Genomic DNA, 56,842 nt, shown 5'->3' on the forward strand with positions numbered 1-56,842 from the left:
CGTGCGACCAGGTGGAATCGGCGGTGGCGTGGCAGTACGGCATCGAGCGCAACGACGGCCCGACCACGCTGGTGTTCTCGCGCCAGAACCTGACCCAGCAGCCGCGCAGCGCAGAGCAGTTGGCGAACGTGTACCGCGGCGGCTACGTGCTGAAAGACTGCGCGGGCACGCCGGACGTCATCCTGATCGCCACCGGCTCCGAAGTGGGCATCACGGTGGAAGCGGCGGACAAACTGACCGCGGCGGGCCGCAAGGTGCGCGTGGTGTCGATGCCGTCGACCGACGCGTTCGACAAGCAGGATGCGGCGTACCGCGAGTCGGTGCTGCCGGCGGCGGTGACGGCGCGTGTGGCGGTGGAAGCGGGTATCGCGGACTACTGGTACAAGTACGTGGGGCTGAACGGCGCCATCGTGGGCATGACCACCTTCGGTGAGTCGGCGCCGGCGGAGCAGCTGTTCGCCGAGTTCGGCTTCACCGTGGACAACGTGGTGGCGAAGGCGCAGGCGCTGCTGAAGTAAGCCGCCTGGCGCCAGCCGATAAAAAAGCCGGTCATCATGACCGGCTTTTTTTATTCCATCACCCGATGAATCTGCAAATACTGCAGCAGCATGATGGTCTTGCCGTCTTTAATGCGGCCATCGGCGATCATCGCCACCGCTTCGCTGAACGGCAGTTCGATCACTTCGATATCTTCATCTTCAATGCCGCCGCCGGCCGCGCGCCGCTCATCGTCATGGTATTCGGCGATAAAGAAGTGCACGATCTCGGTCACGCCGCCCGGCGACATGTAGGCTTCGAAGATTTTTTTGACCTCGCCCACCTGAAAACCGGTCTCTTCCACCGCTTCGCGGCGTGCGCACTGCTCCGGCGAATCGGCGTCCAGCAGGCCGGCGCAGGCCTCGAGCAGCATGCCGCTTTCGTTGCCGTTGACATAGGTCGGCATGCGGAACTGGTTGGTCAGCACCACCGTGCCCTTGGCGCGGTTGTACAGCAAAATGGTGGCGCCGTTGCCGCGATCGTAAACCTCGCGCATCTGTTGCACCGAACCGCCGTTTTTGCGTTTCAGATCGAACGTGTACTTGTGCAGCACATACCAGTTGTCCGACAACAGCTCTTTCTTCACATTCTCAATTTTCGACGACATGACCCTTTTTCCTTGAGTTGCAACGTGAAAATCATACCGCGATTACGCTGCGCCGCAGCAGACGATTTGCAACAAAAATCACAACGCCTCTCCGGGCAAACCAGGATTAAAAATACATCGTGGGCAGACGCATAATCTGACAGACGAATCGCATCCGCAAAGACAAATCCTCAGTGGAAACCGAGCTGCGGCTGAACATCGGCGGGCATTTCGCTATTCATTTGATTACACGACGACAATTGTTCCCGTTTTGTTGACAACTTGATACAAATCGCGGTGCAATTTAGTTGCAAAAGTTATAGTTTTGCTTTCGAATGAAACTGGCGCAGCCCTCACCTGAGAGAAAAGGATTCCGTGATTGCTTGTTAAACGTTCCGTGACCGGCAGCCTGGCCAGGGCGCTGTTCGGCATCGTGATACTGTCGGTGCTCGCCACCGGGTTGGCGTTGACGACCGTCGCCGGCAGCCAGAGCGATGCCGAGGCTATCAACATTGCCGGTTCGCTGCGCATGCAAAGCTACCGCCTGGCCTTTGATCTCGATCGACAGAGCCCGGAGCTGGAGCTGCACCTGCAGCAGTACCGGCAATCTTTGCAGGCGCCGGCACTGCAAAAGCTGGCGCGCTTTTACGTCCCGGCCGAGGTGCGCAACCACTATCTGGCGCTGCAACGAACATGGCAAGCGATGGAGCGGCAGATCCGTGACGGGCAAGCGGCCGCCTACCGGGCGGAGGTCGCCGGCTACGTCAACCGCGTCGATCATTTTGTTTCCGCTCTGCAGCGTTATTCCGAGTTGAAACTCACCCTGGTGGCCGCCGTCAGCGTGCTGGGCTACGCCGCCATCATCGGTCTGGTGCTGTTTTGCATCCGCTTTATGCGCCGCCAGGTGGTCATGCCGCTGCAGCATCTGGTCGACGCCAGCCAGCGCGTGCAACAGCGCGACTTTCGCCACCCGCAGCTGGACGTGGCGCTGCCGAACGAGCTCGGCGTGCTGTCGCAAACCTTCAGCGCCATGTCTGACGAGCTGGCCCGGCTCTATCAGTCGCTGGAGCTGAAAGTGCAGGAAAAAACCCAGCGCCTGCAGCAGGCCAACGAAACGCTGGAGGTGCTGTATCGCTGTTCACAGGCGCTGAGCGTGCGCCAGATCGATCAGCAGGCATTCGAGAATGTGCTGCGCATCGTGCGCCAAAGCGAACGACTGCGCTGCATCCGGTTGAACGTGGCGGACGATCATGGCCAGTGGCAACTGAACGAAGGAGAGCCGGGGCCGGCGCAAGCCTGGAGCGCGCTGCCGATCACCCAAGGCGATAAACTGCTGGGTGAATTGCGATGGCAGCCCGAAGCGCAGCCGCCGCATCCTCACCTGATGCAGAGCCTGGCCAACATGCTGGGGCGCGGCGTCTACTTCAACCGGGCGCAAAAGCAGCACCAATATCTGCTGTTGATGGAAGAACGTGGGACCATCGCCCGCGAGCTGCACGATTCGTTGGCGCAGACGCTGTCGTTCCTGCGCATCCAGCTGACGCTGCTCCGGCGCGCCGCCGACGATCCGGCGGCGCAGACGATTATCGACGATTTCGATCGCACGCTGGCCGATGCCTATCGCCAGCTGAGAGAATTACTGGCCACCTTCCGCCTCAACATTCAGGAGGCGGATCTGAATGCCGCGCTGGAGCAACTGCTGCAGCCATTAAAGGCGCTAACCACCGCGCGGATTCAGTTACACTGTCGGCTGCCCTCGCAGGCGCTCAACGCCCAGCAGCAGGTGCACGCGCTGCAGATCGTGCGCGAGGCGGTGCTCAATGCCGTCAAGCACGCAGGAGCGAGCGAGATCGCGGTGTGTTGCGAGGTCAACGCCGCAGGCGACAACGTATTCAGCATTACCGACGACGGTTGCGGCATCGCCAGTCTGGAAGAACCGGAAGGGCATTACGGCTTGACCATCATGAGCGAACGCGCGGCGCGACTGGGAGGAACGCTGCGCATCCGGCGCAGAAGCCGCGGCGGCACGGCGGTCTGCCTGACATTCTCGCCCTGACCTTGCGGCTGTTCACTCTGCGTTACGGTTGCCGCCGGGCAGAAGGCCGCCCGGAGAGGTTTGCGGTGCAGAATGCCGCTATTTTTGAAGAGACAGTCCCACTGTGAAGCACGCCTCCGGGCGCGTTTGAGTGGCTTTACTTGCTACAGGGAGCATATTTCATGGTGATGAAGCAATATCGAGTCATGATCGTTGACGATCATCCGTTGATGCGGCGCGGCATCAAACAACTGCTGGGACTGGATGCGCGATTTGGCGTGGTGGCAGAGGCCGGCAACGGCAGCGAGGCGGTTGCGCTGGCGCTGCAGCACGCGCCGGACGTGATCTTGTTGGATCTGAACATGAAGGGCATGTCCGGGCTGGATACGCTGCGGGCTCTGCGCGACGAAGGCGTGGACGCACGCATCATCGTGCTGACGGTCTCCGACGCGCGCAGCGATCTGTATGCGCTGATCGACGCCGGCGCCGACGGCTATCTGCTGAAAGACAGTGAACCGGAGCAGCTGCTGGAACACATCAGCGCCGCCGCCGAGGGGCAAAACGTGATCAGCGACGCCATGGCCGACTATTTGCTGGCGCGCAGCGAGCAGCGCGATCCCTTCACCGCCTTGACCGAACGCGAACTGGACGTCTTGCAAGAGGTGGCGCGCGGCCTGTCCAACAAACAGGTGGCGGCGCAATTGCATATCTCTGAAGAAACCGTGAAGGTGCACATCCGCAACATACTGCGCAAGCTGGACGTGCGTTCTCGCGTGGCGGCGACGGTGATGTACCTGGAGTACAAAAGCCACTGATCGCCCCGCCCCGGCCAATACGCCGGGGCCGCTTACTCGATGGCGCTGAGCAGCGCCTGATGGTGCTGATGCACCCAACTCTTGTTGAACGGCCCCCAGCTTTCCAACTGATAAAAACCGTCGTTGTTGCGCACGCCCTGCTGCACGAACTGCAGCTCGACGCCCATGCCGGGCAGCGCCTTCAGCACATCCTGCAACGTGCGGCGCGGCCAGCCGGTCAGCGCCATCAACCGCGGCACATTGGGCCGCTCACTGTGGCTGATCAGCCAGCATAAATAAAGCCGACGGGCAAATACCGGGTTAATTCCCATGCCAAGCTCCTGCTGTAAGGTGGATCCAGTTTTTATTTTTCGGCTCCCTGCGGCGAAGAAATGCGCAAGGCCTTTGATAGTAATAAAAATGTCTTAATAGCGTACAATTACCAACGCCGGGGCACCCACGCCGTTTCCCGCTACCGTTATTTACACTATCTCCTTTTTTTCTCCACGCTTTCCTCGACTATCCCGAGTAAAGTGCAATAGCGCCGGAATCCTTCCCTGCCGCTGAAATGCATATTTCCGATGCGTTTTAAAGATAGAACAAGTCATAACGAGGTTCGCGCTGCATGGCCAATTTTTTTATTGATCGCCCGATTTTCGCCTGGGTGCTGGCAATTATTCTTTGCCTGACCGGGGCATTGGCGATTTTTTCTTTACCGGTAGAACAATACCCGAATTTGGCGCCGCCGAACGTGCGCATCAGCGCAACTTACCCAGGCGCCTCGGCGCAAACGCTGGAAAACACCGTCACGCAGATCATTGAACAGAATATGACCGGCCTCGACAACATGATGTATATGTCGTCGCAGAGCACCAATACCGGCCAGGCGACCGTCACGCTGACGTTCGAAGCCGGCACCGATCCCAACGAGGCGATGCAGCAGGTGCAAAACCAGCTGCAGGCGGCGATCAAACGTCTGCCGCAGGCGGTGCAGAATCAGGGGGTCACGGTCTCGAAATCCGGCGACACCACGCTGATGATGGTGGCGTTCGTCTCCACCGACAACAGCATGGACAAGCAGGACATCGCCGATTACATCGTCTCCAACTTGCAGGATCCGCTCAGCCGCATCAACGGCGTCGGCAGCATGGACGTGTATGGCTCACAATACGCCATGCGCATCTGGCTCGATCCCAACAAGCTCAACAGCTACCAGCTCACGACCCAGGACGTGGTCAAGGCCATTCAATCCCAGAACGCCCAGGTGGCGGTCGGCCAGTTGGGCGGCACGCCGTCGGTCGATAAACAGGCACTGAACGCCACCATCAACGCCCAGTCGCAGCTCCAGACGCCGGAACAGTTCCGCCAGATCACCCTGCGGGTCAATCAGGACGGTTCGCTGGTGACGCTGGGCAACGTCGCCACCGTTGAGTTGGGCGGCGAGAACTACAACTACCTCAGCCGCTACAACGGCATGCAGGCCGCCGGCATGAACATCAAGCTGGCCTCCGGCGCCAACGAACTGCAGACCGACCAGTTGGTGAAGGACAAGATCGCCGAGCTGTCACAATACTTCCCACACGGGCTGGAGGCCAAAGTAGCCTATGAAACCACCCCGTTCGTCAAAGCCTCGATCAAGGACGTGGTGAAAACGCTGCTGGAGGCCATCCTGCTGGTGTTCCTGGTGATGTATCTGTTCCTGCAGAACTTCCGCGCCACGCTGATCCCCACCATCGCCGTGCCGGTGGTGCTGATGGGCACCTTCGCCATCCTCTCCGCCTGCGGCTTCAGCATCAACACCCTCACCATGTTCGCCATGGTGCTGGCGATCGGCCTGCTGGTGGACGACGCCATCGTGGTGGTGGAGAACGTCGAGCGCGTGATGAGCGAGGAAGGCTTGCCGCCGCGAGAGGCCACGCGCAAATCCATGGGGCAGATCCAGAGCGCGCTGGTCGGCATCGCTCTTGTGCTGTCGGCGGTGTTCGTGCCGATGGCGTTCTTCGGCGGCACCACCGGCGCCATCTATCGCCAGTTCTCCATCACCATCGTCTCCGCCATGGTGCTGTCGGTGCTGGTGGCGATGATCCTGACCCCGGCCCTGTGCGCGACACTGCTTAAACCGATCGCCAAAGGGCACCATCACGGCAAGCGCGGCTTCTTCGGCTGGTTCAACCGCATGTTCAACCGCAATGCCGATCGCTATGAGCGCGGCGTGGGGCGCATTCTGCACGCCAGCGGCCGCTACATGGTGATTTATCTGCTGTTGCTCGGCGGCATGGCGCTGCTGTTCATCAAGCTGCCGACCTCGTTCCTGCCGCAGGAAGACCGCGGCATCTTCACCGTACAGGTGCAGTTGCCGGCGGGCTCGACCCTGCAGCAAACCTCCAAAGTGGTGGAAAAGGTCGAGCGGTACTTCCTCACCGAAGAGAAACAGGACGTTTTGTCGGTGTTCGCCATCATCGGCTCCGGGCCCGGCGGCAACGGCCAAAACGTAGCGCGCCTGTTCGTGCGGCTGAAAGACTGGGATCTGCGCACCTCGGGCGCCAACAGCTCGTTCGACATCATCGATCGCGCCACGCTGGCATTCAACAAGATTAACGAAGCCCGGGTGATCGCCAGCAGCCCGCCGGCGATCACCGGTCTCGGCAACTCCTCCGGCTTCGACATGGAGTTGGAAGACCACGCCGGGCTCGGCCACGCCAAACTGATGGCGGCGCGCGATCAGCTGCTGCAGCTGGCGGCGCAAAACCCGCTGCTGTCGCGCGTGCGCCACAACGGCCTTGACGACAGCCCGCAGCTGCAAATCGATATCGATCAGCGCAAGGCTCAGGCGCTGGGCGTATCGATCGACGACATCAACAATACCCTCTCCACCGCCTGGGGCTCGACCTACGTCAACGACTTCGTCGACCGCGGGCGGGTGAAAAAAGTCTACGTGCAGGCCGCGGCGCCGTTCCGCATGCTGCCTGATGACATCAACAAATGGTATGTGCGCAACAGCGCGGGCGGCATGGTGCCGTTCTCGGCCTTCGCCAGCTCGCACTGGGAGTACGGTTCGCCGCGGCTGGAGCGCTATAACGGCAGTTCGGCGCTGGAGATCGTCGGCGAGGCGGCCAACGGCGTCAGCACCGGCACCGCCATGGCGGAAATGGAAAAACTGGTCAGCCAACTGCCGACCGGTTTCGGGCTGGAATGGACGGCGATGTCCTATCAGGAACGGCTGTCCGGCTCGCAGGCGCCGGCGCTGTACGCCATTTCGCTGCTGGTGGTGTTCCTGTGCCTGGCGGCGCTGTACGAGAGCTGGTCGATACCGTTCTCGGTGATGCTGGTGGTGCCGCTGGGGGTGATCGGCGCGGTCGCCGCCACCTGGCTGCGCGGCCTGGAGAACGACGTCTATTTCCAGGTCGGTCTATTGACCATCATTGGGCTGTCGGCGAAAAACGCCATTCTGATCGTCGAGTTCGCCAATGAGCTGAACCATAAAGGGCAGGATCTGATGTCGGCAACGCTCGACGCGTCCCGCATGCGCCTGCGGCCGATCCTGATGACCTCGCTGGCGTTCATCTTCGGCGTGCTGCCGATGGCTACCAGCAGCGGCGCCGGTTCCGGCAGCCAGCATGCGGTCGGCACCGGGGTAATGGGCGGCATGATTTCCGCCACCCTGCTGGCAATTTTCTTCGTGCCATTGTTCTTTGTGCTGGTTCGCCGCCGTTTCCCGGGTAAAGCGCATCCGGCCACCACGACAACAGCCGCCGGCGAGTGACCGACGGCGCATAAAAAAGCAGCGTCGGGTTACCGATGCTGCTTTATTTCGAACGAAAATCTCGTTCCCAAGGTGTTTCAGTGACTTTCCAATGACTCAACCTTGCCATCTGCTTCAACGCTGTGTCAGTTGCCCAACATCTCATCAATGAAGTCTTTCCAGTTTCCTAATTCACGATCAACCATAATACTTTACAACCTCAATTATTTGACGAAGCGGATTCTACGCCTGTTTTTTGACCATGTGAAGGAAAACGGGAACGATGCCGGGCTCGGAAACCGGGCTTAGCGCACATTTTCGTATTTATCTGATCAATGTTCAGTGCAGCTATTCCCTTGTGATATCAATTTCTCCACGATAGCGTGTAAAAGGTATAAGAATACGCCAACGGAGTGTCGATCATGTCCAGCTCTTTGTCTCTCTCGCAGTTAAAAACGCAGGGCCGCTATCAGGAAGCCACTGCGCTGGCGTTACGGCAGCTGGCGGCGGAGCCGGAAGCGGCAACGCTGCACTTTCAGCTGGCCTGCCTGTATGACGTACAGGGCCTGGAGCAACAGGCCATTCCCTGTTACCTCGCGGCGCTGGCTCGCGATTTGCCGCCCGCCCAACGCCGCGAGGCCTGGCTGGGTCTCGGCAGCACCTACCGCGCCCTGGGAGAATATTCGGCGTCGTTACGGGCTTTCGACGACGGCCTGGCCGAGTTCCCGCAGGCCAACGAGCTGATGCTGTTTCGCGCCATGGCGCTGTACAACCTGGGTGAAAATAAACGGGCCGTGACCGATCTGTTGCTGCTGCTGGCGGAAACCTCGTCAGACCCCGACATCCTCGGTTATCAACGCGCCATTCGGCACTATGCCGCCGATCTCAGTCTTATCGGTTAGAGGAAAACGATGGAAATTATCACCGACCCGAGCCGCCGCGCCATCGACTGGCAGCGGCTGTGTGAATTGCTGGAGGCCGCCGGGCTGGGCAAGCGCGATCCGCACACCTTGCGGCGCGTTTACCAACACAGCCAGTTTTGCTATTGGGGGTTTATCGGCGACGAGTTGATCGCCACTGCACATGCCATCAGCGATCTGACATCGGTCGCCTACCTGGCGGACGTGGCAATCGATCCGCGCTTTCAGGGACAAGGGCTGGGGCGCAGGTTGATGGATCGGGTGATGCAAGATCTGGCGCCGCTCGGCAAGATTTTCATCTATTCCGTGCCGGAAAAGCTCGCCTTCTATAAAAAGTACGGCTTTCACGATTTGACCACCGGCATGGTGTTCGCAGAAGGGGATGCTCTGCAGCGTTTGCAACGGGGGGGCTACGTGCGTTAATCGCGCATTACAACGTTCGGCTGATAAAAATACGGCGGCAAATGCCCCGCAGAATTGCTGCCGCTGTCAGGATCTTTCACCACGGCCGACGATTGTCGTAGCCGATATATTCATCGTTAACGCGATCCAATCCGTCCACAAGACAAGACGCTATTTCCGACGTGATCTTATCGGAAATTTCGATCCGGCATTCTTTCATGCCGTTCCCCCGTATAAATCCTCCCCACTTGCACAACGCACGCAGCTTAAAACATCGCATTTTTTTGATTAAGATTTATCTTTGCCATTAATTTGGCGCGCGCCATGAGATTGTCCCAGCACACTCTTTAAACTGCGTTAAAAATAAGCGACGCCCCTCGCTAAAAAGCAAGAAATATCTTAATTATTAATTCATTAGCATCCTCTTCCTCACAAAAGAGATCGATATTAACGATCGAATATTTTATTTTGATAGCCATTTTCTATGTTAATTCCTTTTAATAACCGGAGTATTAATAGAGGATTTCTATTCTATCCCTCTTTCTTCACTGGGCAGCTCGATTAAAAACCAAATTTACTCTTTATAAATCATGCTAGTATATGGGGCTTTCCTGATTGTCCACCGCAGGATAGCGTTCTTTCCCTGCGGCGCCCAATAAGTTCAATGTGAAATTATTTAGATTGTTTCTTTTTTTATGTTTTAAGATAGCCATCCTCACCGGGAAATAAAAAGTAAAGGATTATAATAAAATGGAAATTGATATTTTCAGCGCGTGTGCTTATACCACCGTCGGCATCCGACAACTCATTAACCAAACCTGGGCGGAAAAACGCGCGGCGGCCGGCTTTAGCCGCAGAAGGGTCTGCTTTATCGATGTCACCATCGCCAACTTTGAAGCGCGTTACCGCGATGAATATGCCAACCCCAATACCTACAAAATAATCATTATCACCGACTGTCTGCATGAGATGGTGATTGTCGACAATAAGACCATTATATTATCAAACCTTATATCATTGAGCCGCTTCAGCCATCTGATCGGCGACTTATATAAGCGTTACAGTCACTATACCGAGCCGCCGCAACTCTCTCAGCGCGAATCGCATTTTCTCTCGGAGTGGTCGACGGGAAAATCGCTGGCCGACATCAGCAATGCCATGAATATCAGAAATAAAACCGCCAATCATTACAAATCACGAATCATGAAAAAACTCGGCACCAGCAGGATAAAACCGCTGTTGCATATTACCCGCGTACGGTGTTTGACCGAGCGTTTAAACATAAGAATCAATAAAGATTAGTTCTCTCTCCCCCGCGCCGCATTGGCGGCAGAACGCGTTCGCCGGCGTCTTTTAACAGCCCCGCCGGCGAAGATCGCCGTTTCATCAATTTGCCAACCTCTCTCCCTGGCGCCCAATCGTCTCTCGCGCGCATCGTTGTCTGGATCTCGCCGCCGCTTTACTGGCATTATCTCTGCTATCGCCGGGCGGCGAGAAGGCCTAAGACCGCGCCCGCCGCTCAGTATCGACTCGACGAGACAGGTAGCTTTACGCCATGGCAAATAAACCGCAACAGACAACGCTGACGATGTACGGCATCAAAAACTGCGACACCATCAAAAAAGCCCGCCGCTGGCTGGAAGATCAGGGCATAGCCTATCATTTTCACGACTACCGCGCCGACGGCCTGACCGAACAGCAACTGCGCGGTTTCGTCGCGCAACTGGGTTGGGAGCCGCTGCTCAATACCCGCGGCACCACCTGGCGCAAGCTGGATGAAGCGCAGCGCAACGCCTGTGATAACGCCGACGCCGCCATCGCGCTGATGCTGGCGCAGCCGGCAATCATTAAACGTCCGCTGCTGGACGACGGCAACGGCCACGCTCTGCTCGGTTTCAACGCCGACGCTTACCAACAATTTATCGCCGAGGTTGCCGTATGACTTGCCCGGTTATCGAACTGGCCCAGCAGTTGATCAAGCGCCCTTCCCTCAGCCCGAATGACGAAGGCTGCCAGCAGCTGATGATCGACCGTTTGCAGGCGATCGGCTTCACCGTCGAAGCCATGGACTTCGAAGACACCCAAAACTTCTGGGCCTGGCGCGGCGAAGGGCAAACTCTGGCGTTTGCCGGGCACACCGACGTGGTGCCGACCGGCGATGAAAAACGCTGGGACAACCCGCCGTTTGAACCGGCAATCCGCGACGGCATGCTGTATGGCCGCGGCGCGGCGGACATGAAGGGCTCGTTGGCCGCGATGGTGGTGGCCGCGGAACGCTTTGTCGCCGCCAACCCGAATCACCGGGGCCGCCTGGCATTTCTGATCACTTCGGATGAAGAAGCCAGCGCCACCCACGGCACGGTTAAAGTGGTCGAAGCGCTGATGGCGCGCAACGAGCGGCTGGATTACTGCCTGGTCGGCGAGCCGTCCAGCACCGAACGCGTCGGCGACGTGGTGAAAAACGGCCGTCGCGGCTCCATCACCGCCAACCTGCATATCCACGGCGTACAGGGGCACGTCGCCTATCCGCATCTGGCAGACAACCCGGTGCACCGCGCCATGCCGGCGCTGAATGAACTGGTGGCGATCGAATGGGATCGCGGCAACGAGTTCTTCCCGCCGACCAGCATGCAGATCGCCAACGTGCAGGCCGGCACCGGCAGCAACAACGTGATCCCGGGCGATCTCTACGTGCAGTTCAACTTCCGGTTCAGCACCGAACTCACCGACGCGATGATCAAGCAGCGCGTGGAAGAGCTGCTGGAACGCCACCAGTTGAATTACAGCATCGAATGGCGGCTATCCGGTCAACCGTTCCTCACCTCGCGCGGCGCGCTGGTGGATGCGGTGGTCAACGCCGTCGAGCACTATTCTGAATTGACGCCGCAGCTGCTGACCACCGGCGGCACCTCCGACGGCCGCTTCATCGCGCAGATGGGCGCGCAGGTGGTGGAACTGGGGCCGGTCAACGCCACCATCCACAAGGTCAACGAATGTGTCAACGCCGCGGATCTGCAGCTGCTGAGCCGCATGTATCAACGCATCATGGAGCAATTGGTCGCATGATCACCGCAGAAATGCTCACCGGCCGTTCGACCGAACACCTGGCGCCGCTGAGCGGCAACCATCGGCTGCAGCCGCAGGCGGTCAATGCCTTCCTGACGATGCAGCAGGCCGCGCGTGAAGCCGGATTCGATCTCCAGCCCGCCAGCACCTTCCGCGACTTCGACCGCCAGTTGGCGATTTGGAATGGCAAATTCTGCGGCCAGCGGCCAGTATTAGATAAGGACAGTCAACCGATCGACGTCGCGCCGCTGTCCGCCGCCGAGCGCTGTGAGGCGATCCTGCGCTGGTCAGCCCTGCCTGGCGCCAGCCGCCATCACTGGGGCAGCGATTTGGACGTGTACGATCCGTCGCTGTTGCCGGAAGGGCAAAAGCTGCAGCTGGAGCCGTGGGAATATGAAGAAGGCGGTTACTTTGCGCCACTCAACCAGTGGCTGACGGCGCATATGGCCGAGTTCGGTTTCTATCGCCCCTTTACCGAAGACAGCGGCGGCGTGGCGGTGGAGCCGTGGCATCTGAGCTACCGGCCGCTGGCGCAAGAGGCTGAACATTTGCTGACCCCGGCGCTGTTGCTGGCGGCCTGGCAAGACAAGGAGGTCGCCGGTGTCGAATGGCTCGAACGCCATCTGCCCTCGATTTTTTCGCGTTTTATACGCAGTGAAGGAAAGGAGTAGCTATGCAATGGTTAGCTGATTACTGGTGGATTATTCTGCTGGTTCTGGTGGGGATGGTCGTCAGCGGTATCAAGGAACTGCGCCGCGTCGACGTGAAAAGCTATCTGGCCAACAAGCCGGAGATACCGCCGCACCGCGACAACAACGCCCAGTGGGATGACGAAGACGACTGGCCGAAAAAGAAATGACATCAGGGCGCTCATCGGCGCCCTGAATTTTTAGCGAAAGGCGATCAGCTCGCCGCGCTTGCCGGACAATGCCTCGTCCCAGTAGCGCTGAGGCACGTAATAATGCAGCCTTTCCAGCGCGGCGTTCATCATGCCCTGGTTGATCGCATGTCCGACGTTTTCCTCCACGTCCAGCGTGAAATCGGCGCCGCCGGCCCGTAACGCTTCTGCCGCCGCATGAGCATGTTGCACCGCGATCACCGCGTCCTCTTCACCGTGGATCAAATGCACCACGCTGTCGCCGAAAGCCTGCTCAGGCAGTTGCGCGAAACGCCCGCTGAACGCGACCACGCGCCCGGCCAGCCGGGTTTCCGCTTTTAACGCCTCAAGCGCCATGATCGCCCCCTGCGAGAACCCCACCAGAGCAGTGCCGGCATAGCCCACGCCGCTCAGCTGCTGCCAATGACGCACCACGGCCACAAACTGCGGCATCACGTCTGCGATGCGGGCCGCGCGGTTCTCTTCGGTCACGTCCTGCACCGAAAACCACTGGCGCCCGGCGCCGTTGCCAAACGCTTCGGGGCCACCGATGCTCACCACCTGGGCCTGAGGAAAGTCTTTGGCGAAGTAACTGCCGATCTCCCCCATTGCCACCGGGTTATCGCCGACACCGTGAAACAGCAAGATCAGCTGCGCCGCCGGGGTCGCCGGGCTTTGGACAACGAAATGCTCATGTTTCATCGATGACTCCTTAATAGTAACCAAACCTGGTGCGGCGACAGTCGCCGCCGCACCGCTGACAGTGACTATACGCCGTTGAGAAATCGGGAAAATCGGGTTTTATTGAGCGAGTTATTCAATTTATTGCAACGACTGCGCCCAGTCGCGCCAATAGCGGCAGTGTTGCGCATTCAACTGTTCCAGCGCCTGCGCCGTTTCGTGCCGCCAGTGGCGCAGCAAGGCTTTCTGGCCGCTTACGCCCGCCTGCTCCACGCAGGCCGCCGGGGATTGCCGCCGTTGCAGATGGCCGCGCAGCGCGGGCAGAGGCAGACTGCTGGCCAACAGCAAACGCTGCAATGCCCCCAGGCTGGCCTCCAGCGGCCGATGGGCGAAAGCGAACCCGGCCAGTTCGCGCCAGTCCTCTTCGCCGAGCGACGTGTCGCCGTCATCGCCCGGGATCGCCAGCACGAGTTCGATGCGCTGCCGAAGCCAGGGCCAGTCGCGCGCCAGGTGCTTGTGCGCCGCGTGCCGCAGCGCCTCCCCTTGCTCGCTCAGGGGCAAGATCGCCATCGCGGTATAGCAGCCGCTGCTGGCCTCCGGCTTGCTGCCGATGCGCACCAGCTCGAAACCGCAGGATTGCCAAAAGCGCCACAGCGGCTCGGTATAGCCGAAGCTGACCGACAGGAAATCCAGCCCTTGCGCCTGACGACGTTGCCGCTCGACCAGCTGACGCGCGATACCCTGCCGCCGCAGCGTCGGCAGCGTCGCGATGCGGGTAATGCGCCGTGACCGCAGCGTCGGCGCCCACCACTGGCCGCCATGCGCCGCCAGCGACTGCGCCACCAGGTTGCCGCGCGGCCGGCGGCGGCCGGCCCACACGTCGTGCGCCAACTCGGCGCTCAACCCGCCTTCGTCCGCCAGCCACACGGCACCGACCACCTCCTGTCCGGCCTGCGCCAGCCCGAAATGCATGCCGGGCGCGTCCATCAGCCGGCGTAAGTCCAGCGGCGAGGTGCGGTAATGCGCGCTGCTCAGCAGAGCATAGAAACGCGCCAGCCGCTGCGGATCGGCGCACAGTTCACGCTGCTCCGCCTGGCTGTAATCGATCGCCTGGCCATCCACCGGCCAGGCGGGCAGCTCGTTGAACAACAGCGCATTGTCCGTGACCCGTTCCAACGCATCGCCCTGCGCCCAGCGCATCGGCTGTTGCAGACTCAACGCCTGATAGGACGGCAGCCCGGCGCAAAACTTCAGCAGAAAACCGCGGCCGGTGCCTTCATAGCCCTGCACCGTGGTGGTCAGCAACACGCGCGGGAAATAGCCGATCAGCTGTTGCAACAGCGGCGCGGGGATCGCCGCCGCTTCATCCACCAGCAGCCAGCCCACGTCACTGACGTCCCCCTCCCGGCACTGCGCCAGCAAGGCATCGGGCGCCCAAAACTGTGCGCGCCCCTGCGCCCATTCCCCGGCCACCTCTGTGGCGGCGCGGCTCGGCCCGGTGATCCAGCAGGTCAGCGGCGACTGCGCCATCAGCATGCCAGCCAGCGTCGATTTGCCGCGGCCGCGGGCGGCGGTCAGCACCCACACGCCGGACTCGGCCTGCAGCAGCGCCGTCAAGATCGCCTGTTGTTCCTCGGTCGGCCCGCCATCCGGCGGCTGCCAACCCTCACGCGCCGGCAGCGCGGCCAGCGTCAGGGGCTCATCCTGCCGCCAGACAGTCACTTCGCTGTCGTCGGCCAAATGCTGCTGCAGATGATGAATGAAATGCGGCGTGGTGATCGGCTGCGGACAATCGCTCCAGCGCAGGCTGTCGCCGTCCGGCAACTGAGGCCATTGCCGCCAGGGCGGCGTCAACAGCAGCAGCCAGCTGCCTGCGCGCAATGCGCCGCACAGCGCCGCCAACGCCTCCACGTCCAGCGAGTGACCGGCATCGAACACCGCGTGCAGCCGCTCCTGCCCCAGCAATTGGCGCACCGCGCGGCTCGGCAAAGCCGTCAGGCCGGGCGGCGGGTTTTCCCCCACCCACGGCCAGTCGCCCGGCAGCGTCGCCGCCAGCCGCTGCGCCTGTTCGCGGCACCACTCGGGTTCACCGCTGAGCACCAGCAGGCGCCGGATGCCCTGCCGCCGCATGAGTTGTTGCGCTGCCTGTAGCATAAGGCTGTATCTCAATCCGAAAAAAATGCCGGAGTCAGGCTCCGGCACTTGAGGCGTTAACGGGATGCAAAGGTGTTGCAGGTATTGGGATCGCCGCTGTCGAAGCCCTGTTTAAACCAGGTGTAGCGCTGCTGCGAAGTGCCGTGGGTGAAACTGTCCGGCACAACGCGGCCCTGGCTCTGCTGCTGCAACCGGTCGTCGCCAATCGCCTGCGCGGCATTCAGCGCCGCCTGCAGGTCGCCCTCTTCCAACATCTGCTGCTTCTCGGCGTATTTGCCCCACACGCCGGCGAAGCAGTCCGCCTGCAGCTCCATTTTCACCGACAGGCGGTTCACTTCCGCCTGGCTGGCGCCTTGCTGCATCTGGCGCACCTTCGGCTCGATGCCCAGCAGGTTCTGCACGTGGTGGCCGACTTCGTGCGCCACCACATAGGCCTGAGCGAAATCACCGCCGGCGCCCAGCTTGGTCTTCATGTCCTGATAGAAAGACAGATCGATATACACCGTTCTGTCGCCCGGGCAGTAGAACGGCCCCATCGCCGCCTGACCGGTGCCGCAGCTGGTGCGCGTTACGCCACGATACATCACCAGCTTCGGCGGTTGATAGGTTTTGCCCATGCGCTGGAAAATCTCTTTCCAGTTATCCTCGGTCGAAGCCAGCACCACTGAGGTGAATTTGGCCAGCTCATCGTCTTTCGGACTGATGTTGGCGCTCTGTTGTTGACCCTGCGGTGCGACGTTACCGCCGTTCAACAGCGGCGACAGATCGATGCCGTAATAACCGGCCACCAGCACCACCACCAGAATGACGATGCCGCCCTTGCCACCCACCGGCACGCGGAAACCGCCGCCACCGCCGCCCAAACCTGAAGACTGCCCGCGACGATCCTCAACATTGTCACTTTCCCGACGCCCTTGCCAACGCATAAATACACTCCAGATATTTCCCCTGCTCGTTGAAGTTGCGCCGCGATCGTAAGCGCAAAGGCAGCTTCAAGCCTGAGTGGGATAGGTTTTAGTCATCTCACATCCATCATTATAAATGGTCTGCCGCGGAGGAAATGTAGAAATTTTCTGGAAAAACGCAGAATAGCGGGACGATCCGGCCGGATCGCCCCGAATGGCTGTGCCGACGCTTAGTCGAGTTTCACGCCGATGCGGCGCGCCACTTCTTCGTAGGCTTCGATCAGGCCGCCCAGGCTTTGACGGAAACGGTCTTTGTCCATCTTGTCCAGGGTGTTTTTGTCCCACAGGCGGCTGCCGTCCGGCGAGAACTCATCGCCCAGCACTACTTCACCGTTGAACAGACCGAACTCCAGTTTGAAGTCGACCAGGATCAGGCCGGCGTCGTCGAACAGCTGGGTCAACACGTCGTTGGCGCGGTAGCTCAGCTCGCGCATGCGCGCCAGATGCTCTTTGCTCACCCAGCCAAAGGTTTCGCAGTAGGATTCGTTCACCATCGGATCGTGCATGGCGTCGTTTTTCAGGAACAGATCGAACAGCGGCGGGTTCAGCACCAGGCCTTCTTCAATGCCCAGACGCTTCACCAGCGAACCGGCGGCGCGGTTGCGGATCACGCATTCCACCGGCACCATGTCCAATTTCTTCACCAGCACTTCGTTGTCGGACAGCAGACGCTCCATCTGGGTCGGGATGCCGGCTTCTTCCAGCTTGCTCATGATGAAATGGTTAAACTTGTTGTTCACCATGCCTTTGCGATCGAACTGCTCAATGCGCTGACCATCCAGTGCTGACGTATCGTTGCGGAACTCCAACACCAACAGATCGGGATTCTCGGTGGTGTAAACGGTTTTTGCCTTTCCGCGATACAGCTCAGCTAGCTTTTGCATCTTACTTACTCCAGTGATGTATCCCCGTTGTCTCCCGAGCGCGGCCCGAAATTAGGGGGTATAGAATTGACCTAATGAATTCTTTGGCGTGCCGGACACTATTGTGCCAAACCTGCGACGCAAACGATACCGTATAGACAAAACAAAAAGGGGCCGAAGCCCCTTTTTGATTAGTTAACGCTGGTTTTGCTGAAGGCTGACTGGAATGCCGCCACCAGTGCGTCGTTTTTCGACTGGGTGAGCGGTTTGCCTTTCGGATCGATGAATTGCAGGCTGGTGCGGTTGTTGAGATCGCCGACCTGCAGTTTGTAATCGCCTTCCGTCAGTTCAGGATCCTTGACGCCCAACGCATCCCAATCGCTGCTGCTCAGGGACTTGTAGGTCACGGCGACGGTACCCTGCGGACGGCTGCGGTCACCCACTTTCATCCCCAGTTTTTCGAGCGCCGGCGGCAGGCGATCCCACACGACGGTGTACGGGCCGCGCACCACCAGCATCGGCAGGCCGGTATCATCGGCACCGCTCTGCACGTCCAGCGCGCCGAAGCGGCTGGCCGTCTGGGAGCTCGCCAGGTTATCCTGCTTGTCCAGGCCTTCGATCAGGGTGTTGATCATCATGCCGTTGTAGCGCTGGATCTCAGACTGATCGGTCACCTGTTCGGTCTTGCCCTGCTGCTGCAGGCCAACGCTTTTCACCACCAGCGCCTGCTGATAGCCCTGCTGCTGCACGCTGATCTGATAACGGCCTTCGTACTGGTTGTCTTCGTCCAGACGGTTCCACTTCACCCAGTCGGTGGTCAGGGTCTGACCGGCGTCCTGACGGGAAGCGATCGCGATGTTCTTCGCCTGCAGCAGGCTGACCACGCGCGACCACAGGTTCTGGTTCTGCGGGCTGTTTTCCAGCAGCAGCGTGCCGCTGTCGCCGGCGTATTGCGCGCGTGAACCGCTCAGCAGCGCCAACGGCTGCACCGGCGGACGAATGTCCAGCTGCTTGCCGACGTTGCCTTGCACCGTTGTGGCCGGCACGTCATAGTTGCCGCTCTGCACCGGCAGGATCATGCCGGACGGCGCGTTCAGCGCCTTGAGCGGAGCCGCGTCGAGGTAGGCCTCGTCGCCGCTGACCTGGCGCTTGTAGCGCTGATCGCTGCTGCAGGCTGCCAGCATCATCACCAATGAGATGCCCACTACTTTTGCTACCGTCGACTTTTGCAATGAATAAGCCATCAAATTTCCCTTAGAGTTACAGCAAACCGACGCTTTTCAGCGCGCGCTCCACCACCGGGCGGGCGGCTTCGCTCAACGGCGTCATCGGCAGACGCAGCGTATCGGTTGCCATCAATCCCAACGCCTTACAGGCCCACTTCACCGGAATTGGGTTTGCTTCTACAAATAGATCCTGATGCAACGGCATCAAGCGCTGATTTAAGCGGCGCGCTTCGGCAAATTTGCCCTGCGCCGCCAGCGCGCAAAGTTGCGCCATCTCGCGCGCGGCCACGTTGGCCGTCACGGAAATCACCCCTTTGCCGCCCAGTTGCATGAAGTCCAGCCCGCTGGCGTCGTCGCCGCTCAGCAAAATGAAATCTTCATCGTCAACCAGCACTTGGATCTGACTAACGCGACTTAAGTTCCCCGTCGCTTCTTTTACAGCAACAATATTCTTGATTTTCGCCAGCCGAGCGATGGTCGGCGGCAGCATGTCGCAGCCGGTGCGCGAAGGCACGTTATACAGGATCTGCGGCAGTTCGGTGCTCTCGGCGATCGCCTTGAAGTGCTGATACAGCCCTTCCTGCGTCGGCTTATTGTAGTACGGCGTTACCGTCAGGCAGCCCACCACGCCGGTGTTGGCGAAGCGGGTGGTGAGCGCGATGGCTTCGGCGGTGGCGTTGGCGCCGGTGCCGGCGATCACCGGAATGCGGCCGTCGGCCAACTCCAGCGTCTGCAGCACCACGTCAACGTGCTCGTCATGGGCAAGCGTTGCGGACTCGCCGGTGGTCCCTACGGAAACGATCGCCGCGGTGCCACTGGCTACATGATAATCGATCAATTTTTTCAGGCTCGCGCGATCGACAGCACCTTTGTCGTCCATCGGCGTAACCAGTGCAACAATACTTCCCGTAAACATTGGCCGTCCCCTCCACAAACAAGTCACTCATGGTACTTTTGCTGCCTATCCAAAAGCAAGCGCACAACCGCGTTGTAAGCGCTTGGCAGGCGGTTTTTTTTATGTTTACCATGGTAACCCCATTAAGCACGACAGGAAGCGCTATTTTGCCTCAGTCAGACGAACACTATCTCGTGATTACCGCGCTCGGCGCCGACCGCCCCGGAATCGTCAATACCATCACCCGCCACGTCAGCAGTTGCGGATGCAATATCGAAGATAGCCGTCTGGCCATGCTGGGAGAGGAGTTCACGTTCATCATGCTGCTGTCCGGCAGTTGGAACGCCATCACCCTGATCGAATCCACCCTGCCGCAAAAAGGCGCGGAGCTGGATCTGCTGATCGTGATGAAGCGCACAAACTCGCACGAAAGGCCGCCGATGCCGGCCACGGTGTGGGTGCAGGTGGAAGTGAAGGACTCGCCGCACATCATCGAACGCTTTACCGATTTGTTCGACTCCAGCCAGATGAATATCGCCGAACTGGTCTCGCGCACACAGCCGGCGGACGGCGACCTGCCGCCGCAGCTGTATATCCAAATTACCGCCCACAGCTCCGGCGATCGGGACGCCTCAAATATTGAGCAAGCCTTCCATCGCCTATGTACAGAATTGAACGCGCAAGGCAGTATTAGCGTGGTGAACTATCCACAGCATGACGAGAAAGATGGAGAGTAGTGATGAGCCCATTGAAAGCCGGTGACACAGCGCCGAAATTTAGTTTGCCTGACCAGGACGGTGAGGAAATTAATTTGGCCGACTTCCAGGGACAGCGAGTATTGGTCTATTTCTATCCGAAGGCGATGACGCCGGGCTGCACCGTGCAAGCCTGCGGCCTGCGGGACAACATGGACGAATTAAAAAAGGTCGGCGTCGAAGTGCTGGGCATCAGCACCGACAAACCGGAAAAACTGTCGCGCTTCGCCGAAAAGGAGCTGCTCAACTTCACGCTGTTGTCTGATGAAGATCATCAGGTGTCACAACAGTTTGGCGTGTGGGGCGAGAAAACCTTCATGGGCAAGACCTACGACGGCATTCACCGCATCAGCTTCCTGATCGATGCCAACGGCAAGATTGAAAAAGTGTTTGATGATTTCAAAACCACCAATCACCACGACATCGTTCTGAACTACCTGCAACAGTAATTCTCACGAAGCGCAGCGGCCTGCTGCGCTTCGTTTCTTCCCTGTCAGTCAGCCTTGTCTTCCACCTCGACCCGCAGTTCATCCGGCCAGGCATGGATCACCGCCTTCACCAGCGTCGCCAGCGGTATGGCAAAAAATACGCCCCAAAAGCCCCACATCCCGCCGAACACGATCACCGACAGGATAATCACCAGCGGATGCAGGTTGACCGCTTCGGAGAACAAAATGGGCACCAACAGGTTGCCGTCCAGCCCCTGCACCACCAGATAGGCGACGATCAGCGTCCAGAAATCGGCGCCGACGCCCCACTGGAACAGCGCCACCACCACCACCGGTATGGTGACCAGCACCGCGCCGATGTAGGGGATCAGCACCGAGAACCCCACCAGCACCGCCAGCAGCAGCGAGTAGCGCATATCCAGCATGGCAAACACCAGGTAAGTCGCCACGCCGACAATCACCATCTCCAGCACTTTGCCGCGAATGTAGTTGGTGATCTGCTGATTCATCTCGTTCCAGACCTGCCCCGCCAGGCCGCGATTGCGCGGCAGCACGCGGCGCACCGCGTTCAGCAGCTGTTCTTTGTCCTTCAGCAGGAAGAACATCATCATCGGCACCAGGATCAGATAGATAGCCAACGTCAGCAGGCCGACCAGCGACGCCAGCGAGAATTTCACCACCGATTCGCCCATGCCGGACAACCGGCTGCGCAGGTTTTCCGCCATCATGTCGATGATGCCGGCATCCACCAGCGCCGGATAACGCTTCGGCAGTGTCGCGGCGAAGTTATAGAACTGATTGAGCATGCCCGGCAGATCGCTCATCAGATTGATGCCCTGCTGCCAGGCGGTCGGCGCGACGACGAACACCAGCAGCATGGCGACGCCCGCGAACACCAGCAGCATGATGCTCGCCGCCCAGGTGCGCGAACAGCCGATGCGCTGCAGGCGCGCGGTCGGCCACTCGAGCAGATACGCCAGCACGATGGCAACCAGCAACGGGGTCAGAATGCCGTGCAAAAAATAGAGAATAAGGAACCCGACAACCAGGATCACCAGCAGCGCGATGGCCTGAGGATCGGTGAAGCGGCGGCGGTACCACTGTAATAACATCTCCAGCATCAGAGCGGGCTCCTTGAGATTTGGCGGGCGGGCATGGCGATTCCTGTGATGGGCCTGATTAAAGCATAGATAGAACGGGCGCACGCGGGATGTGCAAAGCACTCAGAGTACTCAAAGTTCGCCATACATCAACAGCGATTTGGCTGATTTTATCGCGCGGGCAGGCGATCGACGCAAAAGTCCGCAGACGCGGCGACTGGCTCGATGGGCGGCCCCGAACGGGGCCGCGGAAGATTACAGCGAAGTAGCGATAGAAAGGGGCGAACCGACCGCCAATGCGAACAACAACACACAGCCAATCGCGATCGCCGCCGCCAGATCATTTTTCATTGTCCCGTCCCCTGATGCTTAAACTGGTTATCGTCACGAACTCTGTCGGTTCTACGTTCACGGCCTTTTCCGATGCACGTCATTAAAAACCCCCGCCTAAGCGGGGGAGAAAACGTTCTGGTGCATCAAGTGTTACAAGGAGGTCATGAGGGATTGCTAACCCTAAATGACTATTTCAAGCTAGGATTATTCCCAGAACATGGCAAGCGATCGCGTCGAGGTTATCCGCACTTTGAGATAAACCTCATAAAAAAATCCCGCACGGCAGCGGGATGAAGGGATGATAACGTCATGAATTTTTTATGCGGACAATGAGGCGGTATTGTCGTCATTTGGCGACAATACCGCGCCGGCACGGTGGTCACAAGGGAAATTTGGCCGCGGTGAGGAAATCAGAATTTCGCCAATGCCCGCGATCGTGCGCCCGTCAGCATCAACGAAAAAATGGGATTTTCGTCAGACAGCCACCGGGAAAAAACCGGTAGCATGGCCGATATAATCCCAAATGCCGTAGGGGGAAAAATGAACAGCAAACCGTGTGAATTTGATGAAGCCATCTGTCTGGCGATCGGGCGTGGCGTTTGTGAAGTCGTCAAGATAGGAGATGAAATCAGCATATTCTCCCTGCTGGAAGCCATCGAGAGCTTCATCGAACGGCAGGCGCTCAGCGAAAGCGAAATCGCGGCGGCGGACGACGCGCTGGATTTGATCACCGGTTTGGTCCGCCGCCAGTAGCGATGCGTTAACGAAAAGAAAAGGAATAGCATGACCATACCTTCCCCACTTGTCTGGCAGCGTGCGGACTATCTCGTCAGCACCGATCCCGCCCTGCTGGATCTCGATGCCATTCACGCTTTTCTGACCCGTTCCTCATGGGCGGAGGGAATCGATAAAGAAACCGTCCGCCAGTCCCTCACCCACAGCTTGTGTTTCGGTTTGTATCACGAGACCAGGCAGATCGGTTTCGCCCGGCTGGTCACCGATTACGCCACTTTCGGCTATCTGTGCGACGTGTACGTGCTGGAGACGCATCAAAAAAGCGGGCTGGGTCTGTGGCTGGCGGAATGCTGCCAGGCCCATCCGCTGATGGCGACGCTGAGGCGAGTCATGCTGGTCACCAGCACCGCCCCCTGGCTCTATGAGAAAGTGGGCTATTCGGCCATCAACCGCCCCGACTTTGTCTGGCAGATCGCCCGGCCGGACATCTACCGACGGTAATGCTATTTCAGCGCCTGCTCGGCCAGCAACCCGAGGGCGATGACGATCATCGCCGCGCCGGAGATGCGCCCCACCACCTTCGCGGCCTGCGGACGCGTGCGCAGCACCGACTGCGAACCAAACCCCACCAGCAGATACACCAGGCCGCAGCTGATCAAATGCACGACGCCCAACGCCAGCATCTGCATCGGCACCGACCATTCGGCCCGGGCGTCGGTAAATTGTGGCAGCAGCGCCAGAAACAACAGAAACACCTTGGGGTTCAGTCCGCTGACGCACACGCCTTTGCCGGCCCAGCGCAGCCAGGAATCGGAACGCTGATCTTCACCGGCGCCGGGCACCGGCGGGTGCAACAGCATGTTGAAACCGATCCACAAGAGGTAAGCCGCCCCCAACAGGGTGAGCGCCGTCAGCGCCAGCGGGTTGCCGACCAGCAGTGCGCCGACGCCCGCCACCACGATCGCAATCATCAACAAATGGCCAAACAGCAAACCGGCGACGGCGGGCACCACCACCCGGCCGCGAATACCCGCCGAGATCACATAGGCCCAATCCATACCCGGCGTGATCACCAACAGAATCGACACCGCCCAAAACGCGGCGAACAGAGCGAGCGTCATGCCGGCGCCCTCTCAAACGCACCGCGCCACACCGAACAGAGAACCATTGCGCTTTCCTCGTGGAAGAAGAACGGCCTCCGCCTGCCGCGGCGGCCGTCAAAACCGTTCAACAGATGGCAAGAATATCCTCAAGGCGTTAAAATGTGCTTTCAATTACTTGCCTGAAATCGGCATAAACGGGGAAATTTTTCCAAATGGATAAGATTGATCGCAAAATTCTTGCTGAACTGCAGGCCGACGGCCGGTTGTCGGTGACCGAGCTGGCCGAGCGGATCGGTTTGAGCGTGTCCCCCTGTCACCGCCGGGTGCGGGCATTAGAGGAGTCCGGGGTGATCAGGGGTTACCGCGCCCAGCTCGATCCCGGCAGCCTGGGCTATAACTTTTCCGCCCTGGTGTTCGTCACCATGCGCGAAGGCGATCGCCGCGCCGTTGAAACCTTCGAAAACGCCATGGTGGACATTCCGCAGGTGGTGCAGGCACAGCGGTTGTTTGGCGATCCCGACTATCTGCTGCACGTTATCGCCCGCGATCTGCCCGCTTTCCAGCAGCTTTACGACGAGAAGCTCTCCGCCCTGCCGGGCGTGCAGCGCCTGAGCTCCACGCTGGTGATGAAAACCGTGGTGCCGGAGCGTTCGTTCCTGCCGTTGGGAAAATGACGACGGGAACGTTGCCGCTCCCGTTTTGACGATCTTAAGGCACAATCACGAAATCCGGATTGGCGATGGCGAACAGCGCCTCGCGATCCGCCGCCGGCGGATAAATCCACTGCGTGTTGATCTCCTGCTTAATCTTTTTGCCTTCCTGGCGGGTAAAGCGCACCTGGCGCTGCCAGCCTTCGGTATAGAGCGCGCCCCAGGGCCCCAAATCCAGGCAGGTCACATACTTCGGCTGGCTGTACGGATGCGTCGGCAACCCCGCCAGCTCCGCCGCCGCATTGTGGCCGGCCACGCGGCCAAGGCTCATCGCATGCTGGCAGGTCATCAGGTTGTGATTACCGAGATCGTCGGTCGCCGCCTTCACCGTATCGCCGGTCACGAAAATGCCCGCCGCCGCCGGCGCGCGCAGGAAGGCATCACCGATCACCCGGCCGCTGCCGTCGCGCTCGCCAGGGATCTGCTCGGTCAGCGGATGCGCCCGCACGCCCGCCGCCAGGATCACCGTGTTGGCAGCGATACGCTCACCGTTCGACAGCATCACTCCCTCAGCGTCGATGGCCGAGACGCGCAGGCCGGCCCGCGCTTCCACGCCGCACTCCACCAACGCCTGGCGTATCACCGCCCCCGGCTCTGCCCCCATCCCCGCGCCTACTTCCGGCGCGGTATCGACGATCACCACGCGCACGTTCTCGTCTTTGCCCAGCGCATCCCGCAGCCGCTGCGGCATCTCCGCCGCGCTCTCCAGCCCGGTCAGCCCCGCGCCCACCACCACGGCGGTGTTGCGCGCAGGCGTCGAAGGTTTGGCCGCCAGCGCTTTGATATGAGCGCCCAAGCGCTGTGCGCTTTCCAGCGTATCGACGTTGAAACCGTATTCGGCAAAGCCCGGCACCGCAGGCACGGAAAGCCGACTGCCGGTGGCCCACACCAAACGATCGTAGGCCAACTCAAGGGGTGCCCCCACCGCCGGCGCCACCCTGAGCGTTTTGGCGGCGGCATCGATACGTTCCACCGTCCCGGCCAGGTGCCGCGCACCGACGGCGGTGAGCTGCGCGGAAATGTCGGGGTTCATGTTTTCCAGCACCGCTTCATACAGGCGCGGGCGGATGGTGACCGTAGGCGTCGGCGAAACCATCAGCACCTCGATGTCGTCATGCTTACCGGCGAGGGTAATGGCGCGCATGGCGGACACGGCGGCCCAAAAACCGGCAAAACCGGAACCGGCAATCACTATTTTCTGCGTCATGGGATGACTCCTTCATACAGGGTTGACCGGGAGACGAGGCTGCCCGCAGTTTTTTCGGATGAACGATGCCGTTCCGCTCCCGTCGCAGGGTGCAGAAGGCCCGCCCGCCCCTTCCGAGGAGGCGGGAAAAAGTGTGCTTCGCTTTTTTAAGGAAAGGCGGCGATTAGGTTTTGGCGCGCGCCGTTTTGCCGCTGCGCGCGGTGCGTTCCGTCATGCGTTCGTCGAGCCAGAGGTTGACCTCACCGAAGAAGCCTTGCGGCGCTTTGCGGCCAAAGCGGGCTGCGACGGCGCCGAGGGTCTGCGCCGCCAGCGCATCGCGCATCGCCTTCTCCGCCTGCAGCATCACCGCATGGATAGCGCATTTGCCGGAGACCGCCCAATCCGGCGGGGAATCATCGAACACCGCACAGCGCCCGCGCACCTCCTGGCAATCGAACAGCGGCTTGTGCCCCTCGATAGCGTCGATAATTTCCAGAAAACTGATCTCGTCCGCCGGACGGGCCAGCCGGTAACCGCCGCGCACCCCTTCGCTGGCGGCGACGATCCCCGCCTTTTCCAGCTTGGGAAAAATCTTGGCCAGAAAGCTGGGGGAGATGCCTTGCAGCTCGGCGAGTTCGCGGCTGCTGAGCGCGCGCTGGTGATCGCCGACCAGCCACAGCAGGCAGTGAATGCCATATTCAACGCTGGTTGTGATGTACGCCATATGTCCGTTTTCGACCGTCAGTGAATCTTCAATAACGCAGACTATATGAGTCTGCGTTTATCTTGTCAATAAAACGCGGACCAACTTCGTCCTCGTTTAATTCAAAATGCATGTCGCCAGCGACGAAAAAGCGCCCTTCAAAATGAAAAATAAAACTTTTTTGCTCGATTCGCGCTCGGCTAACGTTTCCTTGTCGCCTGCGGCTGACTATGATGTGATGGGTGCCGCCGCCGCGGTTTGTGAACCGCCGCACTTTCGCGCGGATTGCGCCGCGGGAATAAAGAACTCTTGTCTGCTGCTGACGTCTTAGAAATGATTATTTAAGGGAAACGCCTGACTATGACCAACCGGTTGACCAAAACCGCGTTAGCGGTGCTGCTGCTCAGCACGCTGAACGCCACCGCCCTGGCACCAGCACAGGCGGAAAGCCAGGACCAGTTGCCGGATATGGGCACCTCCGCCGGCGGCACCCTGAGCATTGGACAAGAGCTGGCGATGGGCGATTTCTATGTGCGCCAACTGCGCGCCAGCGCCCCTCTGATCAACGATCCGCTGCTGAGCCAGTACATCAATCAGCTGGGCAACCGGCTGGTGGCCAGCGCCTATTCGGTGCGCACGCCGTTCCATTTCTATCTGGTGCGCAACGATGAGATCAACGCCTTCGCCTTCTTCGGCGGCAACGTGGTGCTGCACTCCGCGCTGTTTCGCGTCAGCGACAACGAAAGCCAGCTGGCTTCGGTGCTGGCGCACGAAATCTCGCACGTTACCCAGCGCCACTTGGCGCGCGCCATGGAAGATCAGCAGCGCAACGCCCCGCTGACCTGGGTGGGCGCACTCGGTTCCATTCTGCTGGCGATGGCCAACCCGACCATGGGCATGGCGGCGCTGAGCGGCACCATGGCCGGCACCCAGCAAGGCATGATCAGCTTTACCCAATCGAACGAACAGGAAGCCGACCGCATCGGCATTCAGGTGCTGCAGCGCGCCGGTTTCGATCCGGAAGCCATGCCCGACTTCCTGCAGAAACTCTCGGATCAGTCGCGCTACGCCTCCAAGCCGCCGGAAATGCTGCTGACGCACCCGTTGCCGGACAGCCGCCTCTCCGACGCGCGCAACCGCGCCAACCAGATGCCGAAACACATCGTGCAGTCTTCGCAGGACTACCTGATGGCCAAGGTGCGTGCCCTGGGCATGTACAGCTCGGAAGGCTACGGCCTGAACGAAGAGTTGCTCGGCTCGCTCAGCAAGGGCAACGTGCGCGAACAGGCGGCCGCCAAATACGGCCGCGCCATTCTGTTCTATGAAGCGAAAAAATACGACGACGCGCGCAACATCATTCAGCCGATGCTGGCGCAGGATGCGAAAAACGTCTGGCTGATCGACCTGATGACCGACATCGATCTCGGTCAGAAACGCGCGCCGCAGGCCATCGCACGCCTGCAGGCAGCCAACGCCGCCCAGAACAACAACCCGGTGCTGCAGCTCAATCTGGCCAACGCCTATGTCGAAGGCAACCAGCCGGCGCAGGCGTCGAAGATCCTGAACCGCTACACCTTTGCCCATCCGGACGATCCGAACGGCTGGGATCTGCTGGCACAGGCCAGCGCCGCTCAGGGGCTGCGCGATGAAGAGCTGTCGGCCCGCGCCGAAAGTCTGGCGCTGACCGGCCGACTCGATCAGGCCATCGGCCTGCTCAGCAATGCCAGCTCGCTGCAGAAACTCGGCAGCCTGAAACAGGCGCGCTACGATGCGCGCATCGACCAGCTGCGCCAACTGCAACAGCGCTTCCGCCAATACCAGCGCAGCTGATTCAACAAGGAATGAACGCCATGAAAAACGTCACGATTTACCATAACCCGCGCTGCTCCAAGAGCCGTGAAACCCTGGCGCTGCTGGAGCAGCACGGTGTCGATCCCAAGGTGGTGCTGTACCTCGAAACGCCCCCTACGGTCGATGAGCTGAAAAAGCTGTTGAAAGAACTGGGCTTCACTTCGGCGCGCGATCTGATGCGCAAAAAAGAAGATCTGTACAAGGAATTGAAGCTGGCGGACGACAGCCTGAGCGAAGAGCAACTGCTGGCAGCGATGACGGCGAACCCGAAACTGATCGAACGCCCGATCGTGGTGAAAGGCAGCAAGGCGCGCATCGGCCGGCCACCGGAGCAGGTGCTGGAGATTTTGTAAATTCGAATTCGGGCGCGGACTATTGCGCCCTTTCTTTTACGGTAGCGGCTACAGCCCCAGGATCTCTTTAACGAACGGAATGGTGAGCTTGCGTTGGGCAGTGATCGAGGCGCGATCGAGCTGATCGAGGGTCATAAACAGCGTGCGCATCTCGCGATCCAGCCGCTTCAGCAGGAAGCGGCCCACGTCTTCCGGCAGCTCGAAGCCGCGCAGTTTGCCGCGCAGCTGCAGCGCCAGCAGCTTCTCTTCGTCCGACAGCGGCTGCAGCTTGTAGATCTGCCCCCAGTCCAGACGCGAAGCCAGATCCGGTAAACGCAGGTTCAGCTGACGCGGCGGGCGATCCCCGGTGATGAACAAACGGGTGCGGCCGGTTTCCAGGATGCGATTGTAAAGGTTGAAGATCGCCATCTCCCACTCTTCGTCGCCGGCGATGCATTCGATATTGTCGATGCAGACCAGCGCCAGCTGTTCCATGCCGTCCAATACTTCAGGCACGAAGTAAGCGCGCTTGTCGAGCGGCACATAGCCCACCGCTTCCCCCTTCTGCGAAAGCTCGGCGCAGGCCGCATGCAGCAAATGGCTGCGCCCGCCGCCTTCACGCGACCAGAAATAGATATAGCTGCCATGTTCCTGACGGACGGCGGATTGGATCGCGGCTAATAGGGATGGGTTCTCGCCCGGATAAAAACTGGCGAAAGTTTCATCATCGGGAAGATAAAGTGGCAGTGAAAGCTGTGCCGGCGTATTCAGAGAAGCACCTCAACCAAAACTGGCAGAAAAACGTGGGCAGTTTAACACAGAAAACGGGCGCTGTTGAACCGGCAGGATCTTATGCCGCAATAGTGAACAATGCCTAAGCGCCGCTTGATTGGCTGCGGCTCCCGCCAAGGCAAGAATTATCCGATATCATTCCCTAACCCCATGCCTGCGCAGGTTAAATTTGTCATTTAAGCCAAATCTGGCCTAGTATAGGTAGGCTAAACGCAATCACCATCAACAAGGTTTCTGCAAGGATATAGACGATGAAAGTATGGAATAAAGTGCTGTTGGCCTCCTTTATCGGGTTGTTGGTTGCCGGCTGTGATGACTCGTCCAAGGTTGACGCCAACCTGGATAAAGCCAAAGACAGCGCCGAGCAGATGAAAGACGCCGCTCAGAAAAAAGCGGACGATCTGACGGACAAGGCGAAAGCGACGGCGGATGAAATCAAAAAAGAGGCCGCCACGCAGGCTGACCAGCTGAAGGACAAAGCTTCGGCGATTAAAGATGAAGCCGCCAAGCAGGCGGACGCCATCACCAACGACGCCAAGGCCAAGGCCGCCGCGATCAAAGATGACGCCGGCAAGCAGAGCCAGCAGTTGGTGGATCAGGCCAAGGCCATCAAGAACGACGCCATCAACGGCGCCAACGATCTGACCGAGCAGGCCAAGGCCAAGACCGAAGCCATCAAGAACAGCGCCGAAAACAAAGCGCAAGAGTTGAAACAAGAAACCGATGCGGCGGTGAACGGCAATACGCAACCGGCCGCCCAGCAATAAGCCATACTCAGCAATAAAGTAAGGAGCAGTAAATGGGGATTATTTCCTGGATTATCTTCGGCCTGATCGCCGGTATTTTGGCTAAGTGGATCATGCCCGGCAAAGACGGCGGCGGCTTTATTCTGACCGTTGTGCTGGGGATCGTCGGCGCCGTGGTCGGCGGCTATATCAGCACCTTCTTCGGCTACGGCAAGGTTGACGGCTTCAACTTCGGCAGCTTCGTGGTGGCGGTTATCGGCGCCATCGTGGTGCTGTTCGTGTACCGCAAAATTCGCAGCTGAGGCGAATGCCATCAGTCAAAAGGGCAGCCCCTGGGCTGCCCTTTTCATTACTTCTGCTCTGCCGGTTCGTCCGGCGCGTCGAGCACCTCTTCTTCCTTGCGGAACAGGCTGATGACCTTGAACAGCAGGCTCAAGCCAATGCCGACGATGGTCGCCAGCGCCATGCCTTTCAGCTCCGCCGCGCCAATATGCACCTTGGCGCCGCTCACGCCGATAATCAGGATCACCGAGGTTAAAATCAGGTTTTGCGCTTTGTTGTAATCCACTTTGGATTCGATCAGCACGCGAATGCCCGAGGCGCCGATCACGCCGTACAGCAGCAGGGAAACGCCGCCCATCACCGGCACCGGCACCGCCTGGATCGCCGCCGCCAGCTTGCCGATGCAGGACAACAGGATCGCCAGCACCGCCGCGCCGCCGATCACCCAGGTGCTGTAGACCTTGGTGATGGCCATCACGCCGATGTTCTCGCCGTAGGTGGTGTTCGGCGTGGAGCCGAAGAAGCCGGAGAATACCGTCGAGATACCGTTGGCGAACATCGAGCGGTGCAGGCCCGGATCGCGGATCAGGTCTTTTTTCACGATGTTGGCGGTCACCACCAGGTGGCCGACGTGCTCGGCGATCACCACCAGCGCCGCCGGCAGAATGGTGAAGATGGCGAACCACTCAAAGCGCGGGGTGTAAAAGGTCGGCAGCGCGAACCAGTGCGCCTCGCGGATCGGAGTCAAATCCACCACGCCCATGAAGAACGACAGCGCATAACCCACCAGCACGCCGATCAGGATCGGGATAATCGCCAGGAAGCCGCGGAACAGCACCGAGCCGAGCACCGTGACCGCCAGCGTCACCAGTGAAATGGTGATGGTGGTCGAGTCGGCGCTGGCGCCTTCAGCCGGCAGCAGCCCCGCCATGTTGGCCGCCACGCCCGCCAACTCCAGGCCAATGACGGCGACGATCGCCCCCATCGCCGCCGGCGGGAACATCACGTCCAGCCAGCCGGTGCCGGCCTTTTTCACGATCAGCGCCACCAGGCAGAACAGCACGCCGCACATGATGAAACCGCCTAACGCCACTTCATAACCGAGCGGCAACAGCAGCAGCACCGGCGAGATAAACGCGAAGCTGGAACCGAGGTAAGCCGGGATCTTGCCTTTACAGATGAACAGATACAGCAGCGTGCCGATGCCGTTGAACAGCAGCACGGTCGCCGGGTTGATCTTGAACAGGATAGGCACCAGCACGGTGGCGCCAAACATGGCGAACAAGTGCTGGAAGCTGAGCGGAATGGTCTGGAGCAGCGGCGGGCGCTCGCTGACGCCGATGGCGCGACGGGTCATGTGTGTTTTTCCTCGGTTTATTGGTTTTATAGGTTTTAGTCAAAAAAAAGCCGACTCGTTAAGTCGGCTCAAATGTTTACTTGGTACCAAATATCTTGTCGCCCGCATCGCCCAGGCCAGGCACGATGTAGCCCTTGTCGTTCAGACACTGATCGATGGAGGCGGTGTACAGTTCAACGTCCGGGTGCGCTTTCTCCAGCGCGGCGATGCCTTCCGGCGCCGCCACCAGAACCAGCACCTTGATGCTGTGGCAGCCGGCTTTCTTCAGCAGATCGATAGTGGCGATCATCGAACCGCCGGTGGCCAGCATCGGGTCGACGACCAGCGCCATGCGCTCTTCGATGTTGGAAACCAGCTTCTGGAAATACGGCACCGGCTCCAGGGTTTCTTCGTCGCGGTATACGCCCACCACGCTGATGCGCGCGCTCGGCACGTGCTCCAGCACCCCTTCCATCATGCCCAGACCGGCGCGCAGGATTGGCACTACGGTAATCTTTTTCCCTTTGATCTGATCCACTTCAACTGGCCCGCACCAGCCTTCGATGGTGACTTTTTCCGTCTCCAGATCGGCGGTCGCTTCATAGGTCAGTAAACTACCCACTTCTGAGGCCAGCTCACGGAAGCGTTTGGTGCTGATGTCATTTTCGCGCATCAGGCCAAGCTTGTGTTTTACCAGCGGGTGTTTCACCTCAACGATCTTCATCATTTTTCTCCTATTAAGGTGGTTGCGGCCAAAAAAATCGCGGGATTATACCTCCTTTTTTTCGCCGCGCCACCCACAATAGCCCGATCGGGATCAACAAAAGTTTGAATATCAGTATAGATGACGAAAAAGCGGAGCCGGTTCACAAGCCGCTCGCAAACGTTTGCCTGCGCTGTTAGAATTGCCGCGCCTTATTCCGGAATCAACATCGGAAGCACAGTTTTCAAACCGCAAACCGTCGTGGGGAATCGCGCAGTGACCGACAAAACCTCTCTCAGCTATAAAGACGCAGGTGTCGATATCGATGCAGGCAACGCATTGGTAGATCGCATCAAAGGTGTAGTTAAACAGACCCGTCGCCCGGAAGTGATGGGCGGTCTGGGCGGGTTTGGCGCCCTGTGTGCGTTGCCGCAGAAATACCGCGAGCCGGTGCTGGTTTCCGGTACCGACGGCGTGGGCACCAAGCTGCGTCTGGCGATGGATCTGAAACGCCACGACACCATCGGCATCGATCTGGTGGCGATGTGCGTCAACGATCTGGTGGTTCAGGGCGCCGAGCCGCTGTTCTTCCTCGACTACTACGCCACCGGCAAGCTGGATGTGGACACCGCGGCCAGCGTGATCACCGGCATCGCCGAAGGCTGCAAGCAGTCCGGCTGTGCGCTGGTGGGCGGCGAAACCGCTGAAATGCCGGGCATGTACCACGGCGAAGATTACGACGTGGCCGGTTTCTGCGTCGGCGTAGTCGAAAAATCCGAGATCATCGACGGCAGCAAAGTGCAGTCCGGCGATGCGCTGATCGCCCTGGGCGCTTCCGGCCCGCACTCCAACGGTTACTCGCTGGTGCGCAAGATCCTGGAAGTAAGCAACACCGATCCGACCGCCACCCAGCTGGAAGGCAAACCGCTGGCCGACCACCTGCTGGCGCCGACCAAAATTTACGTGAAGTCCGTGCTGGAGCTGATCGAGAAGGTTGACGTCCACGCCATCGCTCACCTCACCGGCGGTGGCTTCTGGGAAAACATTCCGCGCGTGCTGCCGGAAGGCATGCAGGCGGTGATCGACGAAGCCAGCTGGCAGTGGCCGGCGGTGTTCACCTGGCTGCAGCAGGCCGGCAACGTCAGCCGTCATGAAATGTACCGCACCTTCAACTGCGGCGTAGGCATGGTCATCGCCCTGCCGGAAGCCGAAGTGGAAGCGGCCATCGCGCTGCTGACCGCGACAGGTGAAAAAGCGTGGAAAATCGGTAAACTGACCGCCTCTTCCGACGAACAACAAGTGGTCATCAACTGATGAAAAAGATCGTGGTGTTGGTCTCCGGCCAGGGGAGCAATCTCCAGGCGCTGATTGACGCCTGCCAGCAGGGCCGCATCGCCGCCGAAATCGTGGCGGTATTCAGCAACAAGGCGCAGGCTTACGGCCTGCAACGCGCCGAAGCGGCGGGCATCGCCGCCCAGGCGCTGGATGCCAAGGCTTACGCCGATCGCACGGCGTTCGACGCCGCGCTGGCGGACGCCATCGACCAGTACCAGCCCGATCTGGTGGTGCTGGCCGGCTACATGCGCATCCTCAGCCCGCAGTTCGTGCAGCGTTATGCCGGCCGCATGCTGAACATCCACCCTTCCCTGCTGCCGAAATACCCGGGGCTGCATACGCATCGTCAGGCCATCGACAACGGTGACAGCGAACACGGCACCTCGGTGCACTTCGTGACCGAACAGCTCGACGGCGGCCCGGTGATTTTGCAGGCCAAGGTGCCGATTTTCGCTGACGACGAAGAGGATGACGTGGTTGAACGGGTGCAAACCCAGGAACACACGATCTATCCGCTGGTGGTGAGCTGGTTCGTCGACGGCCGCCTGGCGATGCGCGACGGCGCCGCCTGGCTGGACGGCGAACGCCTGCCGGAGCAGGGTCACGCCGCCGACTGATGCGCGCAGCCTGAACCTTGCCTAAACGGCGCCCACGCGGCGCCGTTTTTTTTCGCCTTCATCCATTCTGTGAAGTTATACTTTGCACAATTTCACGGCACAGAGGAGCCCACATGTCCAGCACTGCCAGCGTCAGATTACGCCCATTGGAACGGGACGATCTGTCGTTCGTCCACCAGATGGACAACAATGCCAGCGTTATGCGCTATTGGTTTGAAGAACCCTATGAAGCCTTTGTCGAACTTTCCGATCTCTACGACAAACACATCCACGATCAGAGCGAGCGCCGCTTTATCATCGAGCACGAAGGCGCCAAGGTCGGCCTGGTGGAGCTGGTGGAGATCGATCACATCCACCGCCGCGCAGAATTCCAGATCATCATCGATCCTGCCCACCAGGGCAAAGGCTATGCCAGCACCGCCGCCCGGCTGGCGATGGACTACGGCTTCTCGGTGCTGAACCTGTACAAGCTGTACCTGATCGTCGACAAGGAGAACCCGAAGGCGATCCACATCTACAGCAAGCTGGGCTTCAACGTGGAAGGCGAGCTGATCGACGAGTTCTTCGTCAACGGCGAATACCGCACGGTGCTGCGTATGTGCATTTTCCAGCCGCAATATCTGGCGAAGTTCAAAACGCCCAATGATAAGCCGCTGGTGAAGTGACGCTTAGCGAGAAAAAGAGAAAACCCGCCCAGGCGGGTTTTTTATTGGCAAATAAGCGACTAGTATTAATGGATGCTATTTTATCGTCAGGAAATAGCCTGATGAATGCGGAAATAAATAATATTTCCCGAGATAATTAATCGCAAAATAATTAACAGTAATAATAAGAATTCCCCTCTGCCTCTACAAAGGAAAAATGCCATGACGACCGTCTCAAACCTGCTGCTTTTTATCGGCCTGGCGATGATCGCCATCGCCGCCGGCCTGAATACCTATAGCGGCTACGCGCCTGCAGATCCCAATAGTACCCCGCTATTTTCCCCGCTCTGGTGGACGCGCTGGTTCCCGCTCTATGCCTCGGGCGCTGCGTTGCTGTTGGTGGGGCTGGTGCTGCGGGTTACGGGGCGGGGACGATAAAAACCCAATTTCATCGTAGATATTGCAGAACAAGTTATGCGGGAGACATATTATCAAAAAGAGCACTTTGTAACGCATCTGCACTATAACAGAATCACTTATAACAACTGAGATGGAGTAGATACAAGTTTAAAAAACTAAAAACCCGCAACAGCGGGCTTTTAGTAGTCAAACAATAATATTACGCACTATTTATAACAACAGCATCTAAGTCCAATCTTGATAGCCGTTTTCGTGAATCCAGACAAGGCCAGCGGGGCATGCATCAGATAAAAACCAATATCCATTAAAAGCGCCATACTCCATCTCTTCAGGAGTATTAGGAAAACTGGCTCTAAATTTATCGACCTGCTCTTTCACTGTTCCCTTCAAGAACTCACCCCCGTTGCCAAGTTTTACTATCCCCTCATTCATCAAGTGCTCGATAAACCAGAGGAATAACTCTTTTTCCTCATAAAAAGAAAGGCAGATCTTACCTGATAGGCTATCCGGATGAATATTTTCCCAAATAGTCACCATCGATGCTCCCACAAGAGCTTCTTTCCTATTTTCATATTGCTCTATTGTAAGCATATAGATCACCTATCTAAACTTGATTTCAAACTTGTTATCGGAGAGATTCGATACTTTGTTTATATCTTTATTCCCAATAATATCAATCGTCCACCGAGCTTTCGACTCTTGTGCACTTGTAGAATAGTTTCTCAGGTTTATTATTTTTCCTTCAAACTTTGCATAGTACACAATGCCTTTCGCGTTTCTCACCTCGTTAAGAGGGAGGCCTCCAGCAAGTGATTGCGCATAATCATAGATATCCTTATCGCTAAGTGATTCAGAAGCAAAAACTTTTGTTGTTCCTTTTCTATTACTCCCCCCATCGCCTAAAACTTGAGCTATGGACTTACCAAAAACAGTTACATTACCATCTGGCTGCGTTTTGTCGAAAAGTTTAACCAACTGGTTAGTGTTAACCCTCTGTATTTCCCGTAGATAATCTGCCGTTTTAGTCGACAAATTCATCCCGGCTGCCGTTTCTCCTTTGATAAAATCGGCAACCGGCTGAGTGTTGAACGTTTTTGTTTTGTATAGTTCATCGGAAGCGTTCACCAGCTGTCGGCTCAACTTCCTCACACTGTCTTCGGTTTTCCCCAGAATCAATGTGCTGCCGGTGGTTACGGCGCCAGTACCAATAATCGCCTCTGGTGCCACAATGTCTGCCGCATAAATACCGGCCTGGTTCAGACAAAGCGCGGGGTTGGTTTTGCAACCGGCAATCGCCAATCGTGCCGCCAGAACCAATTCTGGCGCAGCTCCCACCAGCGTCATCCCCCCCGCAGTAAGTACCAGACCGCCACCACCTACTGTCGCCACTATTGCGGCAGCTTCTCGGCGAGCCACAACACGTTTTGCCGCAGCAACATCGCCTTTACCAGCGGCCAAAATGTCTTTCTGATTATCAAGCGCATACTGCATCAACATATGTTCGGTCATGTTGTAGCGATAAACCGACTGTGCACTGTCCGCAGCGCTGTAGGCGCCTTCCGGTGTATGCGTTGTCAACGCCCCGGTCAAAGCCCCGATCACTCGTGCCGTTTGCTCTTTTACTTCATTGCCGTTTAGCGCCTCCTGCAGACGGTAGAGCTGGCGTTCTTTTTCGTTGAGATTGGCCGGTTCGAACAACGTGCTCTGCATAACGACGCCGGCCAGCTCCGCCGCCAGCGCCCCGACAGCAGCCCCTTTACCGTCGCCGCGCCCGATTTCCGCGGCGATGCCCGCCACAACCGCATGACTGACTGACTTCCCGGCCGCGCCCAGGACTTCGCCGTTATCCCCAATCAGATTGGCGCCCTCGGCCTGAACCTGGCTACCGATGTTCGCCAGCAGCGCATTGGTCAGGTTGTCCTTGAAGCTGCCGCCATTGATGGCGGTATTCAGGCTGGAGCTGATGACCGATTGCCCGGCCACCCGCTGCGCCACCTTGCTCCAGTCGCCGTTGCTCAGCTGCGGCAGTTTGACGTTGTTTGGATTGAGCGGTTTGCCCGCCGCGTCCTTGCTCCAGCCCATCGCGCTGTCGAAGCCGTTGAGCGCGCCGCCGATCGCCATCGCCGTAGCGGTCGCCTTGACGTTTTCATTGCTGCCCAGCGCCTGCAGGGTTTTCGACAGGTTGCCCTGGTTCTCCACCAGCGCCACCGCCGCCTGGGAGGCCAGCGAAGACATCCCGGCGGTGACCGCGCCGCTGGTTACCGCCCCACCGCCCACGGCGCCGGAAACGCTGGAGGCTGCCGTAGCCGCCAGTGAACTGCCAGCGGTCACCGCCGCGGCCGCGATGGCGATCACCGCCGCCACCGCCGGGTTCAGGTGCTGGCTCTTGTAATCCCAGCTGTCGTAGGCGTCTTTGACCTTGCTCCACTGCACGTCGTTGCGCTTGTTCAGATCTTTGACCCAGGTGGTACCCGGCGTATTGCCCAGCGCGTCGATGGCGCTTTGCAGCGCCTGGGCGTTTTTCACCTTCACGTCGGCGTTGACGCCCTTGGCGGCCTCTACGGTCAGGGCACCACCGGTATGAATGCTCGGCAACACCCACTTATTGTCTTCGTAGCCTTTATTGGCCTGCTTGATAAAGAAGCCTTTCGAATTGCTGACGGTCTGTTCGAAAGAGGTGTTTTTCACCGCGCGGAAGTTAACCTGACCATGCGTGCTGGTTAGACGCGCGTTTTGCCCGGCGGCGATTTTGCTGGCTTCATAGGTACTGTCGTCGCGGCTCATCAGCGTGATATTGCCAGCGGCGGTAAACTCGGTGACCTTGTTGATCACGTCGTGGCGGGTCTGCTTAACCTCGGTTTTCTTGCCCCACCATTTGCGCTTGGTTTCCTTTTTTTCGTAATGGCTGGACTCTTCCATCGCCTGGGCGTAGAGATAGCCGCCCTTGGCGGCGATATCCATATTCCCGGCGCGCATGGCTTCAGCCTGATTGTGGGCGTCGACCTGGGCTTTTTGTTTGGCCTCGTCAATGCCTTTGCTTTGGGCTTCCTGGCGCAGGGCGACGAGACGTTGCTGCGACTCATCCCGTTCGCGCGTTGCCTGCACTGTCTGCGAGCCAGCCTGGTTAATAGTGTTGTTGGCCGAGTCCAGTGCAATCTTGGCCTGTTGCACTGCGTGCTTTGCATTCACCAGTCTTGCCGCTATCTCCGACTCAATATTGTGCTGTTCGTCGGTATATCCGCAACATGGGAACTTGGGTGGGTTATCCCATCGCCGTTGGGCTTCAGCTCTTTCGGCTACAGCCGCGTTGTAAGCATTTTGCAGTACAGCAAGTTGGCCTTGAGCCTGGTTTTTGCGGCTGTCCGCATCGTTGATACGTTGCTGCGCTTCATTCACCGCCTGCTCCGCCGCCGCAATACGACTCCCCCAATCCGTCATCGCCACCGGTGATTTCCAGTTCGCCCCTAATCCTTTAACCACCAGCTTGGTCGCCTGGAACAAAATGCTGCCGCCGGAAATCACCGTCATCAGGCCGCCGACATTCAGCTCGGTCCCTTGCTGGGCACGGGTTTCGGTGAACTCGTTGCCGCCCTCGCGATACGTGTGGTTTTGCACCGCCTCGAAGCGTATATCTCCGCCGGAGGTCAGCGTCATGTTGGCGCCGGAAGTCAGCCTGGCGCCGTAAGTCAGCAGTTGGTTGTTCGCCGATGCGGTCAGGTTTTTACCGGCGCTGAGGGCGGTGACCACATGGCGCTCGTCTTTGTTGTTGTCGTTAGCGGCATCGATAGCGGAATAGGCGACGTTAGACAACCATAGATTCTGTCCGGCCAACAGCGTGATGTTGCCGTTGGCGGAGAGCGCGCCGCCCTGGGTGCCGATGTCGCGGGCCGAGTTAATCAGCAAATTGCCGCCGGCGTGTACCCGGCTGCCCAGTTCAGGCGTGCGAGAAGAGGGAAACAGGCGACTAAATTGTCCCCCCAATTCGCGATAGTTCAGATCGGCATTATGGCCGGCCAACAGCGTGACATCTTTGCCTGCTTTAATGTGTGTCCCGCGCAGCGCCAGATAACCGCCGCTGTTGAGCAGCACTGAACCACTGGCGTTCAACTGTCCGGCATTCAGCAGTTGGTTGAACTGCGTTTGTCGTTGTTCAGGAGATAAATTCTGCGCTAAACGATCGTTATTCAACGCCTCGTCATTTCTGACAATCGAAACAGTGCCGTTCGCCGTCATGGCAATATTTTGGCTTTGCGGCGCGAAGTGCGTATTACGTAGATAAATGCCTTGCCCGGCATTTAAGGTTAAGTCCCCGGCTGCATTCAATTGGCTCAGCCAGCGGGCTCCATCGACGCCGAAATAGCGCGGGCTAGGTACAGTGTGCACTTTGACGTTGCCGTTGCGGCTGGTCAAAGTGACATGATGTCCCTTCAGATAGCTTTGACGGGCATCCAGCTCATTCACTGCTGCAACGTTCAGACTCTTGCCGGCAGTCAGCTCAGCACCGTCGGTGTAAAACACATCGTCGGCAACCACAGTCAGGTCGTTACGCGCGTTTATTTTATCGGTACTGATGACGCGTCCCGCATGCAGCACAATATTGTGAGCTGCCAGCGAGTCAGGCCGCCCCGAAGCCACCACTTCACTAAGCTGATTTCCCGCCGGCGTCGAAGTTTTAATTTCTATCTGATTTTTAAAATCCGCGATCAAACTGCCGCCGGCCAACATGGCTGAGGAAGGAGAGCCAGAAGCCGACCAGCTCTTTTGCCCACCTTTTCTGACATAAATGACATATTCCGGGATCGACGATTTCTGATCCTGCCATTTATGTCCCAGAACAACTTTAGGATTCGGCACCTTCGGTTCGAACAGTGCATAGTCGTTCATGTCCCCCGTCATTTCACTGCGCACGCCCAGATTATTGCCGGTTAAAATCAGGTCATTAGTCGCTTTTATTGTGCTGACGTGGTTCCAAAACTCCGACGCATTAATGTAGGCATTCTTCCCTGAAATGATTTCTGCGGGACGGCTGTCGGTCACTACGGTAAAACGCACGCGCTCACTGTTGACCCAAGGCGTTTTTTTGAAATCAACATGTCCCAACCAGGTGAAATTTTTATCTTCAAAGTCCGCCAAATAATCAAAAAATTGGTAATCGAATTGCCCCTCGTACACACCATCAGCCAACCAACGATCGATATCCTTGTTGTCCTTCGGCGTATTGGTGGAGGAAATGGCGAACTGCTGGCGAACGTTGTTCAAACTCTCCGTGCGTATCACCAAGTCGTCGCTGTTGGTCAGGATTTTCGCCGAACGGTTCTCGACGGATTTAGCCTTGTTGCCCTGCGCATCCTTTTGGATCCACATATTTTTATTGGCGTGCAGCTTGGCATTTTCCCCGGCGTTGCGGATGTAGTCGCCGAAGATGCGCATATCGCCGCTGGTGCTGGTTTGCCCGTCATTCACCAGCGTCGTCGTCGCTAACGTAGCATTACCGTCCGCCTGCACGATAGCGCCCGGCGTAATGTGCACCCCCTTGGCGCTGACATTGAGGTCCCCCTTGCTGTGCGTGGTGCCGTTAAGCACCAGGTTGCCGTTAACGCTCAGCGTAATATCCCGCTGCTTGCTGGTGAGGTCTTTCAGGTTCACCCCTACTCCATCCTCATTGGCCACCAGGCGGATTTTATTGGCGTACATGCCGCCCAGCGCCTTGGTATCCACCGCCAGCACAGGTTTTGCGCCTTCACCGGCGATCGGCTTGATGCTGCCGTCCTTGAAGCTGATGCGGTTGGCGCCCTGGGTCAGCGACAGATTTTGCGCATTGATTTTGCCGTTCAGCTCGGTGGCGCGGCTGATGATATCGACGTAGTCGGCGCCGCTGCCGTCCAGCCCTTTACCGCCGATGGTGACACCGCCTTTTTTCACCTCCAGCGCTTCCAGCGCGCCCTGCTTGTCGAACTGCGGTTTGCCGGTAGTCAGCGTCACGCCCGGCGCATTGATAAAGCCGCAGCCGTCGCAGGTGATGCCATTCGGGTTGGCGATCATCACGTTGGCCTTGTTGCCGAATACCTCGAGCTTGCCCTGCAGCTCGGAACGACTGCCGCCGATCACCTCATTGATGATCAACTCCGCCGGTTTTCCCTTCAGGTAGGTGTTGCCCTGCGCGCTGTAGATCTCCACGCCCAGCTGCGTTTTGCCGCCGTGCGTGGCGTTATTCAACACGGCGCCCTGTGGCCCAACGTTGAAATCTTTATAGGTGTTGTGCGAGATGCCCGCACCGTTCGGCGTGGCGATATTCACCACCGGTACGTCGCCCGGCTTGATAACCACCTGCGTATTGCCGTTGGCGGCGGTGATACCGGCAGCGAATGCCGGGTGCAACGGCTGGAAAGCCGTCAGGTAGATCAGCAAATAGCTGGCGCCCCGCGCCAACGGAGGGTTGAGCTTATCCATATTCATTCCTTCGAAAGGATGTTGTTGTGAACGCCGAGGGCGTTCCTGCTGTGTGCTGGCGTTATAACGTGACGGTGGCTTGCCAGTAGGCCACCCAACGATCCGGTTGCAGGCTGTCTGGATGCGTCAGCGGTTTACCGACGGTGACCGCCTGATTGAACCAACGGCCGCTTAACGTGGCACCCAGCGCCGCGCCGGCGACACTGCCGCCGTCTATCTGCCCGGCGCGCCCCTGCAGCCAGCCGACGTCTAACGCGCCGGTCAAAGAAAGTTCCCCCAGTCCCGGCAAAGTCTGCCATTGCCAGTTGAGTTCATTGCGCCAGTAGGCGCCGCGATTACCGGTCAGGTACTGCTCTTTAAAGCCGCGCACCGAGTATTGCCCGCCGATGGAAATGCGCTCGCCGGCATACAGGTTGTCTGCGCTGGTTTGCCCGTAAGCCGAGGTCAGGTAGTAGAGGGAGGGTGCGAGCGGATAGAAATAGCTGGCGCTGAGACCAAGCTTACGGAACTCGCTGCGCGGCGCCCCGTTGCGCTCAGGATCGTCGGCGGTGGCGCCCAGCATGCGCAGCCCGCGGCTTACCGTCGGGTTCAGCGTCATATAGCCGCCGCCCGCGACCGCACTGTAATTTAGGCCCAGGCTGACGATGCTGAGCGTTGGGCTGCTGACGCCCAACCGTTCCCCCGCCAGCTTATTTTCCGTGGTGCGCCGCGCCAGCCCGATATCGACGGCCAGCTTACGTTTGCCATCCCGCAGCAACGTGCGGTTGGCGCCCAAACGCTGGGTCTGGTTATTGCCCTGATAGCGGTAAGCGGCGCCGCTGAACGGCACCTGCTGGAAAAAATCGTTCCAGGCGTACTGGTAGCTGAACAGCCAATAGCCATAGGGTAAGGTGACGCTGCCGTTCAGGCTGCGGCTGCGATGTTGCGGGCTGAAATCGTTATTGCGCGCTGCGGAAAGCGACCATTGATCGGCGAGACACAGCGGATTATCCAGCGTGAAGGCGGCGTTCATCTGCCCGGTGCCGGTGCTTTTCTGGCCGCTGTTATCCGCGCCGAAAGAAAGAGAAACCGGCGCGCGCGTGGCGCCACGCAGCAAAACCACGTTGGAAAAGCCGGGGTGTTCGCCAGGTTGAATATCGATAGTCACCTGTTGCGACGGCAGGCGGTTGAGCTGCTCCATGCCCTGCTCGATATCGCGCAGATTCAATACGCCACCAACCAGACCGGGGAACGCCATCTTCAACGCCGGCGTCTGCTCACCGTTTTGCGTGATGGACTCGATTCGCCCTTCGCTGGCGCTGACGGTCAACACGCCGCGGGAAATATCCTGCTCCTGCAGCCAGGCCTGTGAGGTGACATAGCCGCGCTGCAAATAAGCATTGGTGGTTTCGCGCACCAGGCGGTTAATGTGCTCCAGCGTCAGACAGCGCCCCTGATACGGGCGCGCCAGGCTTTCTTTCACCGACCAGGAAAGATGCTCGGCGCCCTCAAAAACAATCTGCCGCACCGGCTGGCAAACCGCTCCTGCGGCGGCCGGCACAGGCAGCGGTAACGCCGGTAATTCAACGTTATTCTGCAGCGCCTCGCGCTGCTGCTGAGCCTGTTCCAGCAACGTTTTCTGCTGTTGGCTAATGCTGTCGCGATCGGCAGGGCTGGTGATTTCCGCGCACCACGCCGAGCTGCAAAACGCCAAAAGCACAGGCCAAATCCGCGGCTTCCATGCACACATTTAAATACATCCATTTACGTTTATTTACACTCCTTGGCGAAGTATATACATTTTATGCCGCCAATCAATGATAATGAGAATTATTTTTGTTTGATCGAAATCACAATGCGGAAAAAATGCGCATATGCCACAGCTACTGCACCTTATTATCCAGAGTGCATTTAATTAATATTAAAATTAAAAAAACGAATAATAAAAACAAATAAATTCAATATAAAAATAACGCGCTCAATATCAACAAAAAAAGCAAACAGAGTTTACAAAATCAATTCTCCATTTTATCTTGGCAGTTCTATTTGCATAATTAATTCATAAAAAACATAGTTATTAATTAACCAATAAAGAAAAACAATATCGGGAATAGCCTCATGTTTAACCGTGATATAGAACTGTTCATTCGTGATTACGTTAATGATATTAAGGCTGGCAGCGCCGCGCTGTTTGCCGGCGCCGGGCTGTCCATCCCCGCCGGTTTCGTCAGCTGGAAAGAGCTTATCGGCGATATTGCTTATGAACTGGAGCTGGATATCGAAAAAGAGAGCGATCTTATTTCCCTGGCGCAATATCACCTCAATGAAAAAGGCAACAGACATAAGATAAATCAAAAAATAATTACAGAATTCTCTGAACAGGCGGAAGAAACAGAAAACCACCGGATTATTGCCAGATTACCGATAGCGTCACTTTGGACCACTAACTACGACGACCTGATTGAAAAAACCTATGCCCGTTATAATCGCGTATGCGACGTTAAAACCACACCGGAAAGCCTGACCAATAATATTCACAAACGTGATGTTGTTTTATATAAAATGCATGGTGACTATAGAAACCCCAACCAGGCGATTATCACCCGCGAACAATACGAAACTTACTCCCGAACACACCTTCCCTTTATCAACATGCTGATGGCGGAACTGACCGCTAAAACGTTTCTGTTTATCGGTTTCAGCTTCGAAGATCCCAATCTGCAGTATGTGTTGAGCCGCCTCTATGCACAGTATGCCGAAGGGAAAAGAAACCACTACTGCATTATGCGGCGCGTTCAGCTCGGCGACAGCGGCAGTGAAGATCAGGCGTCTTGTGACTACAACAGCCGTAAACAAAGCTTGATGATCAACGATCTGCGCCGTTACGGCATTCAAACGCTGCTGGTGGATGACTATCAGCAAATCACCGACCTGCTGTATGCCATCGAAAAGCAGTTCAAGAAAAGCACGGTGTTTATCTCCGGCAGCGCCGACAACTACCATCCTTATGCCCGTGAAGAGTCCATCCAGTTCATACATCGTCTGGCGCGCCTGCTTATCCGCAAACAGTACCGCATCGTCAACGGTTTCGGCTGGGGCGTAGGCACGGCGGTGATCAACGGCGCACTGGAAGCCATTTACGACAGCCAAGGGAAAATCAGCGAAAGCCAACTGGTGCTGCGTCCGTTCCCCCAATTCGCCAGCGGTGGCATAGCGTTGCCAGAGCTTTGGCGGGAATACCGCCAGAACATGATTTCACTCAGCGGCATCGCAATCTTTTTGTTCGGCAACAAACGCAACGCCGAGGGCGAATACGTGCTGGCCGACGGTTTATTGCAAGAATTCCAGATCGCCACGGAACAAGGTTGCGTCTGTATTCCTATCGGTTGCACCGGCAGCGCATCCGCCGATATCTACCTGAAAATCAAGGAGGAAATGAAAGAAACCCTCTACCACCGCCACCCCGCCGCCATGAATCTGCTGGATCAGCTTAACGAACCGGGCAGCCTGGCGGAGAAGAAAAAATGCCTGTTGGCACTAATCGATATCATTACAAAGGATAACCCCCGATGACCAGAAAATGCTTTTACAGTTTCCATTATGAGCCGGACAACTGGCGCGCCTCTCAGGTACGCGAAATGGGCGCGCTGGACGGTAACCGGCCGGCCACGGATAACGATTGGGAGGAGGTAAAAAAAGGCGGCGATAAAGCCGTCGCCGATTGGATCAAGGGCCAGTTGGACAACCGCAGCTGCGCCGTGATTCTCGCCGGTAAAGATACCGCTAATCGCAAATGGATTAATTTCGAAATATGCGAGGCCTGGAAAAAAGGCATGGGCGTACTGGTGGTGTATATCCACAATTTGAAAGACAGCGCCGGCGACCAAACCACGAAAGGTAAAAACCCGTTGGATCACATCAAACTGGGTGACGCAAAACTCTCCGCTATCGCCAAAGCCTATGATCCGCCTTACCTGACCAGCACCAATGTCTATAACCACATCAAAGAAAATCTGGCTGAGTGGGTAGAAGAAGCGATCCGCATCCGCGAAAATTACTGATGCCCCTGATAGACGAAAGGCTGCATGTTGATGCAGCCTTTCGTTTGTTTATAGCCCAAACGCCTCATCCATACCGCCCGGTAATATAGTCTTCGGTGCGGCGCTGGCGCGGCGAGGTAAAAATCGCGTCGGTGTCGTTGTATTCCACCAGCCTCCCCTGATGAATAAAGGCGGTGTAGTCGGATACGCGCGCCGCCTGCTGCATGTTGTGCGTCACCAGCACCACGCTATAGCGCTGCTTGAGTGCGGAAATCAGCTCTTCGATGGTCAGCGTGGAGATCGGATCCAGCGCCGAGGTCGGCTCGTCGAGCAGCAACACCTCCGGCTCGATGGCGATGGCGCGCGCGATCACCAGGCGCTGCTGCTGGCCGCTGGACAAGCGGAACGCGTTTTCGCGCAGTCGGTCCTTCACCTCATGCCACAGCGCGGCGGCGCGCAGCGAACGCTCCACCGCTTCATCCAGCAAACGCCGGTCGCGCACGCCCTGCAGCCGCAGGCCGTACACCACGTTTTCATAGATCGATTTCGGGAACGGGTTCGGCCGCTGGAACACCATGCCCACCCGCCGCCGCAGCGCCGCCACGTCGATCTGCGCGCCGGAGATCGCCGCGCCGTTCAGCTGCAGTTCGCCCTCGATGCGGCAGTTGTCCACCAGATCGTTCATGCGGTTGAAACAGCGCAGCAGCGTCGATTTGCCGCAGCCCGAGGGGCCGATCAAAGCCGTCACCCGATGCTTCGGGATACGCAGCGAAATATCGTGCAACACCTGTTTGTCGCCATAAAACAGGTTCAGGCCGTTGACCGCCAGCGCGGTCTGTTCATCGTCGAGATGCTGGACATCCAGCCGGGGCAAACTGCCTGGCGTCATCAAACTCATTACGCACTCCCCAAAAATAGCGTCATTGTTACTGCGACCATGCTCGGTACCGCTCCCTCAACGAATGGCGGATACCCATCGCCGCCAGATTCAAACTCACCACGATCGTCACCAGCAGGAAGGCGGTGGCGAACACCAGCGGCCGCGCCGCCTCTACGCTCGGGCTCTGGAATGCCATATCGTAGATCTGGAAGCTCAAATGCATGAACTTCCGCTCCAGGTGCAGATACGGGAAAATCTCGTCTACCGGCAGCACCGGCACCGATTTCACGACCCCCACCAACATCAGCGGCGCGGTCTCCCCGGCGGCGCGCGCCACCGCCAGGATCAGGCCGGTCATCATCGCCGGCGCCGCCATCGGCAGCACGATGCGCCACAGCGTCTCGGCCCGGCTGGCGCCCAGCGCCATCGAGCCCTGCCGCAGCGAGGTGGGAATGCTCGACAGTCCTTCCTCGGTGGCGACGATCACTACCGGCAACGTCAGCAGTGCCAGCGTCAGCGCCGCCCACAGCACGCCGGGCGTGCCGAAGGTCGGGTTGGGCAAGGATTCAGGATAGAACAGCTGATCGAGCGTGCCGCCTATCATATAAACGAAGAAGCCGAGGCCGAAGACGCCGTAGACGATCGAAGGCACGCCGGCCAGGTTGACCACCGCGATGCGGATCACCCGCGTCAGCAGATTGTTGCCGGCATACTCGTGCAGATATACCGCCGCAATTACGCCAAACGGCATCACCACGATCGACATCAGGATCACCATCAACACCGTGCCGAAAATGGCCGGGAACACCCCGCCTTCGGTATTCGCTTCGCGCGGGCTGTCGGTGAGGAACTTCTTCACCTGCTCGCCCCAGTGTGCCAGCTTCTCGGTGGTGCTCATGGCGTTCGGGTACCAGGCATCGCGCACCTGGCTGAGCGGAATGGTCAACGTCTGCCCGTGCATGTCGCGCAGCAGCAACGCATCGCGCTGGCGATCGCGGTTCAGCCCCGCCAGACGTTCGGACAACAGCTGATACTGCCGCTGCAGCTCCAGCCGCTCGGCCTTGATGGCGTCCTGTGCGCGGGCGTCCAGCTTATCGTCGCGCTGCAGGCGTTTTTCCCGCAGCCGCAGCGCGTCAAACTGCTGATTGATGCGCGCCATGTCGCGGAATTGAATGTCGTGCGCCTGGCGCGAGAGCGCGGCTATTTGCGGCAGCCTTTGCTGCAACGCCTGCCCCAGATGGCGGCCGGTCAGCGGTTGCCCGTCTTCCTGCAGCCCCGCCAGATAGCCGTAGGCGGTGCCGTGGCTGTCGCGTTCCAGCACCAACAGGCTGCGCGGCGTGCTTTGGCTGCGGATATCACTGGCCAGCAAGGTGCGGAAATCCTGCCCCTCGCGCTCGCGATTGCCGACCTTAATCAGATAGCGTTCGACGCTCTGCGCCTCGCCCGGCGGCGTAACGCCCGCCTCGGCCAGCTGGCGCCGGGAAATGCTTTGCTGCTGATACAACTCGCCAATCACCGTCACCGGCCCGGCGCCGTTCTGATTCAGTTCGAACTGATAAACCGGGCTCGGCCAGAAATAGCGCATCCCCTGTCCGGCCAGCAGCAACAGAATGCCGATCAGCGCCAGCAGGCTGACGGCCACCGAACCGGCGGTCAGCCATATCCACGGCGACCCGCTCTTCACCCAGTTCTTCATGGCGCCTCCTGATTCGGCGTGTAGCGCTTGCGCAGCCGCAGGCGCACCGCCTCCGCCAGCGTGTTGAACACGAAGGTGAAGACAAACAGCACCAGCGCGGTCAGGAACAGCACGCGGTAATGGCTGCTGCCGGAGACCGCCTCCGGCATTTCAATGGCGATGTTGGCCGCCAGCGCGCGCAGCCCCTGGAACAGGCTGCCGTCGATAATCGGCGTGTTGCCGGTGGCCATCAGCACGATCATGGTTTCCCCCACCGCGCGGCCAAAGCCGATCATCAGCGCGGAGAAAATGCCGGCGCTGGCGGATGGCAGCACCACCTTGATCACCGTCTGCCACTGGGTAGCGCCCAGCGCCAAAGAACCCTGGCTCAGGGTCGCCGGCACGCTGAACAGTGCGTCCTCCGCCAGCGAGAAGATGATCGGCACCAGCGCGAAGCCCATCGCCACACCTACCACCAGCGCATTGCGCTGGTCATAATTATCCCCCAGCCAGAAATGCAGCGGCTCACCGAACAACGCCACCTCCAGCCGCGGCCCCAGGTTGAGCGCCAGCCACACCGTCAACGCCAGCAGCGGCAGCAGCAACAGCAGATCGACGCCCGGCCGGCAGCGCGGCATAAAGCGATGGGTCAGCGCGCCGCACAGCAGCACCGCCGCCGCCAGCAGCAGCGGCAACGCCAGCACCGCCAACAGATACTGCTCGATGATCGGCGCCAGCCAGATGCCGGCCACCAGCCCGATCACCACCGTCGGCAGCGCGCCCATCACTTCGATAGCCGGTTTGATCACCCGCCGCAGCCCCGGCGTCATAAAGTAAGCGGTATAGATGGCGCCGGCCAAGGCCAGCGGGATGGCGAACAGCATCGCGTAAGCCGCCGCCTTAAAGGTGCCGAAGATCACCGGCATCAGGCTGAATTTGGGTTGGTAACTGTCTTCACCGGAGGTGGACTGCCAGACATAGGCCGGCTGCGGGTAGTTCTCATACCACACCTTGCCCCACAACGAACGCCAGGTGACGTCCGGATACGGGTTGTCGAGCGCATAGCGCTGCCAGCCCTGCGCGCTCTCCAGCAGCAGGCCATCGCCGCGCGGCGCGAACGCCATCTGCCGCACCTCGGCGCCCAAACGGGTATTCAGCAGCGGCTGCGGTTGAATGGCAGAGAACAGCGAGAAGCCGCCATCGGGCCGCAGGGTAGCGAACACCCGGCGGTAAGGCTCAGCCACCGTCAGCTCCTGCCCGTCGGCGCCGTGGTCGAAATGCTGCACCGGCGTCAGGCGCCAGCGCCGATCTTTTTCCACCTCGAACCACTCGCGCAGATTGCCGTCGGCGCCCTTGATCAGCAGCGCGCTGCCGCCGGGCAGCGCCGTCATCTGATACGGGGCATGTTCGCCAAGGGTACGCGTTTCACGCAGCTGCAGCTGTGCGCCGTCGATCTGATAACGCGCCAGCCGGTTGCCGGTCAGCAGATAAAGCTGGCGGCCATCCGGCGTCAGCACCAGTTGCTCCCCGTCGTGCTCCAGCGGCCGCTCGCTAAACTGCGGCGGCCGGTCGGGGCTGAAGCGGCCGAACACCAGCCGCCGATCGTCGGTCACCCCGGCCAGCAGATACTGCCCGCGATGCGCATCCGCCAGCGACAGCAGCTTCAGCGGCTTGCGCTGTGGATCCAGCGCCAATGGCTGCTGCCCGAGCGGGAACTGCCACTGCGGCCGGCCGTTTTCCGCCGTGGCAAAATCCGCGCGCGCCACCACCAACCGGCCGTCAGCCTGCGCCAACGCAAACAGATCGCGCTCGCCGGCGGCCTGCGCGAGCAGCGTCGGTTTGGCCAACAGCGCCTGCTGCGCCAGCGGCGTCTGGGCCTGGCCGCTCGGCGCCGGCGTCAGACGATAAAATTGCCCCGCGCCCTGCGCGTCGATGCGATAACCGACGCGCTGCTGCACGTCCATGCCCAGCGCCAGCGCCGGGGCCGATACCGTGAACGGCAGCGGCTGCGCCTGGCCGAGCGAGGCCGGTTTGAACAACGGCAGCACCGCAAACAGCAGATAAACGAAGATCAGCATCAACGTCATCAGCACCATCAGCCCGCTGGCGGTCACTGCCGCCTGCACGCCGCGGTCGATGCGCCCGCGCATGCGATCTCGGGGATGTTGATTGGCCGTCGTCTGTGTCATGTGTCTCGCTGTCGCTGATGTAATCGGGCTTGCGCCGTAAGATAACCGGGCATCTTATGTCAGTTTTATGACGTTTGCATGACAAAGTTACCCGCCATAACTCAGGTTTTTTACACTGCCATCAGACAATATGAATTTGATATATTGCTGAAAAATGACCATAAACACGCTTTATAACGCCAAGAATAAGCCTGCTAACCGTCATTTCATGCTGATCGTTTCACTGCCGGGCATCCCGCCGCGGGGAAAATTTATTGCCGCCGAAAAACGCCGCGCGCCAACGCAATGGATATGTTGGACTTTCCTGTCAATCTCTCGCAATAATGATGAAGGACACTAGAGCGGCATCCGGGCGCTGCGTCCCGGATCCTATTCTAAATTTGAACTGGAGTGGCAATGGGTCAGGAAAAGCTCTACATCGAAAAAGAACTAAGCTGGTTATCCTTTAATGAGCGCGTGTTGCAGGAAGCCGCAGATAAGAGCAATCCCCTGATTGAACGTATGCGTTTTCTGGGCATTTACTCCAACAACCTCGACGAGTTCTATAAAGTCCGCTTCGCCGATCTCAAACGGCGCATCCTGATCAGCGAAGAGCAAGGCTCCGCCGGTTCCTCACGCCATCTGCTGAAAAAGATCCAGGCCAAGGTGCTGAAAACCGATCAGGAGTTCGACGGTCTGTACAACGATCTGCTGCTGGAAATGGCGCGCAACCAGATCTTCCTGATCAACGAACGCCAGGTGTCCGAGAACCAGCAAATCTGGCTGCGGCAATATTTCAAACAGCACCTGCGCCAACACATCACGCCGATCCTGATCAACCACGACACCAACCTGGTGCAGTTCCTGAAAGACGATTACACCTATCTGGCGGTGGAGATCATCCGCGGCGCGCGCATCGACTATGCGCTGCTGGAGATCCCGTCCGACAAGGTGCCGCGCTTCGTCAATCTGCCGCCGGAAGCGCCGCGCCGCCGCAAGCCGATGATCCTGCTCGACAACATCCTGCGTTACTGCCTGGACGATATCTTCAAGGGCTTCTTCGACTACGACGCGCTCAACGCCTATTCGATGAAGATGACCCGCGACGCCGAGTACGATCTGGTGACCGAAATGGAATCCAGCCTGCTGGAACTGATGTCCTCCAGCCTGAAACAGCGCCTCACCGCCGAGCCGGTGCGCTTCGTTTATCAGCGCGACATGCCGAACGAGATGGTGGAACTGCTGCGCGGCAAGCTGGGCATCTCCAACTACGATTCGGTGATCGCCGGCGGCCGCTATCACAACTTCAAAGACTTCATCAGCTTCCCGAACGTCGGCAAGGCCAACCTGGTCAACAAGCCGCTGCCGCGCCTGCGCCACATCTGGTTCGACGGTTTCCGCAACGGCTTCGACGCCATTCGCGAAAAGGACGTGCTGCTCTACTACCCGTACCACACCTTTGAACACGTGCTGGAGCTGCTGCGCCAGGCGTCGTTCGATCCGAGCGTACTGGCGATCAAAATCAACATCTACCGCGTGGCGAAAGATTCGCGCATCATCGAATCGATGATCCACGCCGCGCACAATGGCAAAAAGGTCACGGTGGTGGTCGAGCTGCAGGCGCGCTTCGACGAAGAGGCCAACATTCATTGGGCGAAACGCCTGACCGAGGCCGGCGTACACGTGATCTTCTCGGCGCCGGGGCTGAAAATCCACGCCAAACTGTTCCTGATTTCGCGCCGTGAAGGCGATGAAATTGTGCGCTATGCTCATATCGGTACCGGCAACTTTAACGAAAAAACCGCGCGCATCTACACCGACTATTCGCTGTTGACCGCCGACTCGCGCATCACCAACGAGGTACGCCGGGTATTCAACTTTATCGAGAACCCCTACCGGCCGGTCACCTTCGACAACCTGATGGTGTCGCCGCAGAACTCGCGCCTGAAGTTGTATGAGCTGATCGACAACGAAATCGCCAACGCCCAGGCCGGGGAACAGGCCGGCATTATGTTGAAAATAAATAATCTGGTGGATAAAGGGCTGGTAGATCGGTTATATACCGCGTCCGGCGCCGGCGTGAAGATCCGTCTGCTGGTGCGGGGCATGTGTTCCCTGATTCCCAACCTGCCGGGGATCAGCGACAATATTCAGGTGATCAGCATCGTCGATCGCTTTTTGGAACACGATCGGGTTTACGTTTTCGACAACAAAGGTGACAAACGGGTGTATCTGTCCTCCGCCGACTGGATGACCCGCAACATAGATTACCGTATCGAAGTGGCGGTATCGCTGCTGGATCCAGCGCTGAAACAGCGCGTTCTGGACATTCTGGAGATCCTGTTCAGCGATACGGTCAAGGCCCGTTATGTGGATAAAGAACTGAGCAACCAGTACGTGCCGCGCGGCAACCGCCGCAAAGTGCGCGCCCAGGTGGCTATTTACGAGTATTTAAAAGCTCTGGAACAACCAGGACAGTAGGCCAGCAACTATGCCGCTAAAAAACACTGCAACGAACAAACCGCAGGAAATCGCCGCCATCGACCTCGGGTCGAACAGTTTCCACATGGTGATCGCCCGCGTCGTCAACGGCGCCTTACAGGTATTGGGCCGTTTAAAACAGCGGGTGCATCTCGCCGACGGATTGGACAGCAACAACGTACTCAGTGAAGAGGCGATAGAACGCGGCCTGGCCTGCCTGGCGCTGTTTGCCGAACGGCTGCAGGGCTTCCCGGCGGATAACGTCACCATCGTCGGCACCCACACCCTGCGTCAGGCGGTGAACGCCGAAGTGTTCCTCAAGCGCGCCGCCAAAGTGATCCCCTACCCGATCGAAATCATCGCCGGCCAGGAAGAAGCACGCCTGATCTTCATGGGCGTGGAGCACACTCAACCGGAGAAAGGCCGCAAGCTGGTGATCGACATCGGCGGCGGCTCCACCGAGCTGGTGATCGGCGAAGACTTCGAGCCGCTGCTGGCGGAAAGCCGCCGCATGGGCTGCGTCAGCTTCGCCCAGCTGTTCTTCCCGGGCGGCGAGATCAGCAAAAACAACTTCCGCCGCGCGCGGCTGGCGGCGGCGCAGAAGCTGGAAACGCTGGCCTGGCAGTACCGCATTCAGGGCTGGCAGTACGCGCTGGGCGCCTCGGGCACCATCAAGGCCGCCCACGAAGTGCTGGTGGCGATGGGCGAAAAAGACGGTCTGATCACCCTGGAACGCCTGGAAATGCTCGCCGAACAGGTGCTGCAGTTCAAAAGCTTCAGCTCGCTGAGCCTGCCGGGGCTGTCGGAAGATCGCCAATCGGTGTTCGTGCCGGGGCTGGCTATCCTGTGCGGCGTGTTCGATGCGCTGGCGATCCGCGATCTGCGCCTGTCCGACGGCGCGCTGCGCGAAGGCGTGCTGTATGAAATGGAAGGCCGCTTCCGCCACCAGGACATCCGCAGCCGCACCGCCAAAAGCCTGGCCGATCACTACAACATCGACCGCGAACAGGCCAAGCGGGTGCTGGAAACCACCGAGCTGCTCTATTCGCAGTGGATGGCGCAAAACACCAAGCTGGTGCATCCGCAATTGGAAGCCCTGCTGAAATGGGCCGCCATGCTGCACGAGGTGGGGTTGAGCATCAACCACAGCGGCATGCACCGCCATTCGGCCTACATTCTGCAAAACTCCAACTTGCCCGGCTTCAACCAGGAACAGCAGCTGCTGTTGGCGGCGCTGGTGCGTTTCCACCGCAAGGCGATCAAGCTGGAAGAGCTGCCGCGCCTCAACCTGTTCAAAAAGAAACACTACCTGCCGCTGATCCAGCTGCTGCGTCTGAGCACCCTGCTCAACAACCAGCGCCAGTCGACCACCACGCCGGAAACGCTGCGCCTGACCACCGACGACAACCACTGGACGCTGCGCTTCCCGGCCGGCTACCTGGCGCAAAATAACCTGGTGCAGCTGGACTTCGAGCGCGAGCAGGCCTACTGGAACGACGTCGTCGGCTGGAAGCTGCTGATCGACGAAGAGGGCTCGCAAGACGAACAGCGCTCCGCCTGATCCCCCGCCCCCTGCCAGCCAGGGGGTTTTTCTTTCCGCCCCGCCCCGTCAACCTAAACGAAACCCTAATACGCCGCGCCGCGCGCCGGAAAAAAATGGACAACTTTTGTCATCAGCGCCTAAAATCCGGTTACAAATTCTCGAGCGAATAACACAGGACACCGGCATACCGGGTGATATATGCGCAAGAAAACCACCGGACAGATGACGAAGATAGTGTTGTTTATCAGCTTTATCATTTTAGTCGGCCGACTGCTGTACGCCGCCGTGGTGGCGGTGCCTCATCATCAGGAAAAAAAGCAGGCCGCTGCGCAAAACGCCGCCGAAGTCAGCGCGCCGCAACAGGACGCCTCCTCTGAATAACCGCCGCGCCCCGTCCGTTTCATAAAAATGACTCCGGCACTCGCTATGCTCTATCTTTTAATGAGCCTGCGTCAGGAACGCCGAGCGCCCGTTAAGGAACACCATGTCAGCCACAACCCATAACGTCAAAAAAGTCGCTGAACATCGCCAGCGCATTCTCACTCTGCTGTTGAACAATAAGGAATTGGTCGACGGCATTCTCGGCCGGCCAGGGGATGAACACGCCCTCAGCCAAAGCGAACTGCTGAACCAGACGGCGGAAATCACCGGCCTGCTGGACGACATGCACGCCGCCGACCTGGCGGACCTGCTGGAAGCGCTGCCGCAGGACGAACGCATGGCGCTGTGGCGGCTGGTGGGCAACAGCAAGCGCGGCCAGACGCTGGTGGAAGTCGCCGAACCAGTCTGGGACAGCCTGATCGAAGAAATGAGCGATAAAGACCTGCTCAAAGCGATCAAAACGCTGGACGTCGACGAACAGGCCTACCTGGCGCAATACCTGCCGCGTAACCTGATGGGCCGGTTGCTGACCTCGCTGGAGCCGGAGCAGCGCGCCCAGGTGCGCGAGATGAGCCAGTACGCCAAAGACAGCGTCGGCTGGATGATGGATTTCGAACTGGTGACGGTGCGGCCGGACGTCACGCTCGGCGCGGTGCACCGCTTTTTGCGCATGCGCAAAACCATTCCCGACGCCACCGATAAACTGTTCGTCACCGATCGCAAAAACACCCTGCTGGGCGAACTGCCGCTCACCGCAGTGCTGCTGAACGACCCTGAGATCCCGGTGCGCGAGGTGATGGACAGCGATCCCGCCACCTTCCAGCCCGAAGACAAGGCCGATGAAGCGGCCGGCGCGTTCGAACGTTACGACCTGATCAGCGCCCCGGTGGTTGACGCCAAGGGCAAACTGATGGGCCGCCTGACCATCGAAGAGATCGTCGACGCCGTCAACGAAGAGAGCGACACCAACCTGCGCCGCATGGGCGGTTTAAGCCCGGAAGAAGACGTGTTCGCCCCGGTCAGCAAGGCGGTTAAAACCCGCTGGGCCTGGCTGGCGATCAACCTCTGCACCGCATTCATCGCCTCGCGGGTGATCGGCCTGTTCGAGCACACTATTTCCCAGCTGGTGGCGCTGGCGGCGCTGATGCCGATCGTCGCCGGCATCGGCGGCAACACCGGCAACCAGACCATCACCATGATCGTGCGCGCGCTGGCGCTGCACCAGATCGAAGTCGGCAACATCTCGCGCCTGATGCTCAGAGAGCTGGGCGTCGCCATCATCAACGGCGTGGTGTGGGGCGGCATCATGGGCGTGATCACCTGGCTGCTGTACGGCGACGCGGCGATGGGCGGCGTGATGACGCTGGCGA

General features: G+C 58.8%; 52 protein-coding genes (1 of these 52 cut by a window edge). 30 read left to right on the forward strand and 22 right to left on the reverse strand.

The features are described from left to right. Positions 1-518 (forward strand): transketolase-like TK C-terminal-containing protein (locus tag ACJ8PN_RS18435; RefSeq protein ID WP_326838283.1); only part of this gene is annotated, 518 nt, incomplete at its 5' end. A 50-nt stretch (positions 519-568) separates the two neighbouring features. On the opposite strand, the gene nudK is transcribed toward ACJ8PN_RS18435, so the two are convergent. Next, positions 569-1,144, reverse strand: coding sequence for a GDP-mannose pyrophosphatase NudK (gene nudK, locus ACJ8PN_RS18440; RefSeq protein ID WP_019453874.1), 576 nt, complete (start codon positions 1,142-1,144; stop codon positions 569-571). Positions 1,145-1,502: 358 nt separating this feature from the next. Between nudK and narQ the strand changes: the two genes are divergently transcribed. After that, positions 1,503-3,179, forward strand: a complete 1,677-nt coding sequence (narQ, locus tag ACJ8PN_RS18445) for a nitrate/nitrite two-component system sensor histidine kinase NarQ (protein ID WP_442535141.1) — start codon at positions 1,503-1,505, stop codon at positions 3,177-3,179. A 161-nt stretch (positions 3,180-3,340) separates the two neighbouring features. Further along, positions 3,341-3,973 carry a response regulator gene (locus tag ACJ8PN_RS18450; RefSeq protein ID WP_004941753.1) on the forward strand — a complete coding sequence of 211 codons (633 nt, stop codon included), beginning with the start codon at positions 3,341-3,343 and terminating at the stop codon, positions 3,971-3,973. A gap of 32 nt (positions 3,974-4,005) precedes the next feature. On the opposite strand, the gene ACJ8PN_RS18455 is transcribed toward ACJ8PN_RS18450, so the two are convergent. After that, a complete protein-coding gene (locus tag ACJ8PN_RS18455) occupies positions 4,006-4,284 on the reverse strand; it encodes a winged helix-turn-helix domain-containing protein (RefSeq protein WP_004941750.1) in 279 nt (92 codons plus the stop codon). 293 nt (positions 4,285-4,577) lie between these two features. Here ACJ8PN_RS18455 and acrD point away from each other — a divergent pair, with 293 nt between their 5' ends. After that, the gene (acrD, locus tag ACJ8PN_RS18460) at positions 4,578-7,715 is read left to right on the forward strand and encodes a multidrug efflux RND transporter permease AcrD (protein ID WP_351110171.1); all 3,138 of its coding nucleotides are present in this window, start codon (positions 4,578-4,580) and stop codon (positions 7,713-7,715) included. Positions 7,716-7,840: 125 nt separating this feature from the next. Here acrD and ypfM read toward each other — a convergent pair whose 3' ends face one another. Next, complete coding sequence (gene ypfM, locus ACJ8PN_RS18465; RefSeq protein WP_100396732.1) at positions 7,841-7,900, reverse strand: protein YpfM; 60 nt, start codon at positions 7,898-7,900, stop codon at positions 7,841-7,843. 216 nt (positions 7,901-8,116) lie between these two features. Between ypfM and ACJ8PN_RS18470 the strand changes: the two genes are divergently transcribed. The 7 genes from ACJ8PN_RS18470 (at position 8,117) to ACJ8PN_RS18500 (ending at position 12,941) form a co-directional block, all read left to right on the forward strand. Further along, on the forward strand, positions 8,117-8,596 hold the full coding sequence (locus tag ACJ8PN_RS18470; protein WP_442535142.1) for a tetratricopeptide repeat protein: 480 nt from the start codon (positions 8,117-8,119) through the stop codon (positions 8,594-8,596). Between the two features lie 9 nt (positions 8,597-8,605). Next, positions 8,606-9,037 (forward strand): GNAT family N-acetyltransferase, encoded by a 432-nt coding sequence (locus tag ACJ8PN_RS18475; protein ID WP_351110175.1) that lies wholly within the window; start codon positions 8,606-8,608, stop codon positions 9,035-9,037. Between the two features lie 729 nt (positions 9,038-9,766). Then, on the forward strand, positions 9,767-10,318 hold the full coding sequence (locus ACJ8PN_RS18480) for a LuxR C-terminal-related transcriptional regulator (RefSeq protein WP_171454516.1): 552 nt from the start codon (positions 9,767-9,769) through the stop codon (positions 10,316-10,318). A gap of 253 nt (positions 10,319-10,571) precedes the next feature. Then, positions 10,572-10,958 (forward strand): ArsC family reductase, encoded by a 387-nt coding sequence (locus ACJ8PN_RS18485; protein WP_004941730.1) that lies wholly within the window; start codon positions 10,572-10,574, stop codon positions 10,956-10,958. Beyond that, entirely contained in the window at positions 10,955-12,082 is a 1,128-nt protein-coding gene (gene dapE, locus ACJ8PN_RS18490; protein ID WP_025303823.1) for a succinyl-diaminopimelate desuccinylase, read from the forward strand. The genes ACJ8PN_RS18485 and dapE overlap by 4 nt, the downstream gene beginning before the upstream one ends. Further along, complete coding sequence (locus tag ACJ8PN_RS18495; protein ID WP_171454517.1) at positions 12,079-12,753, forward strand: M15 family metallopeptidase; 675 nt, start codon at positions 12,079-12,081, stop codon at positions 12,751-12,753. Before dapE ends, ACJ8PN_RS18495 begins: the two co-directional genes overlap by 4 nt. Before the next feature lie 2 nt (positions 12,754-12,755). Beyond that, positions 12,756-12,941 carry a YpfN family protein gene (locus ACJ8PN_RS18500; protein ID WP_004941720.1) on the forward strand — a complete coding sequence of 62 codons (186 nt, stop codon included), beginning with the start codon at positions 12,756-12,758 and terminating at the stop codon, positions 12,939-12,941. Between the two features lie 30 nt (positions 12,942-12,971). On the opposite strand, the gene ypfH is transcribed toward ACJ8PN_RS18500, so the two are convergent. The 6 genes from ypfH to dapA form a co-directional block, all read right to left on the reverse strand. After that, positions 12,972-13,661, reverse strand: a complete 690-nt coding sequence (ypfH, locus tag ACJ8PN_RS18505; RefSeq protein ID WP_070914511.1) for an esterase — start codon at positions 13,659-13,661, stop codon at positions 12,972-12,974. Positions 13,662-13,781: 120 nt separating this feature from the next. Continuing rightward, the gene (locus ACJ8PN_RS18510) at positions 13,782-15,794 is read right to left on the reverse strand and encodes a tRNA(Met) cytidine acetyltransferase TmcA (RefSeq protein ID WP_351110180.1); all 2,013 of its coding nucleotides are present in this window, start codon (positions 15,792-15,794) and stop codon (positions 13,782-13,784) included. 56 nt (positions 15,795-15,850) lie between these two features. Continuing rightward, complete coding sequence (gene ypfJ, locus ACJ8PN_RS18515) at positions 15,851-16,720, reverse strand: KPN_02809 family neutral zinc metallopeptidase (protein WP_033632407.1); 870 nt, start codon at positions 16,718-16,720, stop codon at positions 15,851-15,853. Between the two features lie 209 nt (positions 16,721-16,929). Then, positions 16,930-17,643, reverse strand: a complete 714-nt coding sequence (purC, locus tag ACJ8PN_RS18520) for a phosphoribosylaminoimidazolesuccinocarboxamide synthase (protein ID WP_004941708.1) — start codon at positions 17,641-17,643, stop codon at positions 16,930-16,932. A 170-nt stretch (positions 17,644-17,813) separates the two neighbouring features. Further along, a complete protein-coding gene (bamC, locus tag ACJ8PN_RS18525; RefSeq protein ID WP_015378707.1) occupies positions 17,814-18,866 on the reverse strand; it encodes an outer membrane protein assembly factor BamC in 1,053 nt (350 codons plus the stop codon). 16 nt (positions 18,867-18,882) lie between these two features. Then, positions 18,883-19,764, reverse strand: a complete 882-nt coding sequence (dapA, locus tag ACJ8PN_RS18530) for a 4-hydroxy-tetrahydrodipicolinate synthase (protein ID WP_029988781.1) — start codon at positions 19,762-19,764, stop codon at positions 18,883-18,885. A gap of 110 nt (positions 19,765-19,874) precedes the next feature. On the opposite strand from dapA, the gene ACJ8PN_RS18535 reads away from it, so the two are divergent. Then, positions 19,875-20,480, forward strand: a complete 606-nt coding sequence (locus tag ACJ8PN_RS18535; protein ID WP_369783268.1) for a glycine cleavage system transcriptional repressor — start codon at positions 19,875-19,877, stop codon at positions 20,478-20,480. A gap of 2 nt (positions 20,481-20,482) precedes the next feature. Continuing rightward, on the forward strand, positions 20,483-20,947 hold the full coding sequence (gene bcp / locus ACJ8PN_RS18540) for a thioredoxin-dependent thiol peroxidase (RefSeq protein WP_015378709.1): 465 nt from the start codon (positions 20,483-20,485) through the stop codon (positions 20,945-20,947). A 44-nt stretch (positions 20,948-20,991) separates the two neighbouring features. Here bcp and ACJ8PN_RS18545 read toward each other — a convergent pair whose 3' ends face one another. Continuing rightward, positions 20,992-22,068, reverse strand: a complete 1,077-nt coding sequence (locus ACJ8PN_RS18545; protein WP_442535143.1) for an AI-2E family transporter — start codon at positions 22,066-22,068, stop codon at positions 20,992-20,994. Positions 22,069-22,920: 852 nt separating this feature from the next. Here ACJ8PN_RS18545 and ACJ8PN_RS18550 point away from each other — a divergent pair. Further along, complete coding sequence (locus tag ACJ8PN_RS18550; RefSeq protein WP_171454521.1) at positions 22,921-23,133, forward strand: hypothetical protein; 213 nt, start codon at positions 22,921-22,923, stop codon at positions 23,131-23,133. A gap of 30 nt (positions 23,134-23,163) precedes the next feature. Further along, entirely contained in the window at positions 23,164-23,616 is a 453-nt protein-coding gene (locus ACJ8PN_RS18555) for a GNAT family N-acetyltransferase (RefSeq protein WP_351110183.1), read from the forward strand. A gap of 2 nt (positions 23,617-23,618) precedes the next feature. On the opposite strand, the gene ACJ8PN_RS18560 is transcribed toward ACJ8PN_RS18555, so the two are convergent. Next, on the reverse strand, positions 23,619-24,236 hold the full coding sequence (locus ACJ8PN_RS18560; protein WP_004941674.1) for a LysE family translocator: 618 nt from the start codon (positions 24,234-24,236) through the stop codon (positions 23,619-23,621). A 194-nt stretch (positions 24,237-24,430) separates the two neighbouring features. Between ACJ8PN_RS18560 and ACJ8PN_RS18565 the strand changes: the two genes are divergently transcribed. Continuing rightward, positions 24,431-24,892 carry an Lrp/AsnC family transcriptional regulator gene (locus ACJ8PN_RS18565; protein WP_004941672.1) on the forward strand — a complete coding sequence of 154 codons (462 nt, stop codon included), beginning with the start codon at positions 24,431-24,433 and terminating at the stop codon, positions 24,890-24,892. 34 nt (positions 24,893-24,926) lie between these two features. Here ACJ8PN_RS18565 and ACJ8PN_RS18570 read toward each other — a convergent pair whose 3' ends face one another. Next, positions 24,927-26,135, reverse strand: a complete 1,209-nt coding sequence (locus tag ACJ8PN_RS18570; RefSeq protein ID WP_171454522.1) for an NAD(P)/FAD-dependent oxidoreductase — start codon at positions 26,133-26,135, stop codon at positions 24,927-24,929. Positions 26,136-26,298: 163 nt separating this feature from the next. After that, a complete protein-coding gene (locus tag ACJ8PN_RS18575; RefSeq protein WP_171454523.1) occupies positions 26,299-26,838 on the reverse strand; it encodes an RrF2 family transcriptional regulator in 540 nt (179 codons plus the stop codon). A 339-nt stretch (positions 26,839-27,177) separates the two neighbouring features. On the opposite strand from ACJ8PN_RS18575, the gene ACJ8PN_RS18580 reads away from it, so the two are divergent. Further along, positions 27,178-28,647 carry a beta-barrel assembly-enhancing protease gene (locus ACJ8PN_RS18580; RefSeq protein WP_004941664.1) on the forward strand — a complete coding sequence of 490 codons (1,470 nt, stop codon included), beginning with the start codon at positions 27,178-27,180 and terminating at the stop codon, positions 28,645-28,647. Between the two features lie 20 nt (positions 28,648-28,667). Continuing rightward, complete coding sequence (arsC, locus tag ACJ8PN_RS18585) at positions 28,668-29,021, forward strand: arsenate reductase (glutaredoxin) (protein ID WP_047025632.1); 354 nt, start codon at positions 28,668-28,670, stop codon at positions 29,019-29,021. Positions 29,022-29,069: 48 nt separating this feature from the next. Here the strand turns inward: arsC and hda are convergent, their stop codons facing one another. Next, positions 29,070-29,771 (reverse strand): DnaA inactivator Hda, encoded by a 702-nt coding sequence (gene hda / locus ACJ8PN_RS18590; RefSeq protein ID WP_025159568.1) that lies wholly within the window; start codon positions 29,769-29,771, stop codon positions 29,070-29,072. Positions 29,772-30,043: 272 nt separating this feature from the next. Here hda and ACJ8PN_RS18595 point away from each other — a divergent pair, with 272 nt between their 5' ends. After that, the gene (locus ACJ8PN_RS18595) at positions 30,044-30,559 is read left to right on the forward strand and encodes a hypothetical protein (protein WP_021504397.1); all 516 of its coding nucleotides are present in this window, start codon (positions 30,044-30,046) and stop codon (positions 30,557-30,559) included. Between the two features lie 32 nt (positions 30,560-30,591). Further along, entirely contained in the window at positions 30,592-30,840 is a 249-nt protein-coding gene (locus ACJ8PN_RS18600) for a GlsB/YeaQ/YmgE family stress response membrane protein (RefSeq protein WP_004941647.1), read from the forward strand. Positions 30,841-30,887: 47 nt separating this feature from the next. Here ACJ8PN_RS18600 and uraA read toward each other — a convergent pair whose 3' ends face one another. Both uraA and upp read right to left on the reverse strand, forming a co-directional pair. Next, positions 30,888-32,177 (reverse strand): uracil permease, encoded by a 1,290-nt coding sequence (gene uraA / locus ACJ8PN_RS18605; protein WP_004941645.1) that lies wholly within the window; start codon positions 32,175-32,177, stop codon positions 30,888-30,890. 76 nt (positions 32,178-32,253) lie between these two features. Beyond that, on the reverse strand, positions 32,254-32,880 hold the full coding sequence (gene upp / locus ACJ8PN_RS18610) for a uracil phosphoribosyltransferase (RefSeq protein WP_004941642.1): 627 nt from the start codon (positions 32,878-32,880) through the stop codon (positions 32,254-32,256). Positions 32,881-33,135: 255 nt separating this feature from the next. Here upp and purM point away from each other — a divergent pair, with 255 nt between their 5' ends. The 4 genes from purM to ACJ8PN_RS18630 all read left to right on the forward strand — a co-directional run bounded on the left by purM (position 33,136) and on the right by ACJ8PN_RS18630 (position 35,893). After that, positions 33,136-34,173, forward strand: coding sequence for a phosphoribosylformylglycinamidine cyclo-ligase (gene purM, locus ACJ8PN_RS18615; protein ID WP_442535144.1), 1,038 nt, complete (start codon positions 33,136-33,138; stop codon positions 34,171-34,173). Beyond that, positions 34,173-34,811, forward strand: coding sequence for a phosphoribosylglycinamide formyltransferase (gene purN / locus ACJ8PN_RS18620; protein ID WP_004941635.1), 639 nt, complete (start codon positions 34,173-34,175; stop codon positions 34,809-34,811). Before purM ends, purN begins: the two co-directional genes overlap by 1 nt. Positions 34,812-34,924: 113 nt before the next feature. Beyond that, entirely contained in the window at positions 34,925-35,476 is a 552-nt protein-coding gene (gene speG, locus ACJ8PN_RS18625) for a spermidine N1-acetyltransferase (protein ID WP_004941631.1), read from the forward strand. Positions 35,477-35,677: 201 nt separating this feature from the next. Beyond that, a complete protein-coding gene (locus tag ACJ8PN_RS18630) occupies positions 35,678-35,893 on the forward strand; it encodes a hypothetical protein (protein ID WP_411261527.1) in 216 nt (71 codons plus the stop codon). A 207-nt stretch (positions 35,894-36,100) separates the two neighbouring features. On the opposite strand, the gene ACJ8PN_RS18635 is transcribed toward ACJ8PN_RS18630, so the two are convergent. From ACJ8PN_RS18635 to ACJ8PN_RS18645, 3 genes are all read right to left on the reverse strand, one after another. Then, entirely contained in the window at positions 36,101-36,466 is a 366-nt protein-coding gene (locus ACJ8PN_RS18635) for a DUF596 domain-containing protein (RefSeq protein ID WP_049242884.1), read from the reverse strand. Between the two features lie 9 nt (positions 36,467-36,475). Beyond that, on the reverse strand, positions 36,476-42,325 hold the full coding sequence (locus ACJ8PN_RS18640; protein ID WP_442535145.1) for a DUF637 domain-containing protein: 5,850 nt from the start codon (positions 42,323-42,325) through the stop codon (positions 36,476-36,478). A 61-nt stretch (positions 42,326-42,386) separates the two neighbouring features. Then, positions 42,387-44,054, reverse strand: coding sequence for a ShlB/FhaC/HecB family hemolysin secretion/activation protein (locus ACJ8PN_RS18645; protein WP_442535146.1), 1,668 nt, complete (start codon positions 44,052-44,054; stop codon positions 42,387-42,389). A gap of 368 nt (positions 44,055-44,422) precedes the next feature. Between ACJ8PN_RS18645 and ACJ8PN_RS18650 the strand changes: the two genes are divergently transcribed. After that, positions 44,423-45,877 (forward strand): SIR2 family protein, encoded by a 1,455-nt coding sequence (locus tag ACJ8PN_RS18650; protein ID WP_442535147.1) that lies wholly within the window; start codon positions 44,423-44,425, stop codon positions 45,875-45,877. After that, a complete protein-coding gene (locus ACJ8PN_RS18655) occupies positions 45,874-46,365 on the forward strand; it encodes a TIR domain-containing protein (RefSeq protein ID WP_351110247.1) in 492 nt (163 codons plus the stop codon). Before ACJ8PN_RS18650 ends, ACJ8PN_RS18655 begins: the two co-directional genes overlap by 4 nt. Before the next feature lie 64 nt (positions 46,366-46,429). Here ACJ8PN_RS18655 and pstB read toward each other — a convergent pair whose 3' ends face one another. From pstB to ACJ8PN_RS18670, 3 genes are read right to left on the reverse strand one after another with little or no spacing between them, the layout of a single operon-like run. Continuing rightward, positions 46,430-47,242, reverse strand: coding sequence for a phosphate ABC transporter ATP-binding protein PstB (gene pstB, locus ACJ8PN_RS18660; RefSeq protein ID WP_442535148.1), 813 nt, complete (start codon positions 47,240-47,242; stop codon positions 46,430-46,432). A 28-nt stretch (positions 47,243-47,270) separates the two neighbouring features. Continuing rightward, the gene (pstA, locus tag ACJ8PN_RS18665) at positions 47,271-48,920 is read right to left on the reverse strand and encodes a phosphate ABC transporter permease PstA (protein ID WP_442535149.1); all 1,650 of its coding nucleotides are present in this window, start codon (positions 48,918-48,920) and stop codon (positions 47,271-47,273) included. After that, positions 48,917-51,088: an ABC transporter permease subunit gene (locus tag ACJ8PN_RS18670; protein ID WP_171454530.1), complete on the reverse strand. Its 2,172-nt coding sequence runs from the start codon at positions 51,086-51,088 to the stop codon at positions 48,917-48,919. Before ACJ8PN_RS18670 ends, pstA begins: the two co-directional genes overlap by 4 nt. A gap of 396 nt (positions 51,089-51,484) precedes the next feature. Between ACJ8PN_RS18670 and ppk1 the strand changes: the two genes are divergently transcribed. The 4 genes from ppk1 to mgtE all read left to right on the forward strand — a co-directional run. After that, on the forward strand, positions 51,485-53,548 hold the full coding sequence (gene ppk1, locus ACJ8PN_RS18675; RefSeq protein WP_004941606.1) for a polyphosphate kinase 1: 2,064 nt from the start codon (positions 51,485-51,487) through the stop codon (positions 53,546-53,548). A gap of 10 nt (positions 53,549-53,558) precedes the next feature. Further along, positions 53,559-55,109 carry an exopolyphosphatase gene (ppx, locus tag ACJ8PN_RS18680; protein WP_033632396.1) on the forward strand — a complete coding sequence of 517 codons (1,551 nt, stop codon included), beginning with the start codon at positions 53,559-53,561 and terminating at the stop codon, positions 55,107-55,109. A 180-nt stretch (positions 55,110-55,289) separates the two neighbouring features. Further along, the gene (locus ACJ8PN_RS18685) at positions 55,290-55,472 is read left to right on the forward strand and encodes a YfgG family protein (RefSeq protein ID WP_004941600.1); all 183 of its coding nucleotides are present in this window, start codon (positions 55,290-55,292) and stop codon (positions 55,470-55,472) included. Between the two features lie 103 nt (positions 55,473-55,575). After that, positions 55,576-56,842, forward strand: partial view of a magnesium transporter gene (gene mgtE / locus ACJ8PN_RS18690; protein ID WP_171454531.1) — the 5' portion only. It continues 167 nt past the right edge of the window; the window shows 1,267 of its 1,434 coding nt (coding positions 1-1,267); its start codon is at positions 55,576-55,578; its stop codon lies off the right edge, out of view.

This window comes from Serratia sp. CY76391, assembly GCF_052166695.1.
Lineage (GTDB): Bacteria > Pseudomonadota > Gammaproteobacteria > Enterobacterales > Enterobacteriaceae > Serratia > Serratia nematodiphila.

What these genes read in the sequence shown, in the direction of transcription:
- nudK (WP_019453874.1), bottom strand. Translation starts at nt 1,144, where the DNA reads ATGTCGTCGAAAATTGAGAATGTGAAGAAAGAGCTGTTGTCGGACAAC.
- ACJ8PN_RS18450 (WP_004941753.1), top strand. Translation starts at nt 3,341, where the DNA reads ATGGTGATGAAGCAATATCGAGTCATGATCGTTGACGATCATCCGTTG.
- ACJ8PN_RS18455 (WP_004941750.1), bottom strand. Translation starts at nt 4,284, where the DNA reads ATGGGAATTAACCCGGTATTTGCCCGTCGGCTTTATTTATGCTGGCTG.
- acrD (WP_351110171.1), top strand. Translation starts at nt 4,578, where the DNA reads ATGGCCAATTTTTTTATTGATCGCCCGATTTTCGCCTGGGTGCTGGCA.
- ACJ8PN_RS18470 (WP_442535142.1), top strand. Translation starts at nt 8,117, where the DNA reads ATGTCCAGCTCTTTGTCTCTCTCGCAGTTAAAAACGCAGGGCCGCTAT.
- ACJ8PN_RS18475 (WP_351110175.1), top strand. Translation starts at nt 8,606, where the DNA reads ATGGAAATTATCACCGACCCGAGCCGCCGCGCCATCGACTGGCAGCGG.
- ACJ8PN_RS18480 (WP_171454516.1), top strand. Translation starts at nt 9,767, where the DNA reads ATGGAAATTGATATTTTCAGCGCGTGTGCTTATACCACCGTCGGCATC.
- ACJ8PN_RS18485 (WP_004941730.1), top strand. Translation starts at nt 10,572, where the DNA reads ATGGCAAATAAACCGCAACAGACAACGCTGACGATGTACGGCATCAAA.
- dapE (WP_025303823.1), top strand. Translation starts at nt 10,955, where the DNA reads ATGACTTGCCCGGTTATCGAACTGGCCCAGCAGTTGATCAAGCGCCCT.
- ACJ8PN_RS18495 (WP_171454517.1), top strand. Translation starts at nt 12,079, where the DNA reads ATGATCACCGCAGAAATGCTCACCGGCCGTTCGACCGAACACCTGGCG.
- ACJ8PN_RS18500 (WP_004941720.1), top strand. Translation starts at nt 12,756, where the DNA reads ATGCAATGGTTAGCTGATTACTGGTGGATTATTCTGCTGGTTCTGGTG.
- ypfH (WP_070914511.1), bottom strand. Translation starts at nt 13,661, where the DNA reads ATGAAACATGAGCATTTCGTTGTCCAAAGCCCGGCGACCCCGGCGGCG.
- ACJ8PN_RS18510 (WP_351110180.1), bottom strand. Translation starts at nt 15,794, where the DNA reads ATGCTACAGGCAGCGCAACAACTCATGCGGCGGCAGGGCATCCGGCGC.
- ypfJ (WP_033632407.1), bottom strand. Translation starts at nt 16,720, where the DNA reads ATGCGTTGGCAAGGGCGTCGGGAAAGTGACAATGTTGAGGATCGTCGC.
- purC (WP_004941708.1), bottom strand. Translation starts at nt 17,643, where the DNA reads ATGCAAAAGCTAGCTGAGCTGTATCGCGGAAAGGCAAAAACCGTTTAC.
- bamC (WP_015378707.1), bottom strand. Translation starts at nt 18,866, where the DNA reads ATGGCTTATTCATTGCAAAAGTCGACGGTAGCAAAAGTAGTGGGCATC.
- dapA (WP_029988781.1), bottom strand. Translation starts at nt 19,764, where the DNA reads ATGTTTACGGGAAGTATTGTTGCACTGGTTACGCCGATGGACGACAAA.
- ACJ8PN_RS18535 (WP_369783268.1), top strand. Translation starts at nt 19,875, where the DNA reads ATGGTAACCCCATTAAGCACGACAGGAAGCGCTATTTTGCCTCAGTCA.
- bcp (WP_015378709.1), top strand. Translation starts at nt 20,483, where the DNA reads ATGAGCCCATTGAAAGCCGGTGACACAGCGCCGAAATTTAGTTTGCCT.
- ACJ8PN_RS18545 (WP_442535143.1), bottom strand. Translation starts at nt 22,068, where the DNA reads ATGCTGGAGATGTTATTACAGTGGTACCGCCGCCGCTTCACCGATCCT.
- ACJ8PN_RS18550 (WP_171454521.1), top strand. Translation starts at nt 22,921, where the DNA reads ATGAACAGCAAACCGTGTGAATTTGATGAAGCCATCTGTCTGGCGATC.
- ACJ8PN_RS18555 (WP_351110183.1), top strand. Translation starts at nt 23,164, where the DNA reads ATGACCATACCTTCCCCACTTGTCTGGCAGCGTGCGGACTATCTCGTC.
- ACJ8PN_RS18560 (WP_004941674.1), bottom strand. Translation starts at nt 24,236, where the DNA reads ATGACGCTCGCTCTGTTCGCCGCGTTTTGGGCGGTGTCGATTCTGTTG.
- ACJ8PN_RS18565 (WP_004941672.1), top strand. Translation starts at nt 24,431, where the DNA reads ATGGATAAGATTGATCGCAAAATTCTTGCTGAACTGCAGGCCGACGGC.
- ACJ8PN_RS18570 (WP_171454522.1), bottom strand. Translation starts at nt 26,135, where the DNA reads ATGACGCAGAAAATAGTGATTGCCGGTTCCGGTTTTGCCGGTTTTTGG.
- ACJ8PN_RS18575 (WP_171454523.1), bottom strand. Translation starts at nt 26,838, where the DNA reads ATGGCGTACATCACAACCAGCGTTGAATATGGCATTCACTGCCTGCTG.
- ACJ8PN_RS18580 (WP_004941664.1), top strand. Translation starts at nt 27,178, where the DNA reads ATGACCAACCGGTTGACCAAAACCGCGTTAGCGGTGCTGCTGCTCAGC.
- arsC (WP_047025632.1), top strand. Translation starts at nt 28,668, where the DNA reads ATGAAAAACGTCACGATTTACCATAACCCGCGCTGCTCCAAGAGCCGT.
- ACJ8PN_RS18595 (WP_021504397.1), top strand. Translation starts at nt 30,044, where the DNA reads ATGAAAGTATGGAATAAAGTGCTGTTGGCCTCCTTTATCGGGTTGTTG.
- ACJ8PN_RS18600 (WP_004941647.1), top strand. Translation starts at nt 30,592, where the DNA reads ATGGGGATTATTTCCTGGATTATCTTCGGCCTGATCGCCGGTATTTTG.
- uraA (WP_004941645.1), bottom strand. Translation starts at nt 32,177, where the DNA reads ATGACCCGTCGCGCCATCGGCGTCAGCGAGCGCCCGCCGCTGCTCCAG.
- upp (WP_004941642.1), bottom strand. Translation starts at nt 32,880, where the DNA reads ATGAAGATCGTTGAGGTGAAACACCCGCTGGTAAAACACAAGCTTGGC.
- purN (WP_004941635.1), top strand. Translation starts at nt 34,173, where the DNA reads ATGAAAAAGATCGTGGTGTTGGTCTCCGGCCAGGGGAGCAATCTCCAG.
- speG (WP_004941631.1), top strand. Translation starts at nt 34,925, where the DNA reads ATGTCCAGCACTGCCAGCGTCAGATTACGCCCATTGGAACGGGACGAT.
- ACJ8PN_RS18630 (WP_411261527.1), top strand. Translation starts at nt 35,678, where the DNA reads ATGACGACCGTCTCAAACCTGCTGCTTTTTATCGGCCTGGCGATGATC.
- ACJ8PN_RS18635 (WP_049242884.1), bottom strand. Translation starts at nt 36,466, where the DNA reads ATGCTTACAATAGAGCAATATGAAAATAGGAAAGAAGCTCTTGTGGGA.
- ACJ8PN_RS18640 (WP_442535145.1), bottom strand. Translation starts at nt 42,325, where the DNA reads ATGGATAAGCTCAACCCTCCGTTGGCGCGGGGCGCCAGCTATTTGCTG.
- ACJ8PN_RS18645 (WP_442535146.1), bottom strand. Translation starts at nt 44,054, where the DNA reads ATGTGTGCATGGAAGCCGCGGATTTGGCCTGTGCTTTTGGCGTTTTGC.
- ACJ8PN_RS18650 (WP_442535147.1), top strand. Translation starts at nt 44,423, where the DNA reads ATGTTTAACCGTGATATAGAACTGTTCATTCGTGATTACGTTAATGAT.
- ACJ8PN_RS18655 (WP_351110247.1), top strand. Translation starts at nt 45,874, where the DNA reads ATGACCAGAAAATGCTTTTACAGTTTCCATTATGAGCCGGACAACTGG.
- pstB (WP_442535148.1), bottom strand. Translation starts at nt 47,242, where the DNA reads ATGAGTTTGATGACGCCAGGCAGTTTGCCCCGGCTGGATGTCCAGCAT.
- pstA (WP_442535149.1), bottom strand. Translation starts at nt 48,920, where the DNA reads ATGAAGAACTGGGTGAAGAGCGGGTCGCCGTGGATATGGCTGACCGCC.
- ACJ8PN_RS18670 (WP_171454530.1), bottom strand. Translation starts at nt 51,088, where the DNA reads ATGACACAGACGACGGCCAATCAACATCCCCGAGATCGCATGCGCGGG.
- ppk1 (WP_004941606.1), top strand. Translation starts at nt 51,485, where the DNA reads ATGGGTCAGGAAAAGCTCTACATCGAAAAAGAACTAAGCTGGTTATCC.
- ppx (WP_033632396.1), top strand. Translation starts at nt 53,559, where the DNA reads ATGCCGCTAAAAAACACTGCAACGAACAAACCGCAGGAAATCGCCGCC.
- ACJ8PN_RS18685 (WP_004941600.1), top strand. Translation starts at nt 55,290, where the DNA reads ATGCGCAAGAAAACCACCGGACAGATGACGAAGATAGTGTTGTTTATC.